Origin of the sequence: Thermosipho affectus, assembly GCF_001990485.1 — a bacterium.
In the GTDB taxonomy this organism is placed as follows: domain Bacteria; phylum Thermotogota; class Thermotogae; order Thermotogales; family Fervidobacteriaceae; genus Thermosipho; species Thermosipho affectus.
The window spans coordinates 1-57,671 of record NZ_LBFC01000003.1 but is presented as its reverse complement, the minus strand read 5'-3'; the positions used below and the strand labels follow the sequence as shown (position 1 = coordinate 57,671).

55 protein-coding genes, 1 tRNA gene and 1 riboswitch (1 of these 57 running past the window's edge) are annotated in these 57,671 nt (G+C 31.2%); of the genes, 35 read left to right on the top strand and 21 right to left on the bottom strand.

Annotated elements, in window-relative coordinates:
* From XJ44_RS00910 to XJ44_RS00890, 4 genes are all read right to left on the bottom strand, one after another.
* Positions 1-626 carry the 5' portion of an aspartate-alanine antiporter-like transporter gene (locus XJ44_RS00910; protein WP_077197768.1) on the bottom strand. The gene continues 496 nt to the left of window position 1, outside the view, so the window shows 626 of its 1,122 coding nt (coding positions 1-626); it begins with the start codon at positions 624-626; the stop codon falls past the left edge of the window.
* Positions 627-630: 4 nt separating this feature from the next.
* Complete coding sequence (locus tag XJ44_RS00905; protein ID WP_075665207.1) at positions 631-1,470, bottom strand: succinate--CoA ligase subunit alpha; 840 nt, start codon at positions 1,468-1,470, stop codon at positions 631-633.
* On the bottom strand, positions 1,467-2,483 hold the full coding sequence (locus tag XJ44_RS00900; protein WP_077197767.1) for a succinate--CoA ligase subunit beta: 1,017 nt from the start codon (positions 2,481-2,483) through the stop codon (positions 1,467-1,469). The genes XJ44_RS00905 and XJ44_RS00900 overlap by 4 nt, the downstream gene beginning before the upstream one ends.
* 55 nt (positions 2,484-2,538) lie before the next feature.
* Positions 2,539-2,715: riboswitch (cobalamin riboswitch) on the bottom strand.
* A gap of 559 nt (positions 2,716-3,274) precedes the next feature.
* Positions 3,275-3,538, bottom strand: coding sequence for an SHOCT domain-containing protein (locus XJ44_RS00890; RefSeq protein WP_077197765.1), 264 nt, complete (start codon positions 3,536-3,538; stop codon positions 3,275-3,277).
* A 177-nt stretch (positions 3,539-3,715) separates the two neighbouring features.
* Here XJ44_RS00890 and XJ44_RS00885 point away from each other — a divergent pair, with 177 nt between their 5' ends.
* The gene (locus XJ44_RS00885; protein WP_077197764.1) at positions 3,716-4,972 is read left to right on the top strand and encodes an alkaline phosphatase; all 1,257 of its coding nucleotides are present in this window, start codon (positions 3,716-3,718) and stop codon (positions 4,970-4,972) included.
* Between the two features lie 38 nt (positions 4,973-5,010).
* Here the strand turns inward: XJ44_RS00885 and XJ44_RS00880 are convergent, their stop codons facing one another.
* Positions 5,011-5,643 carry a queuosine precursor transporter gene (locus XJ44_RS00880; protein WP_077197763.1) on the bottom strand — a complete coding sequence of 211 codons (633 nt, stop codon included), beginning with the start codon at positions 5,641-5,643 and terminating at the stop codon, positions 5,011-5,013.
* Between the two features lie 167 nt (positions 5,644-5,810).
* Here XJ44_RS00880 and XJ44_RS00875 point away from each other — a divergent pair, with 167 nt between their 5' ends.
* The 12 genes from XJ44_RS00875 (at position 5,811) to disA (ending at position 17,156) form a co-directional block, all read left to right on the top strand.
* A complete protein-coding gene (locus XJ44_RS00875) occupies positions 5,811-6,575 on the top strand; it encodes an oxygen-binding di-iron domain-containing protein (RefSeq protein WP_077197762.1) in 765 nt (254 codons plus the stop codon).
* Entirely contained in the window at positions 6,553-7,419 is an 867-nt protein-coding gene (locus tag XJ44_RS00870; RefSeq protein WP_233119490.1) for a methyl-accepting chemotaxis protein, read from the top strand. The genes XJ44_RS00875 and XJ44_RS00870 overlap by 23 nt, the downstream gene beginning before the upstream one ends.
* A 17-nt stretch (positions 7,420-7,436) precedes the next feature.
* The gene (locus XJ44_RS00865; protein ID WP_075665200.1) at positions 7,437-7,637 is read left to right on the top strand and encodes a DUF3783 domain-containing protein; all 201 of its coding nucleotides are present in this window, start codon (positions 7,437-7,439) and stop codon (positions 7,635-7,637) included.
* Between the two features lie 22 nt (positions 7,638-7,659).
* Entirely contained in the window at positions 7,660-9,732 is a 2,073-nt protein-coding gene (infB, locus tag XJ44_RS00860) for a translation initiation factor IF-2 (RefSeq protein ID WP_077197761.1), read from the top strand.
* A gap of 1 nt (position 9,733) precedes the next feature.
* Positions 9,734-11,110, top strand: coding sequence for a pyruvate carboxylase subunit B (locus XJ44_RS00855; protein ID WP_075665198.1), 1,377 nt, complete (start codon positions 9,734-9,736; stop codon positions 11,108-11,110).
* Positions 11,107-11,922 carry a 2-amino-4-hydroxy-6-hydroxymethyldihydropteridine diphosphokinase gene (gene folK, locus XJ44_RS00850; RefSeq protein ID WP_077197760.1) on the top strand — a complete coding sequence of 272 codons (816 nt, stop codon included), beginning with the start codon at positions 11,107-11,109 and terminating at the stop codon, positions 11,920-11,922. The genes XJ44_RS00855 and folK overlap by 4 nt, the downstream gene beginning before the upstream one ends.
* The gene (locus tag XJ44_RS00845; protein ID WP_077197759.1) at positions 11,901-12,203 is read left to right on the top strand and encodes an RNA-binding protein; all 303 of its coding nucleotides are present in this window, start codon (positions 11,901-11,903) and stop codon (positions 12,201-12,203) included. Before folK ends, XJ44_RS00845 begins: the two co-directional genes overlap by 22 nt.
* Positions 12,200-12,838: a class II aldolase/adducin family protein gene (locus tag XJ44_RS00840; RefSeq protein ID WP_075665195.1), complete on the top strand. Its 639-nt coding sequence runs from the start codon at positions 12,200-12,202 to the stop codon at positions 12,836-12,838. Before XJ44_RS00845 ends, XJ44_RS00840 begins: the two co-directional genes overlap by 4 nt.
* Before the next feature lie 33 nt (positions 12,839-12,871).
* Positions 12,872-14,551 (top strand): acyl-CoA mutase large subunit family protein, encoded by a 1,680-nt coding sequence (locus tag XJ44_RS00835; RefSeq protein ID WP_077197758.1) that lies wholly within the window; start codon positions 12,872-12,874, stop codon positions 14,549-14,551.
* 16 nt (positions 14,552-14,567) lie between these two features.
* Entirely contained in the window at positions 14,568-15,446 is an 879-nt protein-coding gene (pdxS, locus tag XJ44_RS00830) for a pyridoxal 5'-phosphate synthase lyase subunit PdxS (protein ID WP_077197757.1), read from the top strand.
* A gap of 1 nt (position 15,447) precedes the next feature.
* Positions 15,448-16,011, top strand: coding sequence for a pyridoxal 5'-phosphate synthase glutaminase subunit PdxT (pdxT, locus tag XJ44_RS00825; protein WP_077197756.1), 564 nt, complete (start codon positions 15,448-15,450; stop codon positions 16,009-16,011).
* A gap of 74 nt (positions 16,012-16,085) precedes the next feature.
* The gene (gene disA / locus XJ44_RS00820; RefSeq protein WP_075665191.1) at positions 16,086-17,156 is read left to right on the top strand and encodes a DNA integrity scanning diadenylate cyclase DisA; all 1,071 of its coding nucleotides are present in this window, start codon (positions 16,086-16,088) and stop codon (positions 17,154-17,156) included.
* 122 nt (positions 17,157-17,278) lie between these two features.
* Here disA and XJ44_RS00815 read toward each other — a convergent pair whose 3' ends face one another.
* The 4 genes from XJ44_RS00815 to XJ44_RS00800 all read right to left on the bottom strand — a co-directional run bounded on the left by XJ44_RS00815 (position 17,279) and on the right by XJ44_RS00800 (position 21,814).
* Positions 17,279-19,978: a DEAD/DEAH box helicase gene (locus XJ44_RS00815; RefSeq protein ID WP_077197755.1), complete on the bottom strand. Its 2,700-nt coding sequence runs from the start codon at positions 19,976-19,978 to the stop codon at positions 17,279-17,281.
* Positions 19,938-21,245, bottom strand: coding sequence for a nucleotidyltransferase (locus XJ44_RS00810; protein WP_077197754.1), 1,308 nt, complete (start codon positions 21,243-21,245; stop codon positions 19,938-19,940). The genes XJ44_RS00815 and XJ44_RS00810 overlap by 41 nt, the downstream gene beginning before the upstream one ends.
* Entirely contained in the window at positions 21,242-21,688 is a 447-nt protein-coding gene (locus tag XJ44_RS00805; protein WP_232218200.1) for a hypothetical protein, read from the bottom strand. Before XJ44_RS00805 ends, XJ44_RS00810 begins: the two co-directional genes overlap by 4 nt.
* 51 nt (positions 21,689-21,739) lie before the next feature.
* Positions 21,740-21,814 (bottom strand) — tRNA-Val (locus XJ44_RS00800).
* Between the two features lie 89 nt (positions 21,815-21,903).
* On the opposite strand from XJ44_RS00800, the gene XJ44_RS00795 reads away from it, so the two are divergent.
* The 5 genes from XJ44_RS00795 (at position 21,904) to XJ44_RS00775 (ending at position 29,381) form a co-directional block, all read left to right on the top strand.
* Positions 21,904-22,932 carry a hypothetical protein gene (locus XJ44_RS00795; RefSeq protein WP_077197753.1) on the top strand — a complete coding sequence of 343 codons (1,029 nt, stop codon included), beginning with the start codon at positions 21,904-21,906 and terminating at the stop codon, positions 22,930-22,932.
* 102 nt (positions 22,933-23,034) lie between these two features.
* The gene (locus XJ44_RS00790) at positions 23,035-24,879 is read left to right on the top strand and encodes an ABC transporter substrate-binding protein (RefSeq protein WP_077197752.1); all 1,845 of its coding nucleotides are present in this window, start codon (positions 23,035-23,037) and stop codon (positions 24,877-24,879) included.
* Between the two features lie 88 nt (positions 24,880-24,967).
* Positions 24,968-26,566 carry an Rqc2 family fibronectin-binding protein gene (locus XJ44_RS00785; RefSeq protein ID WP_077197751.1) on the top strand — a complete coding sequence of 533 codons (1,599 nt, stop codon included), beginning with the start codon at positions 24,968-24,970 and terminating at the stop codon, positions 26,564-26,566.
* 1 nt (position 26,567) lies between these two features.
* Positions 26,568-28,547: an excinuclease ABC subunit UvrB gene (gene uvrB, locus XJ44_RS00780; protein ID WP_077197750.1), complete on the top strand. Its 1,980-nt coding sequence runs from the start codon at positions 26,568-26,570 to the stop codon at positions 28,545-28,547.
* Positions 28,548-28,574: 27 nt separating this feature from the next.
* Complete coding sequence (locus XJ44_RS00775) at positions 28,575-29,381, top strand: GGDEF domain-containing protein (protein WP_077197749.1); 807 nt, start codon at positions 28,575-28,577, stop codon at positions 29,379-29,381.
* 8 nt (positions 29,382-29,389) lie between these two features.
* Here the strand turns inward: XJ44_RS00775 and coaE are convergent, their stop codons facing one another.
* Genes coaE through XJ44_RS00735 form a run of 8 tightly spaced genes read right to left on the bottom strand, consistent with a single transcriptional unit; the run spans position 29,390 to position 36,932 of the window.
* Positions 29,390-29,929, bottom strand: coding sequence for a dephospho-CoA kinase (gene coaE, locus XJ44_RS00770; RefSeq protein WP_077197748.1), 540 nt, complete (start codon positions 29,927-29,929; stop codon positions 29,390-29,392).
* Positions 29,926-30,138 carry a hypothetical protein gene (locus XJ44_RS00765; RefSeq protein ID WP_077197747.1) on the bottom strand — a complete coding sequence of 71 codons (213 nt, stop codon included), beginning with the start codon at positions 30,136-30,138 and terminating at the stop codon, positions 29,926-29,928. The genes coaE and XJ44_RS00765 overlap by 4 nt, the downstream gene beginning before the upstream one ends.
* On the bottom strand, positions 30,138-31,487 hold the full coding sequence (locus XJ44_RS00760; protein ID WP_075665180.1) for a glucose-6-phosphate isomerase: 1,350 nt from the start codon (positions 31,485-31,487) through the stop codon (positions 30,138-30,140). Before XJ44_RS00760 ends, XJ44_RS00765 begins: the two co-directional genes overlap by 1 nt.
* A gap of 13 nt (positions 31,488-31,500) precedes the next feature.
* Entirely contained in the window at positions 31,501-32,013 is a 513-nt protein-coding gene (locus XJ44_RS00755) for an adenine phosphoribosyltransferase (protein ID WP_075665179.1), read from the bottom strand.
* A 19-nt stretch (positions 32,014-32,032) separates the two neighbouring features.
* On the bottom strand, positions 32,033-33,637 hold the full coding sequence (locus XJ44_RS00750) for a phosphodiester glycosidase family protein (protein ID WP_077197746.1): 1,605 nt from the start codon (positions 33,635-33,637) through the stop codon (positions 32,033-32,035).
* A 9-nt stretch (positions 33,638-33,646) separates the two neighbouring features.
* Complete coding sequence (locus XJ44_RS00745; RefSeq protein WP_075665177.1) at positions 33,647-34,951, bottom strand: thymidine phosphorylase; 1,305 nt, start codon at positions 34,949-34,951, stop codon at positions 33,647-33,649.
* A complete protein-coding gene (locus XJ44_RS00740; protein ID WP_077197745.1) occupies positions 34,938-36,209 on the bottom strand; it encodes a sensor histidine kinase in 1,272 nt (423 codons plus the stop codon). Before XJ44_RS00740 ends, XJ44_RS00745 begins: the two co-directional genes overlap by 14 nt.
* A 3-nt stretch (positions 36,210-36,212) precedes the next feature.
* Positions 36,213-36,932 carry a response regulator transcription factor gene (locus XJ44_RS00735; protein WP_075665175.1) on the bottom strand — a complete coding sequence of 240 codons (720 nt, stop codon included), beginning with the start codon at positions 36,930-36,932 and terminating at the stop codon, positions 36,213-36,215.
* Positions 36,933-37,082: 150 nt separating this feature from the next.
* Between XJ44_RS00735 and XJ44_RS00730 the strand changes: the two genes are divergently transcribed.
* The 4 genes from XJ44_RS00730 to XJ44_RS00715 are packed head-to-tail and all read left to right on the top strand — an operon-like array spanning position 37,083 to position 41,716.
* The gene (locus XJ44_RS00730; protein WP_198927367.1) at positions 37,083-39,221 is read left to right on the top strand and encodes a sodium-translocating pyrophosphatase; all 2,139 of its coding nucleotides are present in this window, start codon (positions 37,083-37,085) and stop codon (positions 39,219-39,221) included.
* Between the two features lie 12 nt (positions 39,222-39,233).
* Entirely contained in the window at positions 39,234-39,971 is a 738-nt protein-coding gene (locus XJ44_RS00725; protein ID WP_077197744.1) for an energy-coupling factor transporter transmembrane component T family protein, read from the top strand.
* 50 nt (positions 39,972-40,021) lie between these two features.
* Positions 40,022-40,756: a 3-oxoacyl-[acyl-carrier-protein] reductase gene (gene fabG, locus XJ44_RS00720; RefSeq protein WP_075665173.1), complete on the top strand. Its 735-nt coding sequence runs from the start codon at positions 40,022-40,024 to the stop codon at positions 40,754-40,756.
* Between the two features lie 39 nt (positions 40,757-40,795).
* Entirely contained in the window at positions 40,796-41,716 is a 921-nt protein-coding gene (locus XJ44_RS00715; RefSeq protein ID WP_075665172.1) for a 1-phosphofructokinase family hexose kinase, read from the top strand.
* Here XJ44_RS00715 and XJ44_RS00710 read toward each other — a convergent pair.
* Together XJ44_RS00710 and XJ44_RS00705 are read right to left on the bottom strand one after the other, a co-directional pair.
* Positions 41,687-42,694, bottom strand: a complete 1,008-nt coding sequence (locus tag XJ44_RS00710; RefSeq protein WP_077197743.1) for an NAD-dependent epimerase/dehydratase family protein — start codon at positions 42,692-42,694, stop codon at positions 41,687-41,689. The two genes, XJ44_RS00715 and XJ44_RS00710, sit on opposite strands and share 30 nt — an antisense overlap.
* 149 nt (positions 42,695-42,843) lie before the next feature.
* Positions 42,844-43,266, bottom strand: a complete 423-nt coding sequence (locus XJ44_RS00705) for a MarR family winged helix-turn-helix transcriptional regulator (RefSeq protein WP_077197742.1) — start codon at positions 43,264-43,266, stop codon at positions 42,844-42,846.
* Positions 43,267-43,317: 51 nt separating this feature from the next.
* Between XJ44_RS00705 and XJ44_RS00700 the strand changes: the two genes are divergently transcribed.
* The 8 genes from XJ44_RS00700 to XJ44_RS00665 all read left to right on the top strand — a co-directional run bounded on the left by XJ44_RS00700 (position 43,318) and on the right by XJ44_RS00665 (position 49,413).
* Positions 43,318-43,836: a GNAT family N-acetyltransferase gene (locus XJ44_RS00700; protein ID WP_077197741.1), complete on the top strand. Its 519-nt coding sequence runs from the start codon at positions 43,318-43,320 to the stop codon at positions 43,834-43,836.
* Positions 43,837-43,923: 87 nt separating this feature from the next.
* The gene (locus XJ44_RS00695) at positions 43,924-44,745 is read left to right on the top strand and encodes a phosphate ABC transporter substrate-binding protein PstS family protein (protein WP_075665168.1); all 822 of its coding nucleotides are present in this window, start codon (positions 43,924-43,926) and stop codon (positions 44,743-44,745) included.
* 10 nt (positions 44,746-44,755) lie between these two features.
* Entirely contained in the window at positions 44,756-45,613 is an 858-nt protein-coding gene (locus XJ44_RS00690; RefSeq protein ID WP_075665167.1) for a PstC family ABC transporter permease, read from the top strand.
* Positions 45,606-46,418 (top strand): phosphate ABC transporter permease PstA, encoded by an 813-nt coding sequence (gene pstA, locus XJ44_RS00685; RefSeq protein WP_075665166.1) that lies wholly within the window; start codon positions 45,606-45,608, stop codon positions 46,416-46,418. Before XJ44_RS00690 ends, pstA begins: the two co-directional genes overlap by 8 nt.
* Entirely contained in the window at positions 46,415-47,161 is a 747-nt protein-coding gene (gene pstB / locus XJ44_RS00680; protein WP_077197740.1) for a phosphate ABC transporter ATP-binding protein PstB, read from the top strand. Before pstA ends, pstB begins: the two co-directional genes overlap by 4 nt.
* Before the next feature lie 11 nt (positions 47,162-47,172).
* Entirely contained in the window at positions 47,173-47,817 is a 645-nt protein-coding gene (phoU, locus tag XJ44_RS00675; RefSeq protein ID WP_075665164.1) for a phosphate signaling complex protein PhoU, read from the top strand.
* Complete coding sequence (locus tag XJ44_RS00670) at positions 47,814-48,488, top strand: response regulator transcription factor (protein WP_075665163.1); 675 nt, start codon at positions 47,814-47,816, stop codon at positions 48,486-48,488. Before phoU ends, XJ44_RS00670 begins: the two co-directional genes overlap by 4 nt.
* Positions 48,475-49,413: a sensor histidine kinase gene (locus tag XJ44_RS00665; protein ID WP_077197739.1), complete on the top strand. Its 939-nt coding sequence runs from the start codon at positions 48,475-48,477 to the stop codon at positions 49,411-49,413. The genes XJ44_RS00670 and XJ44_RS00665 overlap by 14 nt, the downstream gene beginning before the upstream one ends.
* On the opposite strand, the gene XJ44_RS00660 is transcribed toward XJ44_RS00665, so the two are convergent.
* Together XJ44_RS00660 and XJ44_RS00655 are read right to left on the bottom strand one after the other, a co-directional pair.
* Entirely contained in the window at positions 49,394-50,509 is a 1,116-nt protein-coding gene (locus tag XJ44_RS00660) for an ROK family transcriptional regulator (RefSeq protein WP_075665161.1), read from the bottom strand. The two genes, XJ44_RS00665 and XJ44_RS00660, sit on opposite strands and share 20 nt — an antisense overlap.
* Positions 50,509-51,720 (bottom strand): glycosyltransferase, encoded by a 1,212-nt coding sequence (locus XJ44_RS00655; RefSeq protein WP_077197738.1) that lies wholly within the window; start codon positions 51,718-51,720, stop codon positions 50,509-50,511. The genes XJ44_RS00660 and XJ44_RS00655 overlap by 1 nt, the downstream gene beginning before the upstream one ends.
* Positions 51,721-52,052: 332 nt before the next feature.
* Here XJ44_RS00655 and XJ44_RS00650 point away from each other — a divergent pair, with 332 nt between their 5' ends.
* Genes XJ44_RS00650 through XJ44_RS00630 form a run of 5 tightly spaced genes read left to right on the top strand, consistent with a single transcriptional unit; the run spans position 52,053 to position 57,320 of the window.
* Positions 52,053-53,291 carry an ABC transporter substrate-binding protein gene (locus XJ44_RS00650; protein ID WP_077197737.1) on the top strand — a complete coding sequence of 413 codons (1,239 nt, stop codon included), beginning with the start codon at positions 52,053-52,055 and terminating at the stop codon, positions 53,289-53,291.
* A 50-nt stretch (positions 53,292-53,341) separates the two neighbouring features.
* A complete protein-coding gene (locus tag XJ44_RS00645; protein ID WP_075665158.1) occupies positions 53,342-54,223 on the top strand; it encodes a carbohydrate ABC transporter permease in 882 nt (293 codons plus the stop codon).
* Between the two features lie 12 nt (positions 54,224-54,235).
* Complete coding sequence (locus tag XJ44_RS00640) at positions 54,236-55,075, top strand: carbohydrate ABC transporter permease (RefSeq protein WP_075665157.1); 840 nt, start codon at positions 54,236-54,238, stop codon at positions 55,073-55,075.
* Positions 55,076-55,080: 5 nt separating this feature from the next.
* The gene (locus XJ44_RS00635; protein ID WP_233119489.1) at positions 55,081-56,484 is read left to right on the top strand and encodes an amidase family protein; all 1,404 of its coding nucleotides are present in this window, start codon (positions 55,081-55,083) and stop codon (positions 56,482-56,484) included.
* A 47-nt stretch (positions 56,485-56,531) separates the two neighbouring features.
* The gene (locus XJ44_RS00630; RefSeq protein ID WP_075665156.1) at positions 56,532-57,320 is read left to right on the top strand and encodes an MBL fold metallo-hydrolase; all 789 of its coding nucleotides are present in this window, start codon (positions 56,532-56,534) and stop codon (positions 57,318-57,320) included.
* Positions 57,321-57,671: the final 351 nt, after the last annotated feature.

Genomic DNA, 57,671 nt, shown 5'->3' with positions numbered 1-57,671 from the left:
ATTCCTATTGCAATAACTAAAGAATATGATAACAAGTTGAACGTTTTTTCTTTTGCTTCTTTTTTGTTTTCCGGTAATTTTTTTTGTTGTGATATTTTTATTTTGAAGATTGATGGTATTAAGTATATGGAGAAAATAACGGCAAGTACGCCTGGTATATAACCAACTGTATATCCAAATACCACTTCGCTTGTGTGATTCACACTTTCAAGAGCTGTGGCAAGACCAGGTGAGCTTGTGAGACTTCCTGAAAATACACCTATTAGGTTATATGGATTAAGTTTTAGAATTAAAATAAATGTAACAGTGAGTAAGAAACCTGAAAAAGTTATTGTAAGTGAGAGTATGAGAAACTTCATGCCGTATTTTTTTAATATTTCTTTTATTTCTTTTGATGCTATTAAGCCAATAGATGTCACAAAAAGTATAAGAGAAAATTGAAAAAAAATGTTAAAAGTATTTTGAAAAGATTTTTCTGAAGAAACAAAATGTGGAAATAACCAGCCAAAAAATAAACCACTAAAAAGTGTTCCAGAAGTTCCTAATTTGAAATTTTTGATCTTTATGTTTCCCAACAACATCCCGAAAAAAATGCTTAAAAACAATAAAAGATAAGGATTTAGCATTTGATCACCCCAATAAGTTTTCTATGTATTTTGCTACTGGAATGTTTAAATTTTCTAATTTTTTTTCTTTAAATTCTATTGTACCTTCTAAACCTTCGACAATTGCACCAGCATGCCCCATTCTTTTTCCCTTTGGAGCTGTTCTTCCAGCAAAGAAAAATTGTATATTAGAATTGTACCCTTTATTTAGAAATCTTTCCACGTCTAAAATTTCTTCATTACCACCAATTTCGCTTATTATTATTATTTTTCTTGGATTAAGTTTTGAAACATACAAAAGTGCTTCGTAAACACTTGTGCCGATTATGGGATCTCCACCTAATCCTATGCCAATTTTAATTCCTGTTGATTTTTTTGAGATAAAGTTTGCTATCTCATACATTAGAGTACCACTTTTGGAAATTATTGCAACATCCCCTGGTTTAAATGCGTTTTCAGGCATTATTCCAATCTTAGAAACACCTGGTAAAATAATTCCAGGACAATTTGGACCTACAAAGGTAACATTTTTTGATTTTGCGTATTTGTATATTTCTAGCATATCCATTTGTGGAATGTGTTCTGTAATGGTTATGATCTTTTTAATTCCCGCATCTATTGCTTCAAATATTGCGTCTTTGGCAAATTTTGCCGGTACAAATACAATACTCGTATCACAACTGAATTTTTCAACAGCATCGTACATGTTATGAAGAACAGGAACATGTTCAATTTCTTTTATCTTTGTATTTTTTGAGACACCACATACTATGTTTGTGCCGTATTTTAACATTTTTTTTGTGTGGAAACTACCATACTTTCCAGTTATACCTTGTACACATACTCTTTCTGTACCATTTATCATATGAAGTCCCCCTTTACAGCACTTTTGATCATTTCATACATATCGTCAAAAAAGTGAATATTGTGTTCTTTTAAAATTTTTTTTGCTTCATTTTCGTTAGTTCCAGTAATTCTAACAAAAAGTTTTATATCATCATTTTTTTCTTTGAAACTTACAATCGCTTTTGCTATTTCATCGCATTTTGTTATTCCACCAAATATATTTAGGACAATATTTTTTAACGAAAGAGATTTTAAAAGTTCAAGCGCTTTAATTGTAGTTTTTGTATCTGCACCTCCACCAAGATCAAGAAAATTTGCAGGTTTACCTCCATACAAACTTATTGCATCCATTGTTGCCATTACTATACCTGCTCCACAGCCAATTACTCCAATATCACCATCGAGTTTTACAAAATGAAAAGGATATTCTTCATGTACAAATTTTTTTGCCCATTGTTGCCTAAAAATCGCATTATCATCTAAGTGTAATACGGCATCAAGTGCCATTATATTTCCTTCTTTTGTTTTTACTAATGGATTTATTTCCAAAAGAGTTAAATCTTTTTCTTTCATTATTTTGTGTAATTTTTGGACTATTGGTTGGATTTTTTTTGGAAGTTTTTGGATATCTGATAAACTATGTCGTTCAATTTTATCTTTATTATCTTCTATATCAATTCCGCCAAAGTGTGAGAATAATATTTTTATTTCTTTTTCATATCTATCGATGTATAAAGATAAGTAGTATTCTTTTTCGATATTTACCATTTTTTCAACTAGAACTCCATAAGGTGTTTCACCCATTATTTTTTTGTGCAGTAGTTTTTTTGAGAATTTTAAAAATTCATCTTTGTTTTGTGCAAATAAAATTCCTCCAGCTTTCATTCTGCCTCCAACAAGCACCTGACTTTTCAGGACAGCAGGTAAAAATTTCACTTCAATTTCCCTATCATTGGAAATAAGATAACTTTCAGGAACAGAGATCCCCCCCTCTTTTAATATCCTTTTTCCTACAAATTCATGAATTTTCACTTTCACACCTCCCGTTTCGCAAAAAAATTTTTCTCAATCTACCCGCGAGATTGAGAAATACGTTGGAATAAAGGCAGGTCTCCCGGCTCCTGGATCTTCCTACTTACCACGCCTTCCCAGGTTTCCCCAGTGGCTGGTTGTGGCTTTCGTCCCCAGTTACGGTGGCGGGGCCGCACTGGTTTTTCACCAGTTTCCCTATTAAGCCATAGGCACCTTTATTCCACGTTGTATTTAATTTTCAATGTTATTATATCATCAAGTTTTAAAAATTGAAAATAAAAAAATCAGATTAGACGTGTATTATTTTGAATTTAAATTGGAAAAAATACAAAAAATATCATTATTTGGTAATATGTTTAAAAATAGATATACAAAGACTTATATAAAAATGAAGATAGAGAAGAGGAAAAGACTTTTGATTTATTGAAATTTAGATTTTTTATATTTCAAACATTTGGATAAAAAGGACTTTCCGCTTACTTTATTTTTCAAAGAAAGTAATTTTTAATATTCAGAAAAGACTTTATTGTTTTTTAAAATAATGAATGGAAAAGATAAAATAAAAATTATGAAGTTTTAGAAAAAATGTAGTCTAAATGGAATGTCTTAAAATTAGAGGTTACAAAAATTATATATATCGATCCAAGACTTGTTATATTTAAAGAAAAAATTATGAGTTAAGATAAACAAGAATCCAAAACGTAGGGTAAGAAAATTACAAGAGATAATAAGTATTTAGAATGAGGCGCTTTACTAACGCCTCACTTTATTTTCATTATTGATTTTTAAAGTTAGTGTTTTAGGATAAGGTTTTTTAATTTTTTGTATTCCTCCTCGCTAATTTCACCTTTGGCAAGTCTTTCGTTCAAAATTTTTAGACTGTTATCGTATGTTTCAAAATTTTTTTCATAGCGAAAATCTGGATGTCTTTCAGAGTTTTTGATTAATTTGTAAATTAAGAATGCAAAAAAGATTAAAACAATTAAGCCTATAACTGGGGCTATCCAACTAAACCATCCACTGTGCCAAATAAAGGGTCTATGATACCAGTACATCAAAAATCACCTCCTATTTGTTTCTACTTTATTTATACAGATTAAAACTTAAAAAAAACTTAGAATTTCAAGTTTTTTTAAGATTTATGAGTTTAACTTTCTTTATAAAATTAAAAAAAGGGTAAATATTTTTTTGTAAAACTCTTTACTGATATGAAAAATCGGGAGGTGAGGATCATGAAAAAGTTCTTCAGTATTTTAATTTTGTTTTTTATGGTTGTGGTTTTTGGCAATTTTGGAGTAAAGAATGTTATATACTTCATAGGTGATGGAATGGGAATTAATCATCTGGTTTTGACAAGTCTTCTTGAAGGAAAAACATTAAATATTATGAAATCACCTTTTGTTGGTTATGTTACGACATACTCTGCAAACTCACTTGTTACAGATTCTGCAGCTGCAGGTACTGCCCTAGCCACTGGTTTTAAAACAAATAATGGTATGATTGGCATGCTCCCAGATGGAACAATAGTTCCAACTATTTTTGAAATAGCTTCAAAATATGGTATGAAAACGGGAATAGTTGTAACTTGTAGAGTTACCCATGCGACTCCTGGTGCTTTTTATGGACATGTAAAAACTAGAAAAGATGAAAAGACACTTGCAAATCAGCTGTTAAATAGTAAGTTAGATGTGGTGATGGGGGGAGGTTGGAAATATTTTGATGAGAAGATAGTAAGTGAAAAGGGGTTTGACTATATTAAAAGTAAATCTGAATTTGCGAATTATACAGGAGATAAATTATTAGCGCTTTTTTCTGATAGTCATTTAAATGCAGCAAGTGAGCGTACAGATGAACAACCTATGCTTTATGAAATGGTCGAAAAGGCACTTTACCTACTTTCCAAAGATGAAAAGCCATTTTTCTTAATGGTAGAAGGTTCACAAATTGATTGGGAAGCCCACGGAAATGATGTATATGGTGTGTGGAAAGAAGTAGTGGAATTTGATAAAGCAGTGGAAGTGGCATTAAAATTTCTTGAAACACATCCAAATACGTTAATTGTTATTACAAGTGATCATGAAACAGGAGGGTTAGGTCTTTCAACAGGGGAATATTCATTATATATAGATGTAATAAAAGGGTATAAAAAGACAGCAGACTGGATAATGAAAAACTACGATGTTAACAATGAAGAAGAATTTAGGAAAACTATAAAGCGTTATTTCAACGTTGAACTTTCAGATAAGGAAATTCAATTATTAAAACGAACAAAAAATTCAAGTAATCCATATAAAGCAACAAGTTTGCTTGGAAGAATATTAAGCGAAAAAGCCTTTGTTGGTTGGACTACTTATAAACATACGGCAGCTCCAGTTCCAATATTTGCATTTGGTCCAGGTGCGGAAAATTTCAATGGATTTATGGACAACACGGATATACCAAGGATAATATCAAGATTACTTGGATATTCTCTTTCACGTGAGTTTTAAATGAAGAAAATAAAAGAATAACCCGCAACTTTTGCGGGTTATTCTTCAAATGCCAGGTCTTTTTTTAATCTTTGAATACTTATGTTTATTATTGGGCTATTTAGACTCGAGAGTATTAACTTTACGATATATTGGGATATTACCATGTTCATTAATACATTTAGATCATAAGTCCATAAGAAAGAGACTAAAACAAATACTATAGAGTCAACTAGTTGAGTTATAACCATTGAAAATGTATTTCTAAATATTACGTTGTTTATTTTAAATAACCTTTTGGGCAAGTTAAATGCCCAAACGTTTGTATATTGTGCGGAAAGATAAGCAAAAAAACTAGCAAGAATTATTCTCGGAGTAGAATTAAACACAGCTACATAAGCGTTGTTTTTGTTAAAAATACTTGCAGGTGGATAAAGAATTACAATATAAGAATAAATAACCAATATTAAAGATGATATAAATCCAATCTTGATAACTTTTTTTGCGATTTTTTCTCCATATATCTCAAATACTATGTTTGATATTCCAAAACTTAGAGGATATATTAATACAGATAAAGTGATAACAAAAGGACCTATATTAACTAATTTACCTGCAATAATGTTTGAGATTATAATAACGGCGGTAAAAATCCCAGAAAGTGTAATGAGTTTTTCATAGTATTTTTCCATCTTTTTCCTCCTTTTATCTCAAATTTTTAGCATTTAATTCTATAATGTAATTGCCTTTTTTTCAAGTAAAAATATTGTAAAATCTGTTAAAATTGTAAGAGTATCTTAATTGGTAGTTTTAGATATCTGGTATAATATAATATAAAGCGGTAGAAGGAGGTGCAAATATGAAAAATTTGTGTTTGTACGATGACGGTGAACATAAATATTATTTACTTGGCTGGGAAGAAACAGAAGAAGGTGGTTTAGTACCTACAAATCAGTATTTAATCGTCCATGGAAATAAAGGTTTTTTGCTTGATCCAGGTGGTGCGCATGTCTTTCCGAGAGTACTTGCAAATGTCTCAGAGATAATATCTCCGAAGAATATAGAAGGTATTTTTTATTCTCACCAGGATCCCGATGTATCTTCTGGTGTTACAATGTGGCTTTCTATAGCTACTAATGCAAAAATATATATATCTGAACTTTGGGTGAGATTTTTACCACATTTTGGTGTGTATGATAAAAGAAGAGTTGTTGGAATTAAAGATAAAGGCAATGTTAATATGAATTTTAGCGGATATAAATTAGATTTTATTCCAGCCCATTTTTTACATGCACCTGGAAATTTTAATGTGTATGATCCTATTTCGAAAATTCTTTTTTCGGGTGATATTGGTGTTTCTGTTTTACCGTTTAATAAAAGAGTACAAATGATTGAGGATAATTTTGGTGAATTGTTAGAATACATGGAAGGATTTCACAAAAGGTATATGAGTTCAAACAAGGCGTGTAGTAAATGGGTGAATATGGTTTCAAAATATGAGATTTCTATAATTGCTCCTCAACATGGAACATTGTTAAAAGATAAAGCAGCAAGAGATTTTTTAAATTGGTTTAAAAACTTAAAATGTGGAGTTGACATAATTGAAGAATTTTACGGGAGATGATAATATGAAGATAGATAAAGATACGTTGAATACACTTTCTTCTGCTTTTTACGTGCAAAATTTAATGTTATCCTTTATGGATCAATTAGATGAGGTTTTAGTTTCAAGGATTTCTGAAATAAAATGGGAAATTGAGAAAATAACGGAAAGATTTGAAAAGCTGAGTAAAGATATTGATAATCTTTTGGGAAATTTTTCAAGGGAAAGTAATGAGATATTGAAAAATATAGAAAATGCCTATGAAATAAATAAAAAGATAGATAATGATTTAAAAAATCTTGGAACAGATGTAAATACAGTTTCAAATAAATTTAGTGAGACTATACAAAAAACATCGGAAACTTTTGAAAAATTTAGCAAAGTTGGAGATTTGGTGAAGGCTATACAAAAGATTGCAAAACAAACAAATTTATTAGCTTTAAACGCTTCAATTGAAGCAGCAAGGGCCGGAGAATACGGAAGAGGATTTGCAGTGGTTGCTTCAGAAATCCAAAAACTTGCAGAGGAATCTCAAAGTGCATCAAATAATATATCAAAAATTATTGCGGAAATATCTACTTCTATAAAGGATTCACTTGGTTCTTTAAATGAGATTCAAAAGCTTTTTGATGCGGTACAAAATGCTTTGGCAAATTCCATGGATTACATGAAAGATAACATTAAAGTTATGGAAAACTCTAGAAATTTACTTAATATAACTGAGGAAAATTTAAAAGAAGAATCAACAGTTTTGTCTGAATCGGTTAATATATTATCAGAGACGTCTAATGAATTTAGTGTTATAGTAGAAGTGATAAAGTCTATTGTGAATTCCCAAAAGTCGTTAAAAGACTTGAAGTTATAATCTAGGAGTGAGATTATATGGAGGACAAAAGGTTTGTTATATTACACGGATTTGAAAAAGATGATATATTTAAAGTAATGAAGATATTAAAGGAAAATTTTCCAGAAAAGGAGTTGATTTTTGCAACTACCACCCCAACTAATTTGAATTGGAAACTTTCCGATTTAATAGTTGAAATTGAAAAGGAGCACAAAGTTATGAAAAAAATGAGGAAATAATAGGAGTTTTGGAGGTGATTCAATGGCTCGATTAAGAGTATATGAGCTTGCAAGACAGCTTGAAATGGATACGAGAGATTTAATGAAGGAATTGGCTGATTTAGGTATTGAAATAAAAAGCCATATGAGTTATATTGATGAGGAAACGGTAAATTTATTGCTTGAAATGTACGGAGAAGAAGAATTAATTTATGAAGAGTATGAGCTTCTTGATGATGAAGAGGAAAAAGTAAAAAGAAAGAAAAAAGAGAGTGTGGAAAAAGAGGAGATAACAAAGAAAAAGAAGGATATAATTAAACTTAATGAAGAAGATTTGAAATTAGATAAATTTTCCAAAAAAATAGGGGTTCCTCAAAATAGAATAATACAAGATTTTTTTATGAAAGGTGAAGTTCTAAAGCCTGGGCAAACTTTGAACTTGCAACTTGCAAAAAAGATAGCAAAGATGTATGATGCGAAAATATCCTTTGATGTAGAAGAAAAAGAAGAAGTTAGAGAAAATCCGTTGGAAGAAATTGAAAGATATTTTGAGCAAAAATATTCCGAAGGAAAGGACTTAGTAGAAAGACCTCCTATTGTTACTGTAATGGGTCACGTTGATCATGGTAAAACAACTCTTTTGGATTTTATAAGAAAAACTAGGGTGGCTGAAAGAGAAGAAGGGGGGATAACACAAAGTATAGGTGCATATCAAGTGGAAACAAATGGGAAAATTATCACTTTTATAGATACTCCAGGGCACGAAATTTTTACAGAAATGCGCGCAAGAGGTGCCCAAGCAACGGATATAGCAGTTCTCGTTGTTGCAGCTGATGATGGTGTTATGCCTCAAACTGTTGAAGCATATAACCACGCAAAATCTGCTAATGTGCCCATAATTGTTGCAATTAACAAGATAGATAAACCAAATGCCAATGTAGAAAAAACAAAACAAGAACTTGTAAATAAATTGAACTTAATACCAGAAGAATGGGGTGGGGATACCATAGTTGTTCCCATTTCCGCAAAAAAAGGTCAAAATGTAGACACATTACTTGAGATGATTTTATTAGTTGCGGAAATGCAAGAGATAAAGGGACTTCCAAATGGTCCTGTGAGAGCTGTGATAATCGAAACAAAACTTGATAGAGGATTTGGGCCCGTTGCAAATGTAATTATTAAAGATGGAAAATTGAAAGTGGGCGACTATGTAATTTCGGGAAAAGTTATGGGAAAAGTTAAAGCATTGGTAAATGATAAAGGTCAAAGAATAAAGGAAGCTGGCCCTTCAACTCCTGTTATGGTCGTAGGTTTTGAAGAGTTACCAAATTCCCACGGAGTAGTTTATACCGTAAAAAGTTTGGAGAAGGCAAGGGAAATTACAGGAAAAATAGCAGAACAGGAACAAAAGGAGTTAAAGAGAAAAAGACATATGAAGTTAGAAGAAATATTAAAGATGATGGAAGAATCGGAAAAGAAAGAATTAAAGTTGATTTTAAAAGCTGATACACAGGGCTCTATGATAGCATTAAAGGGCGCGATTAATAAGTTGCAGAGTGAGGAGATTAAAATTAATATAATTCATTCTGGTGTAGGTGCAATTACAAGTAGTGATGTTATGCTTGCTACGGCTTCTGATGCGATAATTTTAGGATTTAGAGTAAAAGCAGACGGCAAAGCCAGAAAAATGGCAGAAGCCGAAGGTATTCAAATAAAAACTTACTCAATAGTTTACAAATTGATAGAAGATTTAAAAGCAGCTCTTGAGGGAATGCTTGAACCTGAAGAAGTAGAAGAAATAACAGGTAGGGGAGAAGTTAAAAAAGTTTTTAAGATAAAGAAAGTTGGAAGTATTGCAGGTGTACAAATGCTTGAAGGATTTGTTGAAAGAAATGGAATGGTCAAGTTGTATAGAGAGGGAAAGTTAATTTACGAGGGAAAGATAGAATCGCTAAAACATTACCAACAAGATGTTAAGAAAGTAGAAGCACCTCAAGAGTGTGGTATTAAATTGGAAAATTTTGATGATATCAAAGAAGGTGATGAACTAGAGTTTGTAATGTTAAAGAAAGTTTCTAGAAAACTTAATTTTGAAAATGAAAAAGGAGAGGAATAATATGTTTGTAGATACCACACTAAGGGATGGTCATCAGTCTTTAATTGCAACTAGAATGAGAACAATTGATATGATTCCTGCATTGGAATCCATGGATTCTTTGGGATTTAATGCTATGGAAGTTTGGGGTGGCGCAACTTTTGATGTATGTGTAAGATTTTTAAAAGAGGATCCATGGGAGCGCATCAGAACAATTAAGTCTAAATTAAAAAACACAAAAACTCAGATGTTGCTTAGAGGGCAGAATTTAGTTGGGTATAGGCATTATGCCGATGATGTAGTTGAATTGTTTGTAAAAAAAGCGATTGAAAATGGTGTGGACAAAATAAGGATTTTCGATGCGTTGAATGATATAAGAAATCTTGAAAAAAGTATAGAGGTGGCTTTGACAAACGGGGCCCATGTGCAAGGAGCTATTTCCTACACGATAAGTCCTGTTCACACAACTGAATATTATATTTCCTTTGCACAGAAATTAGTTGAACGTGGTGTGCATTCTTTGTGTATAAAAGATATGGCGGGGTTGTTAACTCCAAAAAAAAGTTTTGAATTGGTAAAAACATTAAAAGAAAGATTTAATGTACCAGTTGAATTACACACACATTGTACATCTGGATTGGGAGATTTAAATTACATTTCAGCAGTTGAAGCTGGTGTTGATATTTTGGATACCGCTTTATCACCTTTTGCATCTGGAACCGCTCAACCACCATTTGAATCGATGTATTATGCAGTTAGAGAATATAGAAATATTCCTGAGATAAACTGGGAAAGTATAGCTTATCTTGTGGAATATTTTACAAAGATACGAGAAAAATACAAAGAATATGATGTAATGATGAAAAGTATAGACTATAGGATCTTAGTTTCACAAGTTCCAGGTGGAATGTATTCAAATTTGGTAAAACAACTTTCAGAACAAAAGATGTTACATAAGCTTCAAGATGTTTTAGACGAAATACCCAGAGTGAGGAAGGATTTAGGATATCCTCCACTTGTTACTCCAACTAGTCAAATTGTTGGAGTACAGGCAGTCCTAAATGTTTTATCTGGCGAAAGGTATAAAAAGGTTACAAATGAAGTGAAGAATTATGTGAAAGGAATGTATGGAAGACCTCCTGCCCCAATTGATAAAGAATTAATGGAAAAAATTTTAGGTGATGAAAAACCTATAGATTGTAGACCGGCAGATTTACTTGAACCTGAGTTAGAAAAATTGAAGAGAGAAATAGGGATATTAGCTGATACAGACGAATATTTGTTGATTTATGCAATTTTAGGTGAAGTTGGAAGAAAATATCTTAGGGAAAAATATGAGGAAAAAATACGCGTTGATTTTGCGTTGGTGGATGAATATGAAGGAGGTTATCCCATTTGATTATTGGATTAGGTACAGATATTGTTAATATTAAGCGTGTTTCAGAGAAGGTAGCAAATAGAGTTTTAACTGAAATAGAAAAGAAAGAAAAATTAAACGCCCAATATATAGCTGGGCGTTTTTCTCTAAAGGAATCTTTTTTTAAGGCCCTTGGGACAGGAATTGACGGTAATTCTTTTAAAGATATTTCAATCTTGAACAATAAACGTGGAAAACCTTATGTTATTTTTCACAAAGATTTTGGAGGATTTAATTTTTGTCACATATCATTATCGCATGATACATTTGCCTTTTCCACTGTTATTTTGGAACGTCAATTTGGGAAAGTTTTTTTAGGATTGGGAACAAATATAGGAGACAAGGAAAGGAATTTAATAGATGCTTTGACTTTACTGGAAAAAAGAAATTTAAAGATATTAAAAGTATCAAGCATTTATGTTACAAAGCCTTATGGATATACAGAGCAAGATGATTTTTACAATATTGTTGTGGAAATTGATACAGATTTATCGCCATTGAAGCTTTTGAATAAGTTATTGAAGATAGAAAATAATATGGGAAGAAAAAGGACGATAAAATGGGGCCCAAGGATCATAGATATTGATATCTTGTTTTACGGTAATTTGGTTGTTGATATGGAAAATTTGAAAGTTCCACATTATGATTTTGAAAAAAGAAGTTTTTTTGTGGTTCCTATGGCAGAGATATTGGAAAATTTCAAACATCCCGTAGCAAATATTTCGATGAAGTCTTTTGCGGATAGTTTTGAAAAAGATTGGGAGGTAATACATTGGAATTTGAAAAGTTACTAGATTTAGAAAGAAAGATAGATGAGTGTATTGAAAAAGAAGATTTTGAATTGTTAAATAAGTTACTTGATGAACGTGAAAAATTTATAAATTCTAAACTTCCAAAAGAAGTGTTAAAATTGATTTATGAAAAGGATCAAATACGAAAGAAAAAGATAAAAAAAATTATAGATAAATTAAAAGTTCAAGCCAAAGATTTAAAAGCTGGCGAAAAAGCCTTGAAAGGGTATGGTAATATCTTTGGCTTAGAAAATGAAGGTGGGAGGTTTAAAGGAAAAGGATGAAAGAAGAGATATTAAGAGCTGTTAGATTTATTGTGGAAAATGGATTAGTTAAAGGAACTTGGGGAAATGTTTCAATTAGGGATAAAGATTATGTTTATATAACGCCATCAGGTATACCGTATGATAAGTTGAAAGAAGAAATGATAAGTGTTGTTGATTTTAATGGGCGTTTGATTGATGGTTTGAAACCTTCCTCAGAACTTCCGACGCATTTGGAAATTTATAAGAATCGCAAAGATGTTAATGCAATAGTCCATACGCATCCTGTGTTTTCGACCACTGTTTCAGTAGTATCAAGTGAAATACCCCCATTGATAGAAGATGCAGTTATGATTTTAGGACCAGAAATTAAAGTTTCAGAATACGCTCTTCCTGGAAGTATTGAACTTGCAAAAAATGTTGTAGATGCTCTTTCTGATAACAATGCAGTTATATTAAAAAACCACGGGCTAATTACAGTAGGTTTTGATATTGATGAAGCATTGACTGCAAGCTTAGTTTGTGAAAAGACAGCTGAAATATATTTATATACTTTGAATATTGGAAATTTTTCGACAATTAGTTATGAAGACGCGGTTATACTGAGAAATAAGTATTTAAACGGTTATAGACAGATTAAAAAAGATATTGGATAATATTTGTGTAAGACAATACAAGGAGGTCAAAATATGTTCGATGAAGAAAAACTAAAAGAAATAGAGACAAAAATGAAAGATTATGAAGAAAAAGTAAAAAAGGCCGTTGAGAGGTTTCCAGAAAGAAAGAGTGAATTTAAATCTACTTCTGGATATGAATTTAGAAGGTTGTATACTCCGGTTGATATTGAGGGGTTTAATTACTTAGAAGATCTAGGATTTCCCGGTAGTTATCCTTTCACAAGAGGAGTTCAACCTACTATGTACAGGGCAAGGTTTTGGACTATGAGACAGTACGCGGGATTTGGAACAGCAGAAGAATCAAATGAGAGGTATAAATATTTGCTAGAACAAGGTCAGATGGGGTTGTCTGTTGCTTTTGACTTACCAACTCAAATAGGATATGATTCAGATGATCCAATGGCCGAAGGTGAGGTTGGAAAAGTAGGTGTTGCTATAGATTCACTGGAAGATATGGAAGTGCTTTTTGATGGGATACCACTTGATAAAGTTAGCACTTCAATGACTATAAATAGTACTGCTTCAATTCTTCTTGCGATGTATATTGCAGTTGCAGAAAAACAAGGAGTTCCAATGGAAAAATTATCTGGTACAATTCAAAATGATATATTAAAAGAATACATTGCAAGAGGAACATATATCTTCCCACCACAACCTTCTATGAGAATAATAACAGATATATTTGAATTCTGTTCCAAGAATATGCCAAAATGGAATCCGATAAGTATTAGTGGTTATCATATAAGAGAAGCTGGGTCCACAGCAGTACAAGAAGTAGCATTTACGCTTGCAGATGCTATTGCTTATGTGGAAACTGCAATTAAAGCAGGATTAGATCCAAATGTGTTTGGAAGAAGACTTTCTTTCTTCTTTGCAGCGCATAATAATTTCCTTGAGGAAATAGCAAAGTTTAGGGCTGCAAGAAGGCTTTGGGCAAAGATTATGAAGGAGAGATTTGGTGTTACAAATGAGAAAGCAATGATGTTGAGATTTCATACTCAAACAGGTGGATCAACATTAACTGCACAACAACCTTTAAATAACATAATAAGGGTAACTTTACAAGCGCTTGCTGCTGTGTTAGGTGGTACACAGTCGCTCCATACCAATAGTTATGATGAAGCATTAGGTTTACCAACTGAAGAATCAGTTAGAATTGCATTGAGGACACAGCAGATTATTGCGTATGAATCTGGCGTTGCAGATACCATAGATCCACTTGGTGGTTCTTATGTTATTGAATCTTTGACAAACAAAATAGAAGAAGAGGCAATGAAGTATATTGAAAAGATAGATGCAATGGGTGGAATGGTCAAGGCTATTGAAACGGGTTATGTACAAAAGGAAATACATGAAAGTGCGTACAAAATGCAGCTTTCTATAGAGAATGGGGAAGAAATAATAGTGGGGGTAAATAAATTCCAAATAGAAGAGGATTTATCACAAAAAGAGGTGTTAAAGGTAAAACCGGAACTTGAGGAAAAGCAAAAAGCAAAATTGAAGAAGTTAAAAGAAAAAAGAGATAACGAAAAAGTAAAAAAAGCGCTTTTAAATGTAAAAAAAGCGGCATCTTCTGATGAAAATTTGATGCCCTATATTATTGAAGCAGTAAAATCTTATGCAACTGTGGGGGAAATTAGTAATGCGTTAAGGGGAGTGTTTGGAGAATATACGGAGACAATAATAATATGATTTGGAGGTGTTTAAAATGAATGAAAAGGGAACATGGATGGTTAAAGAAGGATTTGCAGAGATGTTTAAAGGTGGAGTAATCATGGATGTTACAACTGCAGAACAAGCAAAAATTGCAGAAGAAGCTGGTGCAGTAGCGGTAATGGCTTTGGAGAGAGTGCCTGCTGATATAAGAAAAGCAGGTGGAGTTGCAAGGATGGCAAGTATTTCTAAAATTAAAGAAATTATGGAAGCAGTTTCAATTCCAGTTATGGCTAAAGTGAGAATTGGACATATTGCAGAAGCAAGAATTTTAGAGACTTTGGGAGTTGATTTTATAGATGAATCAGAAGTGCTTACACCAGCTGATGATAAATATCATATAAATAAATGGGATTTTAATGTGCCATTTGTTTGTGGAGCAAGAAACTTAGGAGAAGCTTTGAGAAGAATTGCGGAAGGTGCTGCAATGATTAGAACGAAAGGTGAAGCAGGTACGGGAAATGTTGTTGAAGCCGTAAAGCACATGAGAACAGTTATGGATGAGATTAGAATGGTTAAAAACATGCCAGACGAAGAACTTGTAACTTTTGCAAAAAATATAGGTGCACCAGTTAATTTGGTAGCAAAGATAAAAGAGCTTGGAAGGCTGCCCGTTGTTAATTTTGCAGCTGGGGGAGTTGCCACTCCTGCGGATGCAGCTTTGATGATGATGTTGGGAGCTGATGGGGTATTTGTTGGAAGTGGTATATTTAAATCTAAAGATCCGGCTAAAATGGCAAAGGCAATAGTTATGGCTGTAACGTATTGGAATGATCCAGAAATGTTGTTGAAAATTTCAGAAGATATAGGTCAACCAATGGAGGGGATTGAAATAGAGGAGCTTGATGTGAGACTCCAAGAGAGGGGATGGTAATTTGAAAATAGGAGTTTCTGGAATACAGGGAGATTTTAGAGAACACAAACAAATGCTTGAAAGACTTGGTGTGGAGGTTTTGATAGTCAGAAAACCCGAAGATTTGGATGAAGTTAATGGATTGGTTATACCAGGTGGGGAATCTACTACGATGATAAGAATAATGAAGATGGTAAATTTGTATGAAAAATTAAGAGAAAGAATTTCAAATGGTTTTCCAGTTTTTGGTACATGTGCAGGTATGATATTACTTTCGAAAGAAGTGGTAAATTTCAAACAGGATTCCCTAAAAGTCATAGATATAAAGGTTGAGAGAAATGCATATGGAAGACAGGTTGACAGTTTTGAAACGGAAGTTGAAATAAAAGGATTTGAAAAGGCATATAAGGCGGTGTTTATAAGAGCTCCAAAGGTTGTGGGTTATGGAAACGATGTGGAAGTTTTATCAACTTATGAAAATTCGCCAATTTTGTTAAGACAAAAGAATGTTCTTGTGGCATCTTTTCATCCTGAATTGACTGATGATACTAGAGTACACAAATATTTCTTAAATATGGTAAAATAAAAGTGCTTGGTTTTACCAAGCACGTTTTTTTATGTTATAATCTTTTTGTGTAAAAAAATACAAGGTGGGGTTTTATGTCTATTCCGCAAGAGTTGGTTTCGAAAATAAAGTTGCTAGCACCAGGTACAAAACTCAGAAAGGCATTAGATGATATAGTTTTGGCAAATTTTGGTGCTTTAATTGTATTTATTCCCGAGGAAAAATTTAAAGAAAATGAGGAAATTTTTCAGGCAGGGTTTAAGCTTGATATACCTTTTATGCCAGAAAAACTGTATGAACTTGCAAAGATGGATGGTGCAATTTTGGTAGATGATAATGTAACAAAAATACTTGCTGCAAATGTGCATCTTGTGCCAGATGCAAGTATACCAACTAGTGAAACTGGTACACGGCATAGAACTGCAGAGAGAGTGGCAAAGCAGATAGGAGAATTGGTGATTGCTGTATCAAAAAGAAGGAACATTATTAGTTTGTATTACAAAAATTACAGGTATATAATTAACGATATTAACTTTTTAATTACGAGAGTTAATCAAGCATTAAATACACTGGAAAAATACAGACAAAATTTTGATAAAATGATTCTGAATTTAGATATTCTTGAAATTGAAAACAGAGTCAATTTAATCGATGTGGTTGAAATTATAAACAAGGGCATTGAAATTTTGAAAATTAGAGAGGAAATAGATCCTTATGTAATAGAACTCGGAGTTGAGGGAAGGTTAGCATCAATGCAACTGGAAGAAATAATGGTTGATATTGAAGATATAATCAAAAACCTTATATTGGATTATTACAAAGAAGATATAGAAGATGAAGATGTAGTAGAACAAATAATAAGTACTTTAAAAAATTATAAAGAAAGAAGGCCAATATCTACGTCAAGGTTGCTGGGATATGATGACATTGCAAATATAAATCAATTAAGTGATTATCATGTACAATCAAGGGGATATAGGTTGTTGAGAAATGTGGCAAAGATCCCAATGAATATAACGCACAATGTGGTCAAGGCATTTGGAAATGTCTTTTCCTTGAGTAACGCTGATTTTTCTGCATTAAAAGAGGTTGAAGGTATAGGAGAAAAGCGTGCTACGGCAATAATAGATAGTATAAATTCTATGAGGAATAAAATTTCTAAGTAATCTTTTTTGAAAAATTTCAAATTTTTTTATTTAGCTTAAGGCTTTTTTCAAAATAGAGAAAAGCTATAATGTAGAGTATCCAATCAAAAAGATTTTTAGTATTTTTTAGGAAAAGATCTCCTTTATTTCTGCAAAAATTTTAGAAACGTTTCTTCATCTGAGTATATTATATATGATTTTTCTCTTTCGTTATATATATGAGGAAGGTCAATTTTTAAGTTGTCGTTTGTGTATGCAATTATTGCTTCATCTTTAAAGATAATCTTTGAAATCCCTTTTTTTGAAGCTAAAATTCTTATTTTGGCATATTTTAGAAGATTTAAAACACTTTGAGGAGGTGTTCCAAATCTATCTTTAAATTCATCGTATATTTCATTTATTTCATTTTCATTAGAAAAAGAAGAAATTCTTCTATAGAGTCTGAGCCTTTCAACAGGATCATTTACATAATTATCTGGAATAACAATTGAACCTTTCATTCCTAACAATTCTGTAGTTACTTTTGATTGTATTTTTCCTTCCATATTTGACAATACTTCATCTAATATTTCAAAATAATAATTTAAGCCTATTTCATTTATAAAGCCGTGTTGTTCAAGTCCCAAAATATTTCCAATTCCCCTTATTTCCATATCTTTTAAAGCTATTTGAAAACCACTTCCCGGTCCCATAATTTCTTTAATTGCCTTAAGCCTTTCTGTTGCAACCTTATTTATTTTTTCTGGATAAAAAAAGTATGCAAATGCCCTTTTTTTTGATCTTCCCACTCTGCCTCTTAGTTGATAAAGTTGTGAAAGGCCATATCTGTGAGCATCGTCAACTATTAATGTGTTTGCATTTGGTATATCAACTCCATTTTCAATAATAGATGTTGAAACAAGTACATCTAATTTCCCATTGTAAAATTCCTTTATAACTTTTTCCATTTTTCTTTTTGGTAATTGGCCGTGGATAATATCTATTTTTACTTCTGGAACTATCTTTTTAAGATTATTTGCTACTTCTTCAATGGAGTTTACCCTGTTGTGTACGTAGATTACTTGACCTCCTCTGTTTATTTCTCTTAAGATAGCATGTCTAGTAATTTTTTCATCAAATTTACTCACAAAAACTTGTATATTTTTTCTTCCAATAGGTGGAGTTTTTAAAATGGACATGTCTTTAAGACCACTTAATGCCATATGTAGAGTACGCGGAATTGGTGTAGCACTCATTGAAAGGATGTTCAAATTTATTCTTACTTTTTTAAATGCCTCTTTTTGATGGACACCAAATTTTTGTTCTTCATCTATTATTAAAAGTCCCAAATCGGAGAATTTTATCGAAGAGATAATTCCATGTGTTCCTATTACAATATCTGTGATTCCCTTTTTTATATTTTCTTTAACTTTTTCCTTTTGTTTTTGGGTAAGAGAGCTGTCGAATAGTTCTACCTTTATTCCAAATTTTTCAACCCTTTTTTTAAATGTTTCAAAGTGTTGTCTTGCAAGTACAGTCGTCGGAACTAAAACTGCTACTTGTTTTCCAGAAACAACAGTTTTAAAAGCAGCGCGCATGGCAACTTCTGTTTTTCCATAACCGGCGTCTCCAGCAATAAGTCTATCCATGTTTTTATCTAACATTAAGTCATTATTTACTTCTTCTATAGCCTTTAGCTGATCTTCTGTTTCAATGTGTGGAAAAGTTTTTGCAAACTCTTTTTCAAGTTCAGGATCTCCTGGAAGTGATAACCCTTTTGTTTTTTTTCTTAGTGCATTTAATCTCAGGAGTTCTTTTACTGTATTTTGAATTTCTTTTCTAACTTTTTTAACCTTTTTTTGCCAGTTATTTTTTTTCAGACTATCTAATTGTATGGTATCTTTTGCCCCAATATATTTTTGGATTAAATCTAATCTATCAGTTGGTACAAATAGTTTTGAATCTTTAAATTGAAGTATTAGAAATTCTCTTTCAAGACCTTTTTGTAATATTTTTGTAGTACCTTCAAATCTTGCTATACCGTATTCTTTATGTACGACTAGTTCTCCCATTTCGAACTCTTCTTCGCTTATAACTGGTATGGAATTAATTTCTTTTTCAAATTTTACAGGTTTTAATTCTATGTCGCTTTCTTTCGATAGAGTTATAATTTTTGTGTAATCTATTCCCGAAAATTTTATATACTTTTTTCTTAAGTCTTGATTTATTATAAGTTCCCTTATTTCTCTTTCCTTTTTTACGTATTCTTCAATACATCTTTTTTTATCTACTATTTTAAATTCTATATTGTAGTCTATAAATGTACCGTTGTATTTTTCGCCTAAGATAGTTTCATGTGTTACTTTTTCAATATATTCTTTGGCCGGTAGAATTAGAGCACATTCGATATTTTTAATACTTTTTTGGGTTGCAACGTCAAATATTCTTATTTCTTCTATTGTATTTTCAAATAATTCAATACGAGTTGGAATATTACTGGGACCAAAAAAATCTATTATATCTCCTCTTATTGAAAATTGTCCTCCTTCTGTTACGTTGTATGTTCTTTCATATCCTAAATTTGAAAATAACATTTCAGGTGAATTGAGTTTATCACCTGGTTTTAATTTAAAAATATATTTTTCGAAAACATTAGGCGGCATGACGTATCTTGTTAAGGAATAAAGTGTGGAAACGGCTTTTAATTTTCCTTCAAGTGCAAGATAAAGCGCGTATATTCTTTTGGAGCGTACATACCAAGAATTTTCTATTTCTTCAAATGGGAAGATATCATAAGATGGAATGTGAAAATACCCGTTTATATTACATTCTTTTTCTGTCGGAACGATAATTATTTCGTTCATTTTCTCCCTCAATTATTATTGGTTTTCTAAAATCAACTCCGTATTTTCTTTGAGTTTTTTTAGGATAAAACATTGTGTATATATTTGATGCCAAGATATCTTTTTCGAATTGCCAATTAAATAAACATTTGTTGATTTCGAATTTTTCACTAGATAGTGCCTTTTTTAAAATTTTGTCTTTTAATGAAGGATTTGAAATTATTGGAATTTTTGAGACATTTTTGATTTTGGAGAGTAATTTTTGTCCTTTTCTTGTAAAGCCTAGAATTCTGGCGTACTGCACACCTAACTTATTTGAAAAATCAATGTACTCTTTTTCAAAATTGAATATTGCGTGAAATATTGCCCTTCTAATTCTTGAATAAGTAAATCTTTTTGTTTTTACATTATCGAGAAATTCAGAAAGTGTTGTAGAATTTTTAATTGTATTAATGAATCGTTGATCTAATCCTTCATTAAAACTGTATGTTTTTTTTAGGTCTTCTCTTCTTTTTAATCTCAAAAATGTCAGTATGAATTGTTCCATGTCTTCTAAAAACACAGGACCTTTTCCTTTTAAGAAGGTATGTTTTAAAATCTCATATGAAGAATCCGGTACAAATTCTTTAAATTCCTTATCCATCTTTATTGCATTTCTAATAGCAGTTGCAGATGAATATTTATTTGTCAAGTTTAATTCATTATATCTTGCACCAATTCTTTTGATTACGTTGTATTTTATGTTACTATTTAGTTTTAGTATAGATTTTACATATTCAATTCCCAGTATATCATTTGAATTTTCTATTTTTTTGATAAAATTTACATCTTTTTTTAGAAATTCTTTTAAAGCAAATTTTCTGGCATTTGGAAATGACATGCCTTTTTTAAGTTCTTTTTTTAGTAATTTATCAAATTCCTTGGAATTAATCGAAAGTGTTTTTGCAACTTCTGTTATAAATTGTTTGTCAGCGCTTTCGCTCCCAAAAACAATATCAGTAACAGTTTTTAATTTATCAAGAAGACTAATAGCACCGTATGCAAAACCTCCGGCATCTTGTAGCGCATAAACAACAGGTAGTTCAAAAACTACATCAATACCATTTTTAAGTGCAATTTCTGCACGTGAAAATTTGTCGATTATTGCAGGCTCACCACGTTGACAAAAGTTACCGCTCATAACGGCAATGGTAAAATCTGGTTTTACTATTTCTTTTGCTTTGTTTAGATGATACAAATGACCATTATGAAATGGATTGTATTCAACAATGAGACCTAGAACTTTCATTTTTTACCTCTTTTTATATTATAACCAATTGTGGATGTTATTACTAAAACACAAAGGTTTACTATAAAAAGAAGCATGTCGATATACATTGCTTCAATTTTATTTCCAGTTGTTCCAAAAAATTCAATTCCAATCCACGTTGGTCCCAGTGATGCAAGTTTATAGAGTTGAAATATAAAAGAAGTAATACTTAGAATAATAGATACAAAAATCCATATATTAGCATATTCCCAATTGTCTTTTGAAATAGAATAAAATCCTAGGAAAATGCCGGTTATTGTGAAAGATACTGAAATTATCAGTAATGCAGATGATATATTCATATCGATTGCAAAAATATTTTCTATTATTGGAGAAAAAAGAAAAAGTGAAATGTATAAAGAAAATAATATAAAACCAAATGTTGCTAATATAGTTCCAAAAAGATATGTTATATATTTCAAGATTTCACCCCTAATTTATTTTATCACAAAAAGGGGCCTAAAGGCCCCTTTTGGTGGGTGCGGCAGGGATTGAACCTGCGACCTCTTCCGTGTGAAGGAAGCGCTCTCCCACTGAGCTACGCACCCATGCATTGAAATGATACCATAAATCTCTTTTTTTATCAAGAACTTTTTTGTATAATATGTTTGTATGATATGAGAATGGGAGGAGTTTTGTGAGAAAATTTGTTAATTTTTCTTTAATATTTGTAAGTGCAGTTATTATTTTTTTTATAGTTTCGCCTTATTTATTTAAATATATGCCATATTCACAGAAAACCTTGCAAAAAGATGTTGATTATTTAATAAGTCAGATGAAGATACACTATGTGGAAGATTTTCAAAATGACTATATAAAAATTTACAAAAGCATGAATCGTTATGATTTTTATGTTTTTCTTTTAAAACGTTTTTCAAGTCTTCCAGGTATATATTTTTTCTTGCCTATTTCTGCAAAAACAACAAATGTCTTGCCTTTTGAATTAAGATACGTAAATGGTAAATATATTATAATAAATAGTCAATGTGAATTGAAAAATGATGTTGAATTGTTAGCGGTTGATGGTGTAAAGATAGAAGAATACTTTTCAAGGTTTGGAAATGGGGAAAAGCAATTTTTTGCAAGATACGTTTTCCCGTATTTGGGGGATATACTTAGGAAAAAGAGGTTGAAGATTGATATACCAGGAGAAAATTTAGATATTAGTGTTATCGAACTAGAAAAATTTATCCCATTACCTGCAATTAAAGTAGTTTATGGTAAAGATATTGCGGAAATTTTTATATATTCATTTGATTTTTCAAAAGGTAATTTTCATAAATACATAGCTGATTTGGAACATATTGCAAATAGTTCTATTAAGAAAGTAATTTTTGATTTAAATTATGCATATGAAATAACAAATGATTTAAGCGGACTTTACACTATTTCTTCTTTTATTTTTGAAAATGAAATTTTTTTGTTTGACATTGCAATTTTCAAATATGGAAATAAAAGATATGAGTATAAGAATTTTGGTAAAATAACACCAAATAAGGTTAACTTTAAAAATAAGAAAGTATATTTTTTGGGAAGTGTTTCTGATCCAATTGGAAAAGTATTAGTCGATAGGACAGTTTTATATGCAAATTTTAAGATTGTTGAGTTACCATGGACAAAGATAAAAGTGTTTATTCCAACGGCAAAATATATGAAAGTTAAATAAAAGAAATATTTTTTTCATAAGTGTAAAAGAGTTGATTTCTTTGTAATTTTTGTGGTATAATAGTTACGAGCACTATTATACTCTAGAAGAGGGGGGATTTTTGTGAAAAAGATTTTGGTGTTTTTGATGGTAGTTTTAGCTGTTGCATTGTTTGCAGCTGATCCAAACGTTTTGGTGGATGCAACTATTGGTGAACCAGATACCCTTGATCCACATTTGGCATATGATACTTCAAGCGGTGAAGTTCTTTACCAAGTATACGAAAACCTTATCCAATACGATGGCTCAAGTTTGAACAAATTCTTACCAAGACTTTCAACTGAAGTTCCTACGGTTGACAACGGACTTATTAAAGATGGCGGAAAAACATATATTTTCCCAATTAGAAAAGGTGTCAAATTCCACAATGGAAATGATTTAACACCAGAAGATGTAGAATACAGTTTTGAAAGAGGATTACTTTACAATCCTGCAGGTGGGCCAGTTTGGATGCTCTGGTATTCGATTTTCGGTGTTTGGAGTGTTGAGGATCTAGTAAAGGAAGTTTCTGGAAAAGATTATGATGAGTTGTTCGATGAAAATGGGAATCCACTTCCAGAAGCTGAGGAAGTATTCAAAAAGGTATATGATGAAGTAGATAAAGCAATTGAAGTTGAAGGAGATAATGTTGTATTTCATCTTAAGAGACCATATGGTCCATTTTTGAACGTAATCGCACAATCTGCACACTGGGGAGCAATCCTTGATAAAGAATGGTGTATCGAACAAGGACTTTGGGATGGACAACCAACTACATGGTGGAAATGGCACAATCAAAGAAAAGAAGATTCACCACTTTATCAAACAGCGATGGGGACTGGACCATACAAGTTTGTTGAATGGGATAGGGCACAACAAAAAGTTATATTAGAAGCAAATGAAAATTATTGGAGAGAACCTGCAAAGATTAAGAAAGTTATAATTTGGGGTATTGATGAATACTCAACGAGAAAAGCAATGCTCGAAAAAGGTGACGCAGATATTGCATATATCCCAATACAATACCTTGATCAAGTTAGAGGTAATCCAGATATTGAAATTATTGAAGGGCTTCCAACACTTTCAATTACTGCATTGGGATTCAATTGGACAATTAGGGAAGATAGTAAATACATTGGTAGTGGAAAACTTGATGGAAATGGTATACCAGTTGATTTCTTTAACGATGTACATGCAAGAAAAGCAGTTGCACACGTTATAAATTATGATGCATTGATCGACGAAGTGTTGAAAGGCTTTGCAAAGAGAGTTCCAACTGCATTACCAGAGGGATTACTTGGATTTGATCCATCACTTCCGCTTTACGATTTCAACTTGTTTAAAGCAAGACAAGAATTAATGAAAGCATGGAATGGCGAAGCTTGGAAGAAAGGATTTAAGTTCTCTGTTGCATATAACCTTGGTAACGAAGCAAGACAAAGAACGGCAGAGATGGTTAAGATGTACCTTGAAATGTTGAATCCAAAGATTAAAATAGACGTTGTTGGATTGCAATGGCCAACATTCTTAGATGCAACGAAACGTGGTGAGCTCCCAATATTCATTCTTGGATGGCTTGCAGACTTCCCTGACCCAGATAACTTTATCTTTACATATTATGATTCTAAAGGTGATTATGGACCAAGACAAGGTAAAAAGTTCCGCGAATTTGTAAGTACTCCTCATCCAGATCTCGGAGGAAGAAGTTTGGATGAATTGATTGAGCAAGCAGCCGCAGAAACAGATGCAACAAAGAGAGCAGAACTGTATGCAAAAGTACAAAAGTTTGTAATAGATTACGCAATTAGTGTACCACTTTATCAACCTGTTGGAGTAAGGGTACAAAGAAAATGGCTTAAAGGTTGGTATCCAAACGCAATGAGACCAGGTGATGACTACTATTCATACTGGTTCGAAGGAAAAGAGTAATTATTAGTAATTATTGGATATAATTGAGCTTGCGGCCCTTTGGGCCGCTTTTTTTATGATATACTTATTTTGTGAGAGGAGGTAGAAAATGCCATATGATGGTTTTGTAATGAAGAGATTTGTAGATTATGCAAAAGAAAAGTTGTTAAATGCGCATATAAGAAATTTTTACTACAAAAATAATGTTGTGTATATTAGTTTTCACCGCTTTGATTTAAAAGTATCATTAAATCCAAATTTTTCATACATTACGTTTGAAAAAAGAAATCTTCCGCAAGATCCAAAAAGACACTATTTTGTAGAATATTTAAGAAGTAGATTAAGAGGGGGAATTGTTGTTGATGTTATTGATTTTCAATTTGAAAGGACACTCAAATTGGTTGTGTTTAAAATTGATGAAGTAGGTGAAAAACACGTATATGAGTTGTATATTGACATTATGGGGAAACATTCGAATATAATTTTGGTTGAAAATGGAGTAATTTTAGATTCGTATAAAAGAATAAAGAATAGGTATAGGACTATCTATCCTGGTGAGGAATTTATTGTTTATAAATCCGAAAAGATAACACCATATGAAGTAGAAGATGAAAGTGATGTAGAAATGCTGTATAAAAGAGTGCAGGGTTTTTCAAAAATAACGGTAAAAGAATTAATGTTTAGGATGCAGAACATGAGCTTTAACGAGGCACTGAAAAGTATTTTAAATGATTTTGAGAAAGGATATTTATTTTTATACTATGAAAATAACATGCCTGTTGAGATTTCCGCGTTTCCTTTACATCATTTACAAATTAGTAAAAAAAGGCATTGTGATAAAATAGAAGACGCTATTAATGTGTTTTTCGAATTTAAGGAACAAAAGAGTGTTTTGTTCCAAATGAAAAAAAATCTTGAAAATATAATTGTGAAAAGGATTATTAAAATTGAAAATGCACTTGAAAAAATAAACAAGGAATTGGAAAAGACAAAAAATTACGATGATTATAGAAAATATGGGGAACTTTTAAAGGCTTATTACTATGAAGTTCCAAAAGGTGTCGATAAAGTTGAATTAGTAGATTGGGAAACTCAAGAAACTGTTTTAGTTAGACTAGATAAGAATAAAAATGCCATTGAAAATGCAAATTTTTATTTTAAAAGGTATAACAAATTAAAAGTAAAAGTGAAAGGTCTAATGGAAAGAAAACAATATTTAGAAAAGGAATTAGATTATCTTTATCAGCTGTGGTATACATTAGACGAGGTAAATGAATTTAATGAACTTGAAGATATAAGAAATGAGATGGAAAATGTAGGGCTTGTAAGATCAAAGAAGAGAAAGAAGATGTATAAAGAATCTAAGCCTATAAAAATTGAGTATGATGGGTATGTAATATACATTGGAAAAAACAACAAGCAAAATGATATGTTGGTGAGAGATTCAAAAGATGAAGATATTTGGTTACATGTTAGCGGGATGCCAGGTGCACATGTAATAATAAAGTATGCGGGAAAGAAAATAAATCAAGATGTTATAGAATATGCAGCAAGTTTAGCCGCAGGTTATAGCAAGGGAAAAAATTCTGGGAAAGTGCCTGTGGATTATACCAAGGCAAAGAATGTTAGAAAAACAAAGGGGTTAAAACCTGGACTTGTTTTATATAGTAATTACAAAACACTATTTGTGGAACCTAGGAGGTTATAAGGTGTTTAGGGTAATTTCTGAATTTGTTCCTTCTGGGGATCAGCCTAAAGCTATAGAAAAATTAGTTAATGGATTAAAAAGTGGATACAAAGTTCAGACATTGTTGGGAATAACAGGTAGCGGTAAAACATTTACAATGGCAAAGGTTATTGAAAATATTCAAAAACCTACTTTAATTATTTCACCAAATAAAACTTTGGCTGCGCAGTTGTATTCTGAATTTAAAGGTTTTTTTCCAGAAAATAAGGTGGAATTTTTTGTAAGCTATTACGATTATTATCAACCCGAAGCTTATATTCCAACAAAAGATTTGTATATTGAAAAGAATGCGGATATTAATGAGATTATTTCCCGCATGAGAATGAGTGCTATAAAGTCTATACTCACAAGAAGAGATGTCATTGTAGTAGCAAGTGTGTCTGCTATATACAATTGTGGTGATCCAAGAGATTTTAGTGCATTAAATTTTAAGGTAGAAATAGGTCAAAATATTAAATTGGGAAAGTTTTTGACGCATCTTGCAAAGATTGGATACGAAAGAAAAGATGACGTAGAATCAAAAGGTGCTTTTAGACTAAAAGGGGATACTATAGAAATATTTCCAAGTTATCAAGATGATGGTATAAAAATAGAATTATTTGGAGATGAAGTGGATGGAATTTTTACTTTTGATCCATTGAATAGAACTATTATTGAAAAACTTGATAGGGTAATAATCTATCCTACAAAGGAATTTATAACAACAGAAGAAAAAATTTTGAATGCCGTTAATACTATTAAAGAAGAACTAGAACAACAAGTAAAATATTTTATGAAAAATGGAAAAATACTTGAGGCGGAAAGATTAAAACAGCGTACCATGAATGATATAGAATTGCTTACAACTTTGGGGTATTGTAATGGTATTGAAAATTATTCAAGACACTTTGATGGTAGAAAACCTGGCGAACCTCCGTACAGTCTTTTGGATTACTTTGGTAGTGACTATTTGATTTTTATAGATGAATCACATATAACAATTCCGCAGTTAAGGGCTATGTACAGAGGAGATTACTCTAGAAAGAAAAATTTGGTAGAATATGGTTTTAGATTACCCTGTGCATTTGATAATAGACCTTTAAAATTTGATGAATTTTGGGAAAAGATAGATCAAATAATCTTTGTTTCTGCAACACCAGGTGATTTTGAGATTAGAAATTCAAAGCAAGTGGTTGAACAGATTATACGACCTACAGGTTTGATAGATCCAGAGGTTGAGGTTAGACCAACGCAAAATCAAGTGGATGATTTAATTGGAGAAATTTTAAAGATAAGGGAGAAAAATGAACGAGCGCTCGTAACGGTTTTGACAAAGAAAACTGCAGAAAAATTATCAGAATATTTGATAGAATATGGAATAAAAGCTTTGTATTTGCACTCAGAATTAGATACTATTGAAAGGGTAGAAGTTTTGAAAAAACTTAGACGTGGTGATATAGAAGTAGTTGTAGGTGTAAATTTATTAAGAGAAGGTCTGGATTTACCAGAAGTTTCACTGGTTGCAATTCTTGATTCTGATACAGAAGGTTTCTTAAGAAGTGAAACTACTCTTATTCAAATAATAGGACGTGTTGCAAGAAACCAAAATGGTAAAGTAATAATGTATGCAGATAGAGTTACTTCTGCAATGAGGAAAGCAATTGAAGAAACAAATAGAAGAAGAAAAATACAATTGGAATATAATAAAAAGTATAATATAAAGCCACAGAGTATTGTAAAACCACTGAATGAAGAGATATTTAAACAATTTATGGATGAAGAAGACAATAAAAAAGGATTGGATGTGTTTATGCTAAAAGAAACATTGTCGGCGGAAGAATACATGGCAATATTAGAAGAGGAAATGTACAAAGCTGCATCTGAATTAAGATATGAAGATGCAGCACGTATTAGAGATGAACTATTTAAGGTGAGGGAAAAGTTAAAGAATTTAAAGAACTAGTCGATAAACCAAACGAGGTGATAGCACATGAAAAAGATAGGGGATATTATATTAAAAGCAAACGAGGAATTAAAAGAGAAAGCACTATTTCCGCTTTTTTCTATTTTTGTTGTAGATATTGTTGGAACAATTGAGAAAATTAAATTTTTAGAAAAGCTTAGCAAGAGTATATTTAATATATTGCATTCTATTTTAGGTGTTGAAATCTTTGAGAATGGGGAAAGCGCTTATAAATTTGGAAAAGTTGAGGGAAATTCTAGTGAATATATATTTGATAATTTAAAGATAGTAGTTTACTACAATACTATTAGTCGGTTTGAAGAAAATTTATTGAAGTACATTTTAGCTATAGCTGAAATCCATTATGAAAATGTAAAAAAATTTGAAACGATGAAAGAGAATGCTTTTTATGACGAACTTACAGGTGCTTTGAGCAGAAAGGCAGGTATGGAATTACTATTTAAAAAATATCACGAGTTAAAAAGGGAAAATAAAATAGGAACAATAGTTTTTGTAGATTTAGATGGATTAAAGAAAATAAACGATACTTATGGACATCTTGAGGGAGATAAAGTTTTAAGGGAGTTTGTTTCAACAGTTAAGAAGTTTATTAGAAAAGGAGATTTTATAGTTAGATGGGGTGGAGATGAATTTGTCATCTTTTTGAATGGAGAATATGGAGAAAAGGTTGTGAAAAGGATTGAAAAAAATACCAAAACGAGATTTTCATGGGGATCTGTAAATATACCAGGGAGTTTTGATGATGTAATTGGGGCAATAAATAAATCTGATAAAGAAATGTATAGACAAAAAATAATAAAGAAACTAAACTAAAACACTCCCTAACAAGGGAGTGTTTTAGTTAAAATTGCAAATATTTTCTCTAATTTTTCGTTTAATAGTTCTAAAGAGTAATCATTTCTGATTATAATTCCTTCATCTAAGATGTCACTTTGATTTTCCAAAATTTTATCTACCATACTTTTATTAAGCCCCCTGTTTGCCAATCGTTTATGAATAACATCTTTTGAACAAGTTACCGTTATTGTGAGATCACATGTAATTTTCAACCTTCTTTTTATTGCTGCTTCTATTACGTATAAACCGTTATTTTGAGTTAAATTTTCCAATTTTTTTAGCATTGGTGGATGTAAGATTTGTTCTAATTTTTTTAACATATCTTTTTGTGTAAATACAATTTTGGATATTTCTTTTCTATTGTCTGTTCCAAAAAGTGCCTTTATTTCTTTGGATTTTGAGTAAAATACTTCTTTTCCTATTTCATCCATATTTATGTATTTAAAACCTTTTTCTTTGAAAAAATTTGAAACAGTTGATTTCCCTGTACCTATCTTTCCAGTAACGCAGATGGTGTATTTCAATACACTTTCACTCCTAATTTTTCAGAAAATTTTTCAAGCTCTTCTGTGGTTAAGATCCTAAGACTTTTTTCAACTTCATATTTTTTGGGAAATTGCTTTAATTTTTCCGCTATATTTGTCTCATCGTTTATAATTAAAGTTATGTATTCTTCTGATTCATAAATTTCAACGGGATTAAATTCTTTTATTAGTATTTTAATAATTTTCATTATAACTCTATCCTTTCACTGCTTGGATTTATTTTGTATTCTTCAAAACCTGGCCTTCCCATTAATGCGTATGTTATTTTTTTACCTAGTTCTACTCCAGGTTGATCGTATGGATTAACGTTAAAAAGACTTCCAGCAATTACTGTAGCAAGTTCGTACGTCATGAAAAATTCACCAACATGTAATTCATCGATTTGTGGGAATGTTATCTTTAAAGATGGTTTACCATGTTCAAGTATTGCATTTTCAGTTCCAAGAAGTTCATTATTCAAAAGAGTTGATAATTTGCTTCCTTGTAAATAAGAGAGGGCTTCTTCATCATGAACATGCGGAATTTTAATGTCTCTTTTGAATTTTTCAACTTTTAAGAACGTAATTATTTTATCATCCGGTCCTTCATTGTATAGTTGCACTTGAGAGTGTTGATCAACGGCTCCAAGGGCTTTAACAGGTGTTTGACCAACTTTTACTTTGTTGCCATCTTTATCAAATTTTTTTCCCAAACTTTCTGCCCAAAGTTGCCTATACCAATCTGCTAAATAATATAATTTGTTGGAATAAGCCATCATAACTGAGATATTTCTACCTTTGTTGTAGTATAAATAGTGTGTAAGTGCTATTAAAGCTGCCGGGTTTTCAAACAGTGGATTTAATAGTTTTTTATAAGCGTTTTTAGCTCCATCATACAATGCTTCAATGTCTATGCCTGCGGCGTATGCAGATAACAATCCCACAGGTGTAAGAACACTAAACCTTCCCCCGACGTTTTGAGGAATCTCCAAAGTCCTTATACTTTCTTTGTTTGCGATACTTCTTAATACTCCTTTTTCTGGATCTGTGGTAAATATTAAATGTTTTTTTGGATCTAATCCATACGTTTCAATAATACCACGTGCTATAAGATAATTTGACATTGCTTCTGCAGTGCTACCAGATTTTGATATTACATTAAATAATGTTTTGTTTACATCAATTGTGTCAAGTATTGAAGCAACGTAATCTGGATCTACATTATCTATCACAAAAATTTTCAATTTTCCTTTTCTTTCTTCTTTTGACAGAAAATTCCAATTAAATGGCTTTAATGTGTTTTGTAAGGCAATGTTACCAAGAGCTGAACCACCAATTCCTAAAACAACTAAATTATCAAATTCAAAAATAAAATCTTTTAAATCTAAGACTGAATCAATCCATTTTCTAGAAAATACAATTTCAGCAAATCCAGGTTTATTTTTATCAATTTCATTAGCGATTTTATTGATTTTTTCTTCGTAATTTTTAACATCTTCAATTGTTATGTTGTCAAAAACTCTTTCACTAAATAGATTAGTGAAATCAAACTTTAGCATGAAAATTCCCCCTTTAGTATACAATAAGAGATATAATTTTATCGTTACTTAGGATTTTTCTTGGATTTAAATAACTAAGTTCTATCAAAAATGACATAGCTACTACTTCTCCACCGGATTTTTCAACTAGTTTTTTTAAAGAAAGTGCAGTACCTCCAGTTGCAAGTACATCATCAAATATTATTACTTTTTGTCCTTTTGAAATAGCATCAATGTGCATTTGAAGTTCTGCTTCTCCGTATTCAAGTGAATATTTTTCAGAAATTACTTTATATGGCAATTTCCCAGGTTTTCTTACGGGAACTAATCCTTTGTTTAACTTGTATGAGAGTGCTCCACCGAAAATAAATCCCCTTGCTTCAGGTGCAACAATAATATCAAAGTCGATATCTTTTAATTTTTCCGAAAGACTATCAATAGAAAACTTGAATGCTTCAGCATCTTTTAAAAGCGGTGTAATATCCCTAAATATAATTCCCTTTTCTGGAAAGTCTGGAATGTCTCTTATAAATTTTTTAAGTTCCAATGTAGGCACCTCCGTTTTTTTATTTTACTCCTAAACCTACTGGTATACCTCTTTGTATTTGTCCATCTTGGTTAACCACTTCATCTTGAATAACCATAGCACTTGATCCTCCACCATCTAACATCATCGCAAAAAAGTATCCTTTTGATATAAGAAAATCTGCAGCAATATCGTAATCCATTCCGCCGTTGTTATTATATCCTTCTATTACTATAAAATCAACTTTCCCCTCTTTTGTTAGAGCAATAATAGTTCTAGTTGTTTTTGAAGTGGCTATTCCATTACCATATCTCAACTTTTCCTCTGCACCGTCTATTAGTTTTTTACCGTTTTCGACCAATAGAGGTCCGGCACCAATTGCATGTTTTATAGGAAATGGAAAATCCGAATTTAGTATTAAATCTACTTTTGTTCCACTTTTTACATCTTTTAAATATTTTTTATATTTTTTGTCAATTGATAAAACCATGTCACCATCTGGAACCTTATCTATATATCCAATTGCTTTTATTTTGTTGTTTTCAATGATGAAGTATAATTTTTGTTCATCCTTTGGTATCTTTAAAGCGAATTCATCTGTGTATAGCAATACCTCACCTTTTGCCAGTGTGTTTACACCTTTAACTAAAAAGAGTAGATCACCAATGTAAATGTTAATTTCAAGATTTATTCTTTTTATGAAAGCCTCGTTGTTGTATGTCAGTATAAATGATGGTCTTAACCCGTATTTATCTGATAATATTTTGCCGTCTTTTATTACAAGATCAATAGGTAAATTATTTGATGGATCAAAATAATTTGCATTTATTCCAGCAATGCAACCGTTATTTTTTAATATTTGTCTTAAATCTTCTCTTGTACCAATTCCATTAAGTGGAAATACCGGTAGTATTTCAACTTTTTTTGGATCAATTCTTAAATAATTGATTAGATATTTTACTTTGTTAAATGTTTCTACTTTTCGTTCCCAAATAAGGCCATCTTTTATAACCCTTTTTTCTTCTTCTGTAAAGTTTAGAGCAATTTTTACTATATTTTTTTGATATGAAGTAATGGGAACAGGCTTTAATTTGTTGTTTAATATAAAAAGCAAAAATTTGTTTTGGGATTTTTGCAAATTAACATTTCCTATTACTATTGGATCCCCATTTACAGGTTCAACAGTGATGATTAAATCTCTATTTTCCACTTCTAATTTTAAGAATTCTTTTGTTATTTCTGAAGAAAAATACAAAGATAAATTGTTATTTTCAAAATTTACACTTTTTAGTTCAGGGAGAGTATCGTACAATATCTTTTGACCATTTAATGAGTATTCATTAAGTTTAAAATAGTCTTTTATAAAGTCTATATTAACGTATAGTTGACTATCATTAATTTGATATACGTTTTTAAAAATCTTGTCAAAATTTAACGTAAAATCACCATTTTTACCTATAATAAGATCATTATTAAAAACCATAAATATCTTATCGTTTTTTACAAAACGAAAACCTAGTTGTTTTAATACTTCTTCGTTAATCCACACAGATTGCGAATAAAAAGCGTGGTTTTTATAAATTATAGTATGTGCACTTAAAACAAGGGCAATGATTAGTATAAATGCTACAAATATCTTTTTCAAAAATTCACCTCACTTTACAATATCCAAAATAATATCGAGTTTTTGGACATCGCTGTCACCTATTGTATACGCATCGTTAAGAAGATTAAGGGCACTTTCCACATCACTATTTTCACTTATGTAAAGTTTTACTATTGTTTCACCTTTTGAGACCTTATCCCCGATTTTTTTTAAAAATTCTAGACCAACTGAATGATCAATTTTGTCTTCTTTTTTTACTCTTCCTGCGCCTAAATAATTACAAGCAACTCCTACTTTTTCCGTATTTATTTTTGATATATATCCGTCTTTGTTTGCCTTAAATTCTACAAAATTGTTGGAAATAGGTAATATATCTTTCGGTTTTTGTACTACATCTGGATTGCCACCTTGTGCGATTATAAATTCTTTAAACTTATTTAAAGCGTCTCCGTTATTTAGAGAATCATACGCAAGTTTATAACATTTTTCATAAGAGTCTTTTCCAGCCAGATAACACATCCATGCGGATAAAGTAAGGCACAACTCAACGAATTTTTTATCTCCATTTCCTTTTAGGGTCTCAATTGCTTCGAGTACTTCCAAAGAATTTCCAGCAAAGAAACCAAGAGGTTCATCCATATTAGTCAAAACAGCAACGGCTTCTTTGTTGTGACTTTTTGCAATACCTACCATGGCATTGGCAAGTTCTCTTGCAGAATCAATGTCTTTCATAAATGCACCTGAACCTACCTTTACATCCAATACAAATGCATCAGCTCCACCAGCAAGTTTTTTACTCATAATACTTGAAGCAATTAAAGAGACTTCGTCTACTGTTGCCGTTGCATCACGTAAAGCGTATATCTTTTTATCTGCAGGTGCAAGATTTGCAGTTTGTCCTACAACAGCTATTTTGTATTTGTTTACATTTTCAAAAAACTCATCTAGTGTTAACGAAGTTTTAAATCCAGGTATTGATTCTAATTTGTCAATGGTACCTCCAGTATGGCCTAAAGCTCTACCTGACATTTTAGCGACTGGAACACCAAGTGATGCGACTATTGGGGCAACAACTAATGTTGTTTTATCACCTACACCACCTGTTGAATGTTTGTCCACTTTTTTTCCTTCTATTTTTGATAAATCTAACATATCACCAGATTTTGCCATTATTTCCGTCAAAATAGCCCTTTCTTCGTTGTTTAAGTGTTTGAAAAATATTGCCATCAAAAAGGCGGACATCTGATAATCTGGTATATCTTTATTTACATATCCCATTACCATGTATTCTATTTCTTCCTTATTAAGAGTTTCTCCATTTCTTTTTTTTAGAATAATATCATACGGTCTCATTTGTATTACCTCCCGTTGGTAAAGTAACGATAAACTTTGTTCCTACTCCTTCTTTACTTGAAAACTCAATTACACCATTGTGTTTTTCTACAATTGTTTTTACAATTGATAATCCAAGACCTGTTCCACCCATTTTTCTGCTTCTGGCTTTATCCACTCTGTAGAATCTTTCAAACAGCTTTTTTTGTGCTTTTTCAGGGATTCCAACGCCAGTATCCTTTATAATTAGTTTTATATTGTCATTTTCTTTGTATGCTTCAACAGTTACTTTTTTCTTTCCTTTTTCTTTTAGAGAAGTATATTTTACCGCATTATCAACTAGATTTAGTACCATCTGAGTTAGTCTATCTTTATCACCTATAAGTTCGATATTGTCTGGGTAGACAAACTCGACTTCAACTTTGTAATCTTTTGCCAATGGTTCTATTATATTTCTTACATGTTCAAGAATCTCGGTGAAGTTGATTTTTTCAAATACAAATTGAGTATTTCCAGATTCTAGTTTTTCAAGATCAAGTAAATCGTTGATTAATCTGGTCATTCTTGCGGCTTCAGATTCAATTATCGTTAAAAATCTTTTTATTAATTCCTTATCTTCAAGGGAATCATCAAGAAGTGCTTCTGCATATCCGTGAATTGAAGTAAGCGGTGTTCGAAGTTCATGAGAAACATTAGAAATAAATTCTTTTCTTACATTCTCCAAAACTCTTTCTTGTGTTACATCATGGAGTATTATAATATACCTTTCGTTATTTTGCTCCAGTGTAACAGGTACTATTTTTAATTCGTAATATCTTTTTTCACCATTGACAAAGAGGTTTATTTCTCCGGATTTCAGATCTTTTTTGATTTGAACTTCTTCGAACATCTGATTTACGTAATAATCTTCAAAAACTTCGTATAGTTTTCTTCCTTCAACTCCAGGCCTTGTAATATTGCGAGCTTCAATATTTGCAAATGTAATAGTTCCATCTTTTTTCGCTATTATTATAGGATCAACTATATTATTTAAAATAGTCAAGTGGTTTTTTAGTGATAACTCTAGTTCATATATTTTTTCTTCTAAAGCCGTTATTTTCTTTCTAATTTTTTCTGAAATATAAAGAGGAGGAGAATTCCTATCCTCCTCTATCAATTTTTCTATTTTTTTCATGGAAATTTGTAGTATATCGTATTCTTTTTTTATTTTCTTTAATTTGTGTATTACAACAAAGAGAGACATTAATAGTACAAATATAGTAATTATCAAATAGAGCATTAATTATTCTTCCTTTCCAGGGTCTCTAAATTTGTACCCCTTTCCTCTAACTGTTACTATATATTTAGGATTCGAAGGATCTTCTTCTATTTTTGTTCTAAGCCTTCTTATGTGAACGTCAACAGTTCTTGTGTCACCAAAGTAATCATACCCCCAAAGTTTGTCTAAAAGTACGTTTCTGGAAAATACCTTCCCTTCATTTTCGGCTAGAAATCTTAAAAGATCAAATTCCAACGGGGTTAAATTAACTTTTTTACCCTTTATTTTTACCTCATACTTATCTACATCAATTTCCAAATCTTTCGCAACTATCTTTTTTGGTTTTTCTTCTTTTACTTGAGTGGAAAGCTGCATTCTTCTAAATACAGCTTTGATTCTTGCAAGGAGTTCTCTAATACTAAATGGTTTTGTTATGTAATCATCTGCACCCAATTCTAAACCTAAGACTTTATCAAATTCCTCACCTTTAGCGCTTAAAAAGATTACAGGTGTAAATTTATGTTTCTCTTGACTTCTAATATTTCTTACAAATTCAAAGCCATCCATTCCAGGTAACATTATATCAACGAGAAACATATCCACATCTTTATCTTTAATCTCTTCAAGAGCTTTCTCAGCGTCTTCGACGGGTATAACATCATATCCTTCTTTTTCGAGCGTGAAACTAATTAATTCAAGAATTTCCGGTTGATCATCAATAACCATAACTTTCCTTTTTCCCATAGAAGGAACCTCCTCTCAAATTCAAATGTTAACTGATATCTTCTTGAAACATTATATCATATTTTTTAACAAATTGGAAATACTTGTACATAATTTTGGAACAAAACCTTGTTATAATTAAGTTAAGATTTGGTAAAAGGAGGGATGTTGATGGTTTATTTATTGATACCTATATTGGGGATAGGGCTTGCGTTATTAAATTTTTATTTTGTCACAAAAAAATCCGAGGGGAACGACAAAATGAAGGAGATTTCTCTTGCAATTAGAGAAGGTGCAGATGCGTTTATTTCACATGAATATGCAGTTGTTTTTAAAATATCTATACCCATTGCTATAATTCTTGGTTTTATAACTGCATGGTATGTATCAGTTTCCTTCTTGATTGGTGCGTTGATGAGTTCACTTGCAGGATTTATAGGAATGAAAATTGCAACTAGGGCAAATGTAAGAGTTTCAAATATTGCACGTGAAACACGTGATTTAAACAAAACATTAAAGCTTGCTTTCCAGGGTGGATCTGTTATGGGGTTGTCTGTTGCCTCTTTTGCACTACTGGGGCTTGGTATAGTCTTTTGGCTTTTTTCTTATCAACTTGATAAAGAAAATTTAGTGATTATAAAGAACTATTTGGGGATTAATTTTATACCATTTGCAATGACTGTTTCTGGATATTCTTTAGGGTGCTCCATAATTGCCATGTTTGATAGAGTGGGAGGAGGAGTTTATACAAAGGCTGCAGATATGGCAGCGGATTTAGTGGGAAAAACGGAGTTAAAATTACCAGAGGATGATCCAAGAAATCCAGCAACAATTGCGGATAATGTAGGAGATAATGTGGGAGATGTTGCAGGACTTGGTGCAGACTTGCTAGAAAGTTATGTGGGTTCAATACTATCTGCTATAGTTTTAGCATCTTATATTTTTACACTATCAGGTAATTTATACTATGAAACGGTAAAGAAGTTAATTTATTACCCGTTTTTGTATACTACTGTGGGGTTGATCGGGAGTATTTTTGGAATTTATTTTGTAATATTAAAGAAAGGATCTGGAAATCCACATAAAGATTTAAACAGTTCTTTGTTTTTATCTGCAATTTTAAGCTTGTTTGGAAATTTTCTTTTGACTAATTATTATTTGTCAGATGTAAAAAAATTGGAAATTTTTGGGTTTAGATTTGGAAAATTTTCACCATATTTTTCTTCAGTTTTAGGGGTCTTTGTAGGAATCATTATTGGATTATTGGCGGAATATTACACTTCAGATGACTTTAGGCCTACAAGGGAGTTGAGTTATAAATCAAAGCAGGGATCTGCAATTGTGATATCTGGTGGTTTGGCACTTGGTATGAAAAGTGTATTTTTACCCTCAATATTTTTATTTATAGCGATTTTGCTTGCAAATTATTTTTCAGGGCTATACGGTGTTGCAATGGCATCTATAGGTATGCTTTCCTTTGTTGCAACATCGGTTTCCGTTGATTCGTATGGGCCTATTGCGGATAACGCGGGTGGAATAAGTGAAATGGCAAAATTAGAGGAAGATGTTAGGAAGATTACGGATAAATTAGATATGGTTGGTAACACCACCGCCGCAATTGGTAAAGGATTTGCAATAGGTTCTGCTGCATTGGCTGCTTTGTCACTTTTTGCTTCGTATGTTTTTTCCCAAACATCTCCAGGTACGTTTTTTAATAACGTTTTTGATCTTTTGAATTTAAATATCATAAATGCTAAAACACTTTCGGGAGCTATTTTAGGAGCATCTTTACCGTTTATGTTTAGTGGGATTTTGATAGAGTCTGTTGTAAAAAGTTCAGGATTAATGGTAGATGAAATTAGACGTCAGGTTAAAGAAAGGCCAGGTATTTTGACAGGTGATGAAAAGCCCGATTATCAAACATGTGTTAAGATAAGTGCTGCAGGAGCAATTAAACAAATGAGCAAACCTATATTTATTGCAGTTCTTACGCCTATAATTTCTGGATTTTTACTTGGAACAGAGTTTGTCGGTGGTGTATTGGTTGGAACAACGTTAAGTGGTATAATGTTAGCGTTATTTAGTGCAAATGCCGGTGGTGCGTGGGATAACGCAAAGAAACATTTAGAACAGGGGAAAATTAAAGGGCTTGAGAAAGGCTCAACAGAACACGATGCGCTTGTGATAGGAGATACAGTTGGTGACCCCTTAAAAGATACTGTTGGACCTAGTTTGGATATTTTGATAAAAATAATGGCTGTTATTTCATTAATTTTGGCTCCTTTATTTTTGGAATTTCACATTTTTTAATGGAGGAGTAATATGAAATTTGCTTTTGGAAGATATGTACCAGGAAATTCCATAATACACGCGTTAGATCCAAGAACAAAAATTATTTCTTCTTTTGTTTTAGTGTCAGCTGTTTTATTTGTACAAAATTTAACAGGGTATTTGATATTCTTTTTTGTGTTTTTGCTTATATCATTTTTGTCAAATATTAGATTTACTTTGTATTTGAGATCTGTGAAAAACATGTGGTTTTTAATATTATTTGCTTCAGTAGTGCAGTATTTTGTCAGTGGACTTGAAATGTCCATTTTTATAGCACTTAGACTTGCATTTGTTGTACTTTTTGCATCTTTTTTAACTTTTACTACTTCACCATTGTTGATTTCAAGAGGGTTATCTGATCTTTTAAAATTTTTTGGTGTAAAAAAAAGATACAGAGACGATTTTGGAATGATTATGACCATTTCTTTTAGATTTATTCCTATTTTGTTTGATGAGGTTGATAGAATAATTAAAGCGCAAATTGCAAGAGGGGCAAAATTTGACCAAAAAGGGCTAAAGTATAAACTTCAAGCGATAATTGTAATAATCGTCCCTCTTCTTGTTTCATCAATAAGAAAGGCAGAAGAAATTTCAATTGCATTGCAAGCAAGAAAATACGGGTTATTTGAGAGAAAAAGCTATTATAAATTATGTTGGAGTATTCGGGATACTTTATTTTTAATTTTTTCAATTTCTATTTTAATTTTTATTCTTGTATTTAAGTTATAGAGGTTGTATAATTAAAATGTTAAACAAGACTAACTTAAGGGGGTTAGAATATGAAATTAGAAGGAAAAGTTTGTATAATTACAGGTGCAGGTAGTGGAATAGGGAAAGTTGCCTCCTTGTTATTTGCAAAAGAAGGGGCAAAAGTGATAGCTTGTGATGTAGTTGAGGAAAATTTAAAAAAATTAAAGGAGGAAAATGAAAGTATTGATACTTATAAATTAGATGTTTGTGATAGAAGTGCAATTAAGAAAATGGTGGACGAAATAGTCGAAAAATACGGTAAAATAGATGTTTTAGTAAATAATGCTGGAATTACAAGAGATGCTTTATTGTTAAAGATGAAAGAAGAAGATTGGGATAAAGTAATAGATGTCAATTTAAAGGGTGTTTTTAACATGACACAGGCTGTTGCACCAATAATGTTAAAGAATGGAAAAGGAAGTATCATAAATACCTCATCAGTTGTGGGGGTATATGGAAATATAGGCCAAACAAATTACGCTGCAACAAAATCAGGTATAATTGGTATGACAAAGACATGGGCAAAAGAACTTGCAAGAAAAGGTGCACAAATTAGGGTAAATGCAGTAGCTCCCGGGTTTATTAAAACACCAATGACGGAAAAAGTTCCTGATAGAATAATACAAGCTTTAAATGAAAAAATACCTTTAAAAAGAATGGGAGAAGCAGAAGAAGTTGCAAAGGTTTATCTATTTTTAGCGTCTGATGATTCCTCATACATTACAGGTCAAGTAATAGGAGTGGATGGTGGATTAGTAATTTAAGGCCAGATTTAATCTGGCCTTTTTGAAAGGGGTGAAATTTTGATTTTTACGCTTACGATGAATCCTTGTTTGGATAGGTATTTATACGTTGATAAATTGGTTTTGGATGATACAATTCGCGTAAAAAATGTTGTTGACTATCCAGCGGGAAAGGGTATAGATGTTTCAAGAGTAATTAAAGAACTTGGTGGGGTATCTGTTGCTATTTCATTACTTGGTGGTGAAACTGGGCGGAGAATTGAGGAAATGCTTGATAAAGAAGGGGTTATTTATAGTACTATAAGGGTAGAAGTTGAAACAAGGACTAATATAATAATGGAGACAAAAGAAGGACAGTATAGATTTAGTATGCCAGGTGAAAAGATTTCGAAAAAGAAACTACAAGTGATTCTTGAAGTTTTAAATGCAATTGTTAGAGAAGGTGATGTAATCATAATTTCAGGAAGCCTTCCAAAAGGAGTTTCACCAGATTTTTACACTGGAATAATATTTGCGTTAAAGCAATGGGGAGTATATGTATATTTTGATGCAGATGGTGAGAAGCTTAAGGCGGGACTTCTTGGAAATCCAGATGTTATAAAACCAAATGAACATGAATTTCAGAGACTTGTCGGAAAAAAATTAAAGAGTTTGGAAGATTTTAAAGTAGAAGGTAAGAAGATTTTGAAAAGGTTTAATTTAAAGGAAATTCTTTTAACCTTAGGTGGTAAGGGTGCTATGTTAGTTTCAGAAGATGAATGTTATTATGCAAAGCCTTTGGATGTAGAAGTGAAAAGTGCTGTGGGAGCAGGAGATTCCTTTTTGGCAGCTTATGTGTTAAAAAGAGAACTAGGAAGAAAGGAAGCTTTTAGATGGGCAAATGCCGCTGGGACTGCAGCTGTTATGACGCCTGGCACAGAATTATGTAAAAAAGAAGATGTAATTGATTTGTTAAACATGGTGGAAATAAGTGAAATTTAAAGAATTTCTTAGATAATTTTTAAACCATTCAAGTGTATCAAAGAGTGTCTCTTCAATTGGGCGAGGAGTGTAATTAATTTCTTTTTTTGCTTTTTTGTGTGAAAATTTGTAATTTCTAGTAAGTGTGTGGATTGAGTAAGGTGTAAAAAGAGGTTTTGTATTTGTAAAAAAACCATATGTTGCGGCAAGCCATGATATAAAATAGGCAAAGCGTGAGTTAATTGTTTTTGGGGATTTTTTTTCTCCTGTAATTTTGTTTAATAATTTTACAATCCTTTTTATTGAAATAGTCTCATTCCCTAAAATATAAAATTCCGATTTTTTTCCGTGGGTTATTAATTTTATAATTCCATTTGCGACATCCCTTACATCGACAAAGTCAAAGCTGCCATTTATTATGTATTTTAATTTTCCCTGTAAATAGTGTATAAAGAATTTTCCCATTTCAGATGGTTTAAAATCATATGGTCCAATAATACCTGTTGGGCATATTGTTATGATATCAAGGCCAGATTTTGCTGCATTTAAGACTTCAAGTGCAGCAAAAGCTTTTGATTTTCCGTAAATTCCAACGGTTTTTTTGGGATTTATTTCTATACTTTCATCAATTGTTGTACCTTTTTTAGGTTCTATAAAAGCGTGTACTGAACTAACGTAAATTATTTTTTTGTTAAGCCTTTTTCCAATATTTAATATGTTTTTTGTACCATTTATATTAACAGAAAAGACTTGTCTTTTTTTCCATGGAAGGATTGAAATAATTGCAGCAAGATGTATTATTATATCGGCATCCTCTGCTATGTTTTTTACCAAATTATAATCTCTAACATCACCTTTTATAATTTTCACATCTAAATCCATTAAACTTTCGCATTTATCACTTGGGTGAACAAGAGTTACAACTTTTTCACCATTACATATTAATTTCCTTATTAAGACATTCCCTAAATGTCCAGAACCACCTGTTATAAATACCATTTTTTTACCTTCTTAAATAGTTTATATTTTAGACTATTTATATTATAAACTATTTATAAAATAAAACAAAATTATTGGATAAGTTATTAAAGCCGATTATGAACAGTTATTTAAAAAATTTTTTGTTTTTGGTGTAAAATTAAGAAGAGTTATTTTTTGTAGATATTTCTAAGAAGTAGTTCAAATCCTTTATTTATAATTTCTAGTTCTTTATCTGGGATCTTTGAAATAGTAAAATCTATTATTTTGTAAAAATCCTTTGAAAAACTTTCAAAGAGCTTTTTACCATTATTGGTGGGGGAAATAAGTATGAGCCTTCTATCTTCACTTGAACGGTTTCGTTTAACCAATTTTTTATTTTCCAATTTGTCAATAAGTACGGTAATAGTACTTTTGGAAAGTCCCATTTTTTCAGAGCAATATTTCATAGATACAGGTGAGTTAAAATTGACGAATAAGAATAAGTAGAATTCATTTGTTGTCATCTTCGAAAAAGTGCTATTTTGTTGAAAAAACTGTGTAAAGTTGACTACTAAATTAAAAATTGATTCGAATATTTTTTTCGTATCCATTATTTTCCCCCTAAGTATATTATAACATTTTGTAAGAAAGGAGGAATATTTGTGTTAGATGGTAAAAAGGTTAGATTAAGGGAATACAGAAGGGAGGATTTAGAAAAAGCAAGAAATATGGTGAACAATGTTTTAAAATACACAATGCCCGGTATTCCATATCCTCTAAGGGTAGAAGATGAAATAAAATGGTATGAGGGTTTTAATGCTTTTTCTGATAACTATTCTTTTGCAATTGAGTTAAAAGAAAGCAATGAGTATATAGGAGGATGTGGTGTTAATAAGGTAGATTGGAAGAATTCGGTGTGTGAACTTGGTATTTTTCTTGGAATGTCTTACTGGAATAAAGGATATGGAACAGAAGCAATGGAACTTTTAGTAGATTTTGTGTTTAAAGAAATGAATATTAATAAGATAAAGTTACATGTCTATTCTTTTAATCAAAGGGCTATAAGGAGTTATGAAAAACTTGGTTTTAAAAAAGAGGGAGTTTTAAGGGAAGAGTTATTTAGGGATGGAAAATATTGGGATGTAATTGTAATGGGACTTTTAAGAAGAGAATGGAAGTAATCTTAACATTTCTTAATATAATTTAAAATACTTTAAATAAATTTTTGAGAAAATCCTCCTGGAGACTAAAAACAGGAGGTGTTTTTTATGAGAAAGTTTCTTGTGTTAATTCTTTTTGTATTTACTGTGTTTTTATTTTCGGAAACTCTAGTGATAAAGGGTTCAAATACCATATTTCCTATCGCACAGCTTTGGATTGAGAAATTAAAAACGATTTATCCTGATCTTGAAATAACATTAGAAGGAGCAGGTTCATCTACGGGAATAGCAGCTTTATTTAACAAAACTGCGGATATAGCGAATGCAAGTAGATGGTTAAAGGAAAGTGAAATTGCAAAGATGCACAAAGAAGGAAGATATTTTATACCTATTGTTATAGGATATGATGGTATTGCCATAATTGTGAATAAAAATCTGAACTTAGAAAAAATATCGTTAAATACTTTAAAGAAGATATATACTGGAAAAATTAGATATTGGAATCAGGTTGATCCAAATTTACCTAAAAAACAAATACAGATATATTCAAGAAACACAGCATCTGGAACTTTTGAAACATTTGAAAAAATTGTTTTAAACAAAGAAAAGATGGCACCGTGGGTACGTATGGTTGAAAGTACAAGATTTGAATTGGAAACAGTTGAAAAGAATCCATATGCAATAGCATACGTTGGTATTGGATATGTTACAGATGATGTGAGAGTGTTAAAGGTTGAAGGTATTTTACCGACAAAAGAAAATATTTTAAATGGAGTTTATCCAATCTCAAGAGCACTTTATATGTTTTTGGATGCAACAAATGGATATCCAGATTCAGGAGCTATAAAAAAATACATTACATTTGGATTATCTAAAGAAGGACAAGAATTAGTTGAAAAAGCTGGATATGTAGCAGCATACGGATTTTAGGAGGAATTATATGAGAAATATAAAATATTATTTTCAGTTGACTTTAATATTTACATTTGCGCTGTTTTCCATTGCAGCGCTCATCTTTTTGATATTTTTCATAGTAAAGGAATCCTTGCCTGCAATTATACATTTAAAAATAAAACCTTTTATAAGTTTGTATTGGTATCCTACTTACGATCCACCAGAGTTTGGAATGCTTGCACTTATAGTGGATACATTGCTTGTTACTGTACTTTCTTCTGTGATTACCATTCCACTTGGTTATTTTATTTCCTTTTATTTGCATACATATGCAAGTGATAGAGAAAAACATATAATAAAATACATTATTTCAGTTTTATCTGGTGTTCCATCAGTAATTATTGGTGCAGCAATTTTAATATTTGTTTCTCCTATTTTACTTAATTTTGATATTTGGTCAACGGAAAATCTTTTTCTTGCTGTATTAGGGTTATCTTTCCTTTCGTTGCCTTATTCAGTATCATTAATGACAGATTCGTTAGAAGATGTACCTAGAGAGCTAGAAGAAAGTTCACTGGCACTTGGTGCAAGTAAATTTATTACAACACTAAAAATAACAACAAAGGCTTCTATAAATGGAATACTTAATGCTGCGGTATTAACTATAAATAGGGTTATTGGTGAGACAATGGTTGTGTTACTAGTTGGTGGTGGTGCGGCAATAATTCCCACTTCAATTTTTGATCCAATAAAACCTCTTACTGCGGCAATTGCAAGTGAAATTGGAGAAGCAGGTGTAAATAGTATGCATTATCATGCTTTGTTCCTTGCTGGTTTAATACTCTTGTGTATATCTTTAATACTTACTTATTATGCAAAGAAAAGGGGTAGAATAGATGGATAGGTTTATGAATTATTTTTTAAAGGTATTAACTTATTTTGTGGTTTTTTTGATATTAGCACTTATTATGTCTGTAATATTCGATGGTATAAGGTATTTTTCTTTGGATTTTTTTACTAAATATCCTTCAGATGGAATGAAAAAAGGAGGGATTTTTCCGGCGATCTTGGGAAGTTTTTATATAGTGACTGTGAGTGCAGCTTTTTCAATACCACTTGGGATTTTTACAGGCGTTTTTTTAGAAGAATATAAAAATAGTATTTTATCTAGGATAGTTGATTGGGCTGTAACTTCTTTGAGTGGACTTCCTTCAATTGTATTTGGACTTTTTGGATATGCTATGTTTTCCATTGCGTTGGGATTTGGAACAAGTGTTCTTTCTGCTTCACTTACTCTTTCTTTAATGACGTTGCCTGTTATTTCTTCTTCGGTTAAGGAGGCTTTATCAAGTTTACCAAATGAGTTGAAAGAATCAGCTTATGCGCTAGGTGCAAAGCAAAATGAGGTGATTTTTAAAGTTTTGATTCCTGCGGCAAGAACACGTATAGTTACTGCTTCTTTGATAGGTTTTGGTAGAACTTTAGGAGAAACCGCTCCAATCTTAATTACTGGTGCTGTTTTTTACGCAACTTCATTACCAAAAAACATCTTCTCTCCAGTTATGACTTTGCCCACACATATTTACTATCTTATAGCTGCATATGGAAAGAGTTCAATTTGGATGGCTAGCGCAAGTGCGGCGTTACTCCTGATTTTTGTTTTAATTTTATATTTTTTAGCTTTTAAAATTGGAGGTATCAAGAGATGATTGAAATAAAGGATTTTAGTGCATACTATGGCGATAAAAAGGTGGTAAAAGATGTAAGTTTTAATGTGGCAAAAAATAAAATTACCGCTATTATTGGACCATCTGGTTGTGGTAAGTCAACACTTTTGAGGAGTATCAATAGAATAAATGATACGATTCCTGGATTTAGAGTTGAAGGTCAAATATTATTTGAGGGAAAAGATATCTATAGAGAAATAGACGATATTACTATTTTGAGAAAGAAAATTGGAATGGTATTTCAAAAACCCGTACCTTTTCCTATGAGTATATATGATAACATTGCATTTGGATTGAAAATACATGGTATAAAAGGAAAGAATAAATTGGACGAAATAGTAGAGAAGTCTCTGAAGCAAGCAGCTCTATGGGATGAGGTAAAACATGAATTGAAAAAAAGCGCAAATGCTCTATCTGGAGGTCAACAACAAAGACTTTGTATTGCAAGAACTCTAGCTATCGAACCAGAGGTATTGCTTTTAGATGAGCCAACTTCTGCTTTGGATCCAATTGCTACTCAAAAGATAGAATCTCTATTGGAAAAGTTATCTGAAAGTTATACAATAGTAATAGTAACTCACAACCTTGCACAGGCAATAAGGATATCAGATTATATCGCTTTTCTGTACCAGGGAGAATTAGTGGAGTTTTCAGATACTTCTTCTATGGTGAAAAAGCCAAAATCGAAATTAACAGAAGCGTATTTGAATGGAAAAATAGGTTAAGGAGTGATAAGATGGAGACATTACATTTTGAAAGAGAATATGCACTTTTGAAAGCAGATATTTCAAAGATGTTATCTTTTGTTTCAAAATCATTTGAAAGTTCAATCGATTCGTTAGAGTTTTTAGACGTAAATCTTGCAAATAAAGTTATAGAAGATGATGATGCAATAGATCTTTTAAATAGGGAAATTGAAGAGAAAATTTATGAGATTATAGCAAGATATAACCCCAAAGCAAAAGATTTAAGATATGTGATTACGATGATAAAATTTTCGAATAATTTGGAAAGAATTGCCGATTTGTCCTGTAATATAGCTGAGAAGGTTTTGGATGTTACAAAAAAAGGAATAAAATACAGGATAATTAAAGAGATAAAGGAAATGTTTGGTGTTGCATTGAAAATGCTTCACGATACATTTTTGGCGTTTTCAACAAAAGATGTAAAACTTTTAAAGAAGATATGGGAACGCGATAAAGAATTAGATAGAATAGAGATTGAAATAAGAGAAAAATCGAAATTGGAAGAGAAAGATATAATGATTACTAACATACTAATTGCAAGAGATCTTGAAAGGATTGGAGATCATTTAAATAATTTGTGTGAGGAAATTGTTTACATTGAAACAGGTAAAGAATTGAAGGAGTTAGATATATGAAAAAAATATTAATAGTTGAGGATGATCCTTTGATAAGAGATGTATTAAAGAAATATATTGTATTAGAAGGATTTGAAATTGATGAAGTTGAAAGTGTTTTTGATTTGAGAAAAAAATTGGAGGAAGGAAAGTACGATTTAATACTGTTAGATATAATGTTGCCAGATGGATTATCTACAGATGAACTACCTGAAATTAAGGTAGAGTATCCCGAAGTTGGAATTATTATAATTTCTGCAAAGGATAGTGATAGTGATAAAATATTTGGATTGGAAATAGGAGCTGATGATTATATTACAAAACCTTTTAATCCAAGAGAGGTAGTGGCACGAATAAAGGCTTATTTTAGAAGGGTTTCCGGGAAGAAAGAAGTACTGCGCTTTGGTAATTTGGAAATATACTGTGATGATTATGTGGTATTAAAAGAAGGTCAAGAAGTGGATTTGACGGCTAAGGAGTTTGAGATTTTATGTCTACTTGCAAAAAATCAAAATGTTGTTTTTTCGAGAAATAGAATATTAGATTTAGTGTGGAAGGATGAGTTCATTTCCGATAGAGTGGTGGATGTACATATAAGTAATATAAGAAACAAATTGGGGAAGGAATGGATAATTACTGTTAGAGGAGCAGGTTATAAATTTAATGCGAGGGGATATAATGGAAGACTTTAGTTTTTTTGAAAATTTCGATGATGCGATAATAAAACTCGATTTTTTGAAAATTTTAAATTCTAACGAAGTTGCGAGATCTCTTGGTTTTTTTGAAGGAAATGACATACTGTCGGTTTTTACTTTTGAGAAAGTTGATGTAGTGGTGGAGAAAATAATCAAAAAAGAAAATTTTATGATAGAAGATAAGTTTTATTTCTTTTATCTTTCAGATGAAAGATATGTTCGATTAAAGTATTTTAACGGTTTTATTTATATTAAAGATTTAACAGATGAAATGAGAATTAATGAGGCAAAAGTAAATTTTACAACATCTGTTTCACATGAACTTTTTACACCACTTTCTGTTATAAAGGGGAATTTGTATCTATTAAGGGATACTTTTGGAGATATAGAACCTTTGGAACAAATGGAACATGCTATAAAACGCATGGAAAGGATAATTAAGCAGTTAAAAATTATCGCAATGTTGGAACTTGGTATGTATACTCCACAGAAAAATGTCGTTGATGTGGAAAAAATCTTAAAAGAAATTTTAGAGGAATTTTCTGAAAGGATTAACAAAAAAAGATTGTCTTTTGAAATATCAGTATTTCAAAAGGAATTTTTTAACGATAGTTTTATGTTATACACAATTTTAAAAAATATTATTTCTAATTCTATAAAGTATTCTTATGAAGATTCCAAAATTTATATTACCGTTGAAAAAGATAAAATACGTGTTAAAGATCGTGGAATTGGAATAAAAAAAGAGGAAGTTGAAAAAGTTACAGAAAGATTTTATAGAAGCAAAGATGCCATTAAAATGGCATATGGTTCTGGATTAGGATTATCAATTGTAAAGCATATTTGTAAGATTTTAAATTGTGAGCTTAAGATAAACTCCGATTATTTAATAGGTACGGAAGTTATAATTTGCTTTGAATAATGTAATATTGCAATGCGGTTATTGCTGCACCAAGTTCTATGTTGCTTTCAATTCCTCTATATACAATTGGTATAGGTTCTTTACTAACAGATAGAACTTTTTTTTGTAGAACTTGCGAAAACCAAGGGGTAACTCCCTCACCTGTCAAAATTATTTTTTTGGGTGATAAGAGTTTAAACGTGTTAATAATAGACACGGTTAGATGTTTAAATACATCTTCATAAATTATTTCAGCTTTCTTTTTGAAATTTTTATATAATTTTCTTATTTCTTTCAAATCTATTTCGTATTGTTCCTCATTTTCTATAAATTCTGTAATTTTTAAGTCTCTAAATTTATATTTTTTTAGTATAGCGTATTCTGATGCAAGAGTTTCAAGACAACCTGTTGAACCACAATAACATTTTTCATTGCCACCTGCGTAAAAGTGTCCCAGTTCTATTATTTTTTTATAGTTTTTATTGAAATAGTCTAATGATTCTAGGTAGCAAGCGCCAATACCTGTTCCATAGTTTAAAACAAGTATTTTTTCTCCAGCGTGATTTACAAATTCTTCCGTTGCTATTGCTTCAACATCATTTAAAATTGTAAATGGGATATTACCAAAATGCTTTTTAATGATATCTTTTGGTGAGTAGTCTTTAAGTTTTAATATGTAGGAATTAACTTTTTTATCAATTACATTACCAGAAAATGCTATGCCAATGGATTTTATTTTGTCTTTTAGACTTAGCTTTGAGAGTACGGAATCTAGTAGCTTGGAAATGTTTTCATTTCCCATGTATTCTTTTGTGATCTTCAATGCATTTTTTTCTAAGATTTCAAATTTTGAGTTAAATATTGTGGCATTTATGTAATCTCTTCCTACTTTTATTCCGACTGAATACCAATAATTTGGATTTAAAAGTACATATTGTGTTGGTCTTCCAAGACCAATACTTTTTTTATTGGAAATTAGAATGTAGTCTTTTATTTTTTTTAATGTATATGAAAGGGTGGAAGATGTAATGTTTAATGCGTCTTCAAGTTCTTTTCTACTTGTTTCTTTTTTAATAAGTAATTCTAAAAGTATTTTTTTTGTTGTAGTAAGTTCCATTAAATCACCTCTTTTATGATTTTCAAATATCTTTTTAAATGTGAAGTTGTCAAGAATTTTTCCTTTACACTCTTTATGGCATTTTTTCCCAGTTCATCTTTTAAACTTTTGTCTGAAATTATTTTATACAATGCGTTTGAAAGTTCATTAACTTCTGTGTTTAAATACCCATTGTATCCATCAATTACTTGTAATTTTATACCACCAACAGGTCGTGCAACTATAGGATTTCCTTTCCATAACATTTCTGCAATTACAAGACCAAATCCTTCTTTAGTTGCTGTGTGGAGTCCTGCAGTAGAAATAGTTTGAAATGCATTAACTTCTAAATGTCCTACACCTTTTAAATCAGTTAAAAAGTGTATATCAGGATCTGTTCCTGCATATCTTAAAATATCTTCAAATAAAATCCAACCTTCTGGGTCATCTTTTGCCATTGCAGAAACTATTAAAAGTTGAATGTCAGATTTTTCTTTTAAAATTCTATAAACATCAATAGCACTTTTTAAATCTTTCCAGGGATCAAATCTTGCTACAACGGTGATTATCGGTCTTTCAAGATCTATGTTGTACCTTTTTGCTATTTTTTGTATTTGGTCTTTCGAGAGCTTTTTGTTTTTATCACTTAGTGGATCTATGCTTGGCGGAAATTCTATGGCAATTTGTTCAAAAGGCTTTTGTATGTATTCTTCAAGATGAAATAATGCCTTTGAATATTTATCACATGCCATGGGTATTATTTTATTCCATATCTTTTTATTTGGCGTAGAAGTGTCTATATGACATCTCCATATGTATTTACCCTCTTTAAATATTGGAATTAAGTAAGGTTGTGGATCATGTATAATTATAACATCTGCATCTAAATCTAAATTCTTTGCATTTTCTTTATTTATTTTAACATAAAGATCAAGTTCTTCATCAATTAAATCAACTTTGGCACCTTGAAATGCATTGTGTAGTTTCTTTGTTACGTTGAAAAACTCCATAGGTGCTTCAAGTATTTCCCATTGGGTATTTATACCTAAGTTGTTCATTAAGGGAATTAAGGTGTATAAAAGCTCAGCAACTCCACCACCGTATGATGTTGCATTTACGTGTACTATTTTTAGATCTTTTAAGTCCTTTGCCATTTCAAATAACTCTTCTACATCTTCTTTGGCAATTTTTAAGTAATCTTTTATACTTTTTTGAGGAAGTTGTACTTTCATATATAAGCACCCCCGACTTTTTTCGATTATCGAAATAATTCTAACACATTAATTGTATTTGAAAAATAGAGCAAATTTAAGCAATTTGAAGTAATACATAATTTAAAATATGTATTTAAGAATAATTTAGAATAATATATTATTTTTCTATTAATTTCTAAGTGTAAATCTTTTTATTTGAAACATTTCCAATATTAAATATTTTGAGTTATCCGGTATTATAAGAATATATTTTTTATTATTGATAAAATTCTGAATCTTATATAATTTAGATTTTTCCATTGTATTATGTTACTATTACTTTGAACATCAAAAAAAGGAGGTGTTTTAATATGAAAAAACTGTTTGTTTTGAGTATGTTGGTATTTGTGTTTGCTTTTTCATTTGCTATTACTACCATAACAATGACATCGGGTGGGGTTGGAAAAGAACTTGAGGTACTTTATGCTCAGTTAAAAGAATTTATGAAGCAAAATCCAGATATTGTTGTAACCGTAATACCAATGCCTGATTCGTCAACAGAAAGGCATGATTTATACGTTACGTATTTGGCTGCAGGAGAAAGTGATCCAGATGTTTTGATGCTAGATGTTATTTGGCCACCAGAATTTGCTCCATTTTTAGAAGATTTAACAGCTGATTATGATTATTTTGAATTGAACAAGTTTTTACCTGGAACTGTAAAGTCTGTTACTGTAATGGGAAGAATTGTTGCAGTGCCTTGGTTTACAGATGCGGGTCTTTTGTACTACAGAAAGGATTTGCTTGAGAAGTATGGTTACAAAAAACCACCTGAAACATGGGACGAACTTGTAGAAATGGCTAAAAAGATCTCAAAAGCAGAGGGAATTGAAGGCTTTGTTTGGCAAGGAGCAAGGTATGAAGGACTTGTTTGTGATTTTATGGAGTACTTGTGGTCCTTTGGTACAGACGTACTTGATGAAAATGGTAATATTATTGTAAACAATCCAAAAGCTATTGAAGCATTACAATTTATGGTAGATCTAATTTATAAAGATGGAATTTCACCTGAAGGTGTTACTACGTATATGGAGGAAGATGCACGAAGGATTTTCCAGAGTGGTAATGCAGTCTTTATGAGAAATTGGCCGTATGCATGGTCACTTGCAAATTCAGATGATTCTCCAATTAATGGAAAAGTTGGTATTGCTCCATTGCCAAAAGGTCCTGGTGGAAAGCATGCTGCAACTTTAGGTGGTTGGAATTTGGGAATAAATGCAAATTCTTCTCCGAAAGAAAAAGAAGCTGCTAAGAAATTAATAAAGTTTTTAACAAGTTCAAAGGAACAGTTGTATAAGGCGGTAAATGCAGGACAAAATCCAACAAGGATGGAAGTGTATGAGGTGCCAGAATTAAAAAAGGCAAACCCATTTATGGTCGAATTATTTGATGTATTTATTAACGCTTTGCCAAGACCAAGGGCGGTAAATTACGCTGAAATTTCAGATGCAATACAAAGGCATGTACATGCTGCTTTAACAAGGCAGGTAACTCCAGAACAAGCTATAAAGGATCTTGAAAAAGAATTAAAAATGCTTCTTAATAAATAAAAAAATCTGGGGGGGAATACCCCCCGATTTTAATGTGAGGTGGTAGAGGAATGAATAAAAAAGAACCAATTGTGGCCTTTTGGATGATCTTTCCTGCCATTTTTGTGATCTCAGTTATTGCGTTTTTTCCGTTGTTCAAGACATTTTACGATAGTTTTTTTGACTTTGGATTGAATCCTATGTTTAAAAGAGAGTTTGTTGGTTTTGGAAATTATATTAAACTATTTAATGATAGTAGATTTTGGGCGGCATTTAAAACAACAATAATTTTTACAGTTGTTTCTGTGTTGCTTGAAACTGTTTTGGGACTTTTGATTGCTTTAGTGGTGCATCAAAATTTTAAATTTAGAGGATTAGTAAGAGCTGCTATGTTAATTCCATGGGCGATTCCCACAGCAATTTCTTCTCAAATGTGGAGATGGATGTTTAACGATCAATTTGGTATTATTTCTAAGTTGTATGAGGCTCTAGGAATAATAAAACCTGGGACTCCAATTTTGGGAAGACCGGGACTTGCTTTATGGGCAATTATACAAGTGGATGTATGGAAGACTACACCGTTTATGGCACTACTTATTTTAGCAGGGTTACAGTTAATTCCAGAACAATTATACGAAGCTGCTAAAATTGATGGGGCTAACATGGTACAGAGATTTTTTAAAATTACCCTACCTCAAATTATGCAAACTATTGGGATTGCTTTAATATTCAGAACTTTAGATGCGTTGAGAGTTTTTGATGTTGTATATGTTATGACGCGTGGGAGTGTAGGTACCGAAACATTATCTGTGTATAATAGGTCTCTTTTGATGGACAGGGCTTTTACAGGAAGATGGTTTGGATACGGTTCTAGTCTTTCTGTGGTCATTTTTTTGTTGATTTCCATTTTTGCGATAATTTATATTAAATCGTTAAAATTGCAGATTGACTAAGGAGTGAGAATCGTGAAATATAAAAGAGTGATTTATAAATTTTTCTTGTACTTAGCAGTTATTTTGATTTTTATATGGTGTGTTTTTCCGTTTTATTGGGCTATTGTGTCATCTTTAAAACCTGACAAGGATTTATTCGAATTAAATCCTTCACTTTTTCCAAGGCAAATTACATTTGAAAATTATATAAAAGTCTTTTCTGAAAGGCCTTTTCATATAAATATTTGGAATAGTATTGTTGTTTCAGGAATTACTACGTTGTTTTCACTGGCGATTGGTTCACTTGCTGCATACGCAATTGCAAGACTTAAATTTAAGGGAAAAATAGTTGTTATGTCTTTAATTTTGGCGGTTAGTATGTTCCCACAGGTATCCATTTTGGGATCTTTGTTTGTAATTTTAAGAAAGTTTAAGTTGATAAATACGTATTCGGGACTTATTTTTCCATACGTTTCTATGACGCTTCCGTTGACTACTTGGATTTTACAGAATTTTTTTAGAGAACTTCCTAAAGAAGTTGAGGAATCAGCTGCCATTGATGGTTGTTCAAGATTTAGAACTTTATGGTCTATTGTTTTACCTATGTCTGCTCCAGGGCTTGTGGCTACTGGACTTTTAACTTTTATATCAGCTTGGAATGAATTTTTATATGCACTTACGTTTATGCAAAGGCCCAGTAAATATACGGTTCCAGTGGCAATTGCATTGTTTAAAGGTGCTTCACAGTATGAAATACCGTGGGGACAGATTATGGCAGCTGCTGTAATTGTTACTACTCCATTGGTAGCACTTGTGTTGATTTTTCAAAAGAAGATTATTGCAGGTCTTTCTGCTGGATCTGTTAAGGGGTGATTTTTTTGAGAAATTTAACTATTATTTTGAGAGATTTAACTATTAAGAGATTTAATAAACTATACGATGAAGGTAAAATAACTTCTGAAAAATTGGTGGAATTTTATTTGGAACGTATTTCAAGTATTTCTTTAAATGCTGTTTTGGAAATTAATCCAGATGCCTTATTTATCGCAAGAGCAATGGATGAGGAAAGAAAAAATAACAAAAAACGGAGTAACTTGCATGGGGTTCCGGTAATAATCAAGGGAAATATTGATACAAAAGACAAAATGCAAACAACAGGAGGTGCAAAGGCACTTTTAGGAAATTATGTGAATAATGATGCGTTTTTAGTAAAAAAATTAAGGGAAGCTGGAGCGGTTATAATTGGTAAGTCAAATTTAACTGAATTTGCAAATTTTGTGTCGTATGAGATGCCTAATGGTTATAGTAGGTTGGGTGGACAGACGAAAAACCCGTATGGAAATTTTGATGTTGGTGGTTCAAGTTCGGGATCTGCAGTGGCTGTTGCAGCTGATTTTGCGCTTGTTTCAATTGGTACTGAAACATCAGGTTCAATACTTTCACCTTCAAGTAGTAATTCATGTGTTGGATTAAAGCCAACTGTTGGTACAGTTAGTAGAAATGGAATTATTCCTATATCATATACACAGGATACAGCTGGACCTATAACTCGAACAGTTGAAGATGCATTTGAAGTATTTAGGATTATATATGGTTTTGATTTAAATGATCCTGCAACTTATATAGTAAAAAATAAAAAAGTTCCAGAAAAGATAAAAGAAATATCTGATTATTCTGGAATGATTTTTGGATATAGCAAACAATTTTTTAATTGGTTGACACATGAACAGATTTTGTTATTTAAAGATAGTTTGAAGAAGGTTGAAAAATTAAATGGAAAAGTAGTTGAAATAAAGTTTGAAAATCTTGATAAGATAAATAATATAAATGTTTTATTTTATGAATTTAAACATGGAATAAATAATTATTTGAAGGATAAAGATTTGCAAGTTAAAACGCTAACAGATGTAATTAATTTTAATTTTAAAAATAAAGATGCAATTCCATATGGACAAAGTATTTTATTAAGATCAGATACAACAGATATTAATGAAAGAGAATATATAGAGTCATTATTAAATGATAGAAAGTATGCAAAAGGGGGAATAGATTGGTTATTTGAAAAATATAACTTAACAGCACTTTTATTTCCCGCAAATTATGGTGCTCACATAACTGCAAAGGCAAAATATCCTTCAATAACTGTACCTGCTGGGTATACCGATACAGGACCTTTTGGATTAACTTTTTCTGCAAGAGAATTTGAAGAGGAAAAATTATTTTCTTTAGCATATTTATTTGAAAAAAATTTTCCAATAAGAAAAATACCACTTGAAAAATAAGTTATTTTTAATTAAGAGCAAATCTCTATTTAATCGGTGGTGAGGATATGAAGATTTGGATTTTAATGAATGATAAAGCAAAAAGCGGGTTTTATTCTGAACATGGTTTTAGTGTATTAACTGAGGTTAATGGGAAGAAAATTCTTTTTGATACAGGACAAAGCGATCTTTTTCTAAAAAATGTAGAAAAATTGGATTTAAATCTTTTGGATTTAGATGCAGTTGTCATAAGTCATGGACATTATGATCACGGAAATGGATTGGAATTTTTATTAAAAAAAATTGGGCCTAAAAAAATTTATGTAGGAGATGGATTTTTTAACCTTAGGTATAGTGGAGAAAAGTATGCTGGTATTAAACATAATAGAATTTTCTACGAGAGAATTGGTGGAAATTTTGAGATTGTTCAAAATGATTTGGAAATATTTAAAGGTGTTAAGATTATTACAGCTGCACCTTTGAAAACTTCCAAATATTCAGAGAAAAAATTTAAAATTGGTTCTAAAAAAGAACAGGATTTGTTTGATGATGAGTTATATCTTTTTATTGAATCATCAGATGGTGCTATTGTACTTACAGGTTGTTCTCACAGGGGAATAGTAAATATAATTTTTCATTTATCAAAAAAAGGTAAGATTAAGACGGTTATCGGAGGATTTCATCTTTTAAATAAGACAAATGAGGAACTTTTACAAATTTCAAATCTTTTAAATGATTTTCAAATTGATGTGCTTTATCCTTGTCATTGTACGGGAGATATTGCAATTGACATTTTTAAAAAGAACCTAAAAACAAAAATTTGTGAATGTCTTGCAGGAAGTGTATTTGAGTTTTAGTTGTGGAATTCTTGAAAATATTATTTTGTTAATGGATATAAACCAAATTATAGCTTTAAAATGATAATTTATATAATTGAAAAAAATGAAGAAGCTATAATTTGTGTTTTTTTAATTCCAATAAGTTTTATTTTTGTGTAGCCAATTTTGACTTATTCTTTTTTGATTTCCGTGCCACGCCATATACTCCTCATTTGTAATAAGTTTTTTCACTTATTTATTCCAAAACACATGTCACTTTTTGTTTTTACAGCTTTTATTTTACATTGCCAATAATAATATTTCATGAAATCTTTTAAGCATTATTTTTCGTTGTTTTTAATAATATTAAATTTAATTTTCTATAGTTAA

What these genes read in the sequence shown, in the direction of transcription:
- XJ44_RS00865 (WP_075665200.1), top strand. Translation starts at nt 7,437, where the DNA reads ATGGAGGACAAAAGGTTTGTTATATTACACGGATTTGAAAAAGATGAT.
- XJ44_RS00840 (WP_075665195.1), top strand. Translation starts at nt 12,200, where the DNA reads ATGAAAGAAGAGATATTAAGAGCTGTTAGATTTATTGTGGAAAATGGA.
- XJ44_RS00730 (WP_198927367.1), top strand. Translation starts at nt 37,083, where the DNA reads ATGGTTTATTTATTGATACCTATATTGGGGATAGGGCTTGCGTTATTA.
- XJ44_RS00665 (WP_077197739.1), top strand. Translation starts at nt 48,475, where the DNA reads ATGGAAGACTTTAGTTTTTTTGAAAATTTCGATGATGCGATAATAAAA.
- XJ44_RS00875 (WP_077197762.1), top strand. Translation starts at nt 5,811, where the DNA reads ATGAAAAATTTGTGTTTGTACGATGACGGTGAACATAAATATTATTTA.
- XJ44_RS00650 (WP_077197737.1), top strand. Translation starts at nt 52,053, where the DNA reads ATGAAAAAACTGTTTGTTTTGAGTATGTTGGTATTTGTGTTTGCTTTT.
- XJ44_RS00835 (WP_077197758.1), top strand. Translation starts at nt 12,872, where the DNA reads ATGTTCGATGAAGAAAAACTAAAAGAAATAGAGACAAAAATGAAAGAT.
- XJ44_RS00855 (WP_075665198.1), top strand. Translation starts at nt 9,734, where the DNA reads ATGTTTGTAGATACCACACTAAGGGATGGTCATCAGTCTTTAATTGCA.
- XJ44_RS00705 (WP_077197742.1), bottom strand. Translation starts at nt 43,266, where the DNA reads ATGGATACGAAAAAAATATTCGAATCAATTTTTAATTTAGTAGTCAAC.
- XJ44_RS00660 (WP_075665161.1), bottom strand. Translation starts at nt 50,509, where the DNA reads ATGGAACTTACTACAACAAAAAAAATACTTTTAGAATTACTTATTAAA.
- pstB (WP_077197740.1), top strand. Translation starts at nt 46,415, where the DNA reads ATGATTGAAATAAAGGATTTTAGTGCATACTATGGCGATAAAAAGGTG.
- infB (WP_077197761.1), top strand. Translation starts at nt 7,660, where the DNA reads ATGGCTCGATTAAGAGTATATGAGCTTGCAAGACAGCTTGAAATGGAT.
- pdxS (WP_077197757.1), top strand. Translation starts at nt 14,568, where the DNA reads ATGAATGAAAAGGGAACATGGATGGTTAAAGAAGGATTTGCAGAGATG.
- pstA (WP_075665166.1), top strand. Translation starts at nt 45,606, where the DNA reads ATGGATAGGTTTATGAATTATTTTTTAAAGGTATTAACTTATTTTGTG.
- XJ44_RS00815 (WP_077197755.1), bottom strand. Translation starts at nt 19,978, where the DNA reads ATGAACGAAATAATTATCGTTCCGACAGAAAAAGAATGTAATATAAAC.
- disA (WP_075665191.1), top strand. Translation starts at nt 16,086, where the DNA reads ATGTCTATTCCGCAAGAGTTGGTTTCGAAAATAAAGTTGCTAGCACCA.
- XJ44_RS00890 (WP_077197765.1), bottom strand. Translation starts at nt 3,538, where the DNA reads ATGTACTGGTATCATAGACCCTTTATTTGGCACAGTGGATGGTTTAGT.
- XJ44_RS00880 (WP_077197763.1), bottom strand. Translation starts at nt 5,643, where the DNA reads ATGGAAAAATACTATGAAAAACTCATTACACTTTCTGGGATTTTTACC.
- XJ44_RS00740 (WP_077197745.1), bottom strand. Translation starts at nt 36,209, where the DNA reads ATGCTCTATTTGATAATTACTATATTTGTACTATTAATGTCTCTCTTT.
- XJ44_RS00765 (WP_077197747.1), bottom strand. Translation starts at nt 30,138, where the DNA reads ATGAAAATTATTAAAATACTAATAAAAGAATTTAATCCCGTTGAAATT.
- XJ44_RS00695 (WP_075665168.1), top strand. Translation starts at nt 43,924, where the DNA reads ATGAGAAAGTTTCTTGTGTTAATTCTTTTTGTATTTACTGTGTTTTTA.
- XJ44_RS00785 (WP_077197751.1), top strand. Translation starts at nt 24,968, where the DNA reads ATGCCATATGATGGTTTTGTAATGAAGAGATTTGTAGATTATGCAAAA.
- XJ44_RS00630 (WP_075665156.1), top strand. Translation starts at nt 56,532, where the DNA reads ATGAAGATTTGGATTTTAATGAATGATAAAGCAAAAAGCGGGTTTTAT.
- phoU (WP_075665164.1), top strand. Translation starts at nt 47,173, where the DNA reads ATGGAGACATTACATTTTGAAAGAGAATATGCACTTTTGAAAGCAGAT.
- XJ44_RS00775 (WP_077197749.1), top strand. Translation starts at nt 28,575, where the DNA reads ATGAAAAAGATAGGGGATATTATATTAAAAGCAAACGAGGAATTAAAA.
- XJ44_RS00745 (WP_075665177.1), bottom strand. Translation starts at nt 34,951, where the DNA reads ATGAGACCGTATGATATTATTCTAAAAAAAAGAAATGGAGAAACTCTT.
- XJ44_RS00760 (WP_075665180.1), bottom strand. Translation starts at nt 31,487, where the DNA reads ATGCTAAAGTTTGATTTCACTAATCTATTTAGTGAAAGAGTTTTTGAC.
- XJ44_RS00670 (WP_075665163.1), top strand. Translation starts at nt 47,814, where the DNA reads ATGAAAAAAATATTAATAGTTGAGGATGATCCTTTGATAAGAGATGTA.
- XJ44_RS00645 (WP_075665158.1), top strand. Translation starts at nt 53,342, where the DNA reads ATGAATAAAAAAGAACCAATTGTGGCCTTTTGGATGATCTTTCCTGCC.
- XJ44_RS00655 (WP_077197738.1), bottom strand. Translation starts at nt 51,720, where the DNA reads ATGAAAGTACAACTTCCTCAAAAAAGTATAAAAGATTACTTAAAAATT.
- fabG (WP_075665173.1), top strand. Translation starts at nt 40,022, where the DNA reads ATGAAATTAGAAGGAAAAGTTTGTATAATTACAGGTGCAGGTAGTGGA.
- XJ44_RS00725 (WP_077197744.1), top strand. Translation starts at nt 39,234, where the DNA reads ATGAAATTTGCTTTTGGAAGATATGTACCAGGAAATTCCATAATACAC.
- XJ44_RS00885 (WP_077197764.1), top strand. Translation starts at nt 3,716, where the DNA reads ATGAAAAAGTTCTTCAGTATTTTAATTTTGTTTTTTATGGTTGTGGTT.
- XJ44_RS00735 (WP_075665175.1), bottom strand. Translation starts at nt 36,932, where the DNA reads ATGGGAAAAAGGAAAGTTATGGTTATTGATGATCAACCGGAAATTCTT.
- XJ44_RS00905 (WP_075665207.1), bottom strand. Translation starts at nt 1,470, where the DNA reads ATGATAAATGGTACAGAAAGAGTATGTGTACAAGGTATAACTGGAAAG.
- XJ44_RS00690 (WP_075665167.1), top strand. Translation starts at nt 44,756, where the DNA reads ATGAGAAATATAAAATATTATTTTCAGTTGACTTTAATATTTACATTT.
- XJ44_RS00710 (WP_077197743.1), bottom strand. Translation starts at nt 42,694, where the DNA reads ATGGTATTTATAACAGGTGGTTCTGGACATTTAGGGAATGTCTTAATA.
- XJ44_RS00810 (WP_077197754.1), bottom strand. Translation starts at nt 21,245, where the DNA reads ATGAAAGTTCTAGGTCTCATTGTTGAATACAATCCATTTCATAATGGT.